Origin of the sequence: Pseudonocardia acidicola (assembly GCF_012911935.1) — a bacterium.
GTDB lineage: Bacteria > Actinomycetota > Actinomycetes > Mycobacteriales > Pseudonocardiaceae > Pseudonocardia > Pseudonocardia acidicola.
Window position 1 is genome coordinate 1 of sequence record NZ_JAAXLA010000055.1, and the last position, 46,004, is coordinate 46,004.

Consider the following 46,004-nt stretch of genomic DNA (forward strand, 5'->3'; position numbering starts at 1 on the left):
GAATATCGCCGGCCACCCCTTCCGTGGTCCGGGCAGGACCCACGATTACGGAGTGCTGCGGCTCTCCGTTGCATCGGGCCGGGTGCCGACCAATCCGTGCTCGAGCGACCGGAAGACCTCACCCAGCAGCTGCCTCAGCTCGGCGCCCTCCTCGGTGAGCCATCGCTCATATGCGGCGAGCGCGACGCCGAGGCAGGCGTGGCCGATCGTCTGCGGGATGAGCGCGTCGCTCGCGACGCCCAGCCGCATCGCCGCGTAGTCGGCGACGACCTGACGCCACGCCGCGTACCGCAGCGTGGAGTGCGCCTGCAGGGCGGGCGTCCCGAGGATCAACCGCAACCGGCGGCGATGCCACGGCTGCTCGGCGGGGTCGACCTCGTTGAAGTCCAGGACCGCCGCCCGGATGCCGGCCATCACCGGGATTCCCGCCGGTAGCGCGGCGAAAGTCGCGCGCATGCGGTGCAACTGCTCGTCGAAGGCGCCCCAGGGGACGTCGTTCTTCGACGCGTAGTACCGGAAGAAGGTCCTCCGTCCGATTCCGGCGGCCTGCGCGATGTCGTCGACCGTCGTGGTGTCGAAGCCGCGCTCGGAGAACAGGTCGAGCGCGATGTGCTCGATCTCCGAACGGGACGTGACCGGACGCCGGCCCGCCCTGCGAGCTCCGGCCGACCCTTCGTCGGCGACTGCGGACATCATCTCTTCCTCTTCGGCACGGGGTGCCGCGAACGTCGTCATCCAGACCACCCAACACCTGGCCCGCGGACGAGAGGAAGCATGCCACGCTCCCGGGGCACCGGACGCCGACCAGGAGATCCTGTGGCCGGGTCACCGGTCCCGCGGGCTGAGCACGCAGAACTCGTTGCCCTCGGGATCGGCGAGGACCATGAATGTCTCGTCGCCATGGCCCACGTCAACCCGCTCGGCCCCCAACTGCTCCAGGCGGGCGACCTCGACGGACTGGTCGTCGTCGGCGCACGGCGCCAGGTCGAGACGCAGCCGGTACTCGACCTGCTTGCCCTCGGATGCCGGTACGGGCACCAGCCCGGGACCGCCTCCCCCTGGTCAACGCGTGCGGCGGCGTGACCGCGGGCCGGCCGTCCCCACCCCCCGAGTGGGAGATGACCGGCGCCGCGATCCGCCCACCGCCGGGGCGCACTCCGCAGCGTCCCGAATCGGTAGCCGCCGGCTCTCATACGCCGCTGGTGAACTACGGGCGCGGGAAGCTGAGGGATTGCGACGGCCATCGTCGTGATGCGATCGTGACCCATGGGGCGACGAAGGTTCCGGACGAACCAATCCTGCCGCCCCTGGCGCCCGTAGGAGACTCATGCGGATCCGCCGCCGGCCGGTCGAGAGGCTCGCCGACGATCTGCTGCTCGCCGGTCTGGGGACCGGCGATGCGGAGCTGTCCGTCGCGTTCGTCCGCCGCTTTCAGCGCGCCGTGTTCGGAGTGGCCTACAGCGTGGTCGGGGAGCCGAAGCTGGCCGAGGACGTGGCCCAGCAGGCGTTCGAGCGGGCCTGGCGACATGCGCAGGTCTACGACGCGCGACGGGGCACCGTCGCGGCGTGGCTGACGAGCATCACGCACAACCTGGCCGTCGACGCCGTCCGCGCCCGGCGTCCCACCCCGCTCGACCCCGGTGACATCGAGGACCTGCTGGTCGCGGTGAGCCGGACGCCGGAAGGCGACGCGATCGCAGCCGAGTCGTCCGCCGAGCTGCACGCGGCGATCGCCGCGCTGCCCGCCGAGCAGGCACGGGCCCTGGTGATGGCGGCCTACCGGGGAATGACCGCACGCGAGATCGCCGAGTCCGAGGGCATTCCGCTCGGCACCGCCAAGACGCGGATCCGGGCCGCCATGCTGCGATTGAACGCCGCTCTGGAGCCAGGGCGGGTGGATCATGACTGAGGCGGGCTGCATGCGCTGCCACGGGATGGCCGCCGAGCTGGCGCTGGGCGTGGCGACCGGGCGCGAGCGCGCCGAAGCGGTCGTGCACCTGCAGGCCTGTCCCGCGTGCCGGGCGGAGATCGACGACCTGACCCGGGTGCACGACCGGCTGCGGGCGCTGATCCCGTACGCGGAGCCCCCGCTCGGGTTCGAGACCCGGGTGCTCGAACGGATAGGGCCGCCGCGGCGCAGACCGGATCGCGCCCGGCGGATCCTGGTGGCAGCGGCGGTGGCGGTCGCGCTGCTGGGCGGCGGGTGGGGTCTCGCGGCGACCATGACGCCTCGCCCGCCGACCCCCGTCGCCGCCGGGGAGCGGACGCTGCTGTTCGCGCCGCTGATGACGGACGGGCACGAGACCGGGCAGGCGTTCGGGTATCTGGGCAACCCGTCGTGGATCTACATGTACATGGAGGACGTCCAGCCGGGCCAGATGCTGTCCTGCGCCGTCCTGCGCCGGGACGGTGCGCGCGTGGTCGTCGGAGATTTCCCGGCAAAGGGCAACGACTCGTTCTGGGGTGCTCCGGTGCCCATCGAGCGGTCGACGCTGGCTGCGATCGAGGTATCCGACGCGACGACGAGCCGGGTGCTCGCGAGGGCCGACTTCGCCGCCCCGAGCTGACCCGCTCCCGCACACCTCGCCCACGTCGCCGGCCAGCAGCACCTGCAATGGCTCGGAGCAGCCGGATGCGCATCTGCTCGACGGCGACACCACCGGCGGCAGGCTCGCCGCCAACGGACGGTGAGCCGGACCCGGGCCGATGGACCCCTCCGGGTTGTCGGTGGTCTCCCCTGGCGTCACCCGCCGGCCTCGCGCTGATCGGCGTGGAGGAGGCCGTCCGTCTCGTCTCCTGACGCCGCGGCGCAACCCGGACAGACACGGTCCGCGGCATGGACAATCCGATGGTCCACCTCCTCGGCCGGAAGGCGGGACGCATCACCACGGACGCCTTCATCGGCACGTTGGTCACCGCCGACCCGCCGCGCCCCGGTGACGTCATCAGCTGGCTGACCGTCTTCGACGATGCGCTGGCGATCCTCGATCGCCCGGTGCTCGTCCTCGACCCGGACATCGATCTCGTTCTCGCAGGGGGCCAGCTCGCGATCATCCGGCCGCCGGCCTTCGAGCGGCTCTGCCCGGACCTGCAGATCTCACAGGCGCGGGTGCCGCACCATATGAGGGTGGTGACCAACGCACTCCCGACCGCCCCCGACACCGCGGCGGCCATCGACTCGGTGTGCCAGCACCGCACCCGGGCCGGCCGGCTACTGCGGGAGATCTCGTCCTTCTCCGCCGAGCAGTGGCATGCCCGCACCGCCGGCCGGGTGGCGGAGGTGCTGAGCCGGCGAGGCTTCCGCCGGGAGGACATCTCCGACGACAGCGGCGAGTTGAGCATGACGGCGGAGCCGGTTCCGACGCTGCTGGAACTGCTGGCGTCCCGCTACTTCACCTCGGACGTGGACGCCGAGGAGATGCGGGCGGACAACGCGCGGCGGCGCACGTGACCCCGGCGGGCGAGCCGCCCGGCGTCATCGGCCTCATCGCCTCGGCAGCCGCCGGCGCCGAGACCATCCGTACCGACTTCGTCGAGCCGGCCCTGCGCCGCGGCTGGCGGGTCGCGATCACGCTGACCCCCACCGCCTCCACCTGGCTCGCCCACACCGGGGAGCGGGCCCGGCTGGAGTTGCGCACCGGGATGGTCGTCCGCGACGAGCCCCGGCTGCCGGGCGACGAGCGCCCGCACCCGCCGGTGACCTGCTACGTGGTCGCCCCGACCACCGCCAACACGGTCGCGAAACTCGCGCTGGGCATCGGCGACAACCAGGCCCTCACCACCGCGTGCGAGGCCCTCGGCGACCCTGCGGTCCCGGTGATCGTGTTCCCGCGGGTCAACGCCGCGCACGTCCGGCACCCGGCATGGGCATCGCATCTGACGGCGCTGCGCGCCGCCGGGGCACATCTGGTGTGGGGGCCTGAGGTGTGGCCGCTCGCCGAGCCGGGCGCGGAGGACCCGGGGCGCACGCTGCCCTGGGGTGTGATCCTCGATCTGGTCGACCAGGTCACCGCCGGCCGGCGGGATCCTGAACAGGAGAAGTAGACAGCTCGCTGTGGCCAGGGGCGGGGTCGAACCGCCGACCTTCCGCTTTTCAGGCGGACGCTCGTACCAACTGAGCTACCTGGCCGGGCGATCCGGAGCGTTCACCGGACCCCGGATGGAGCGACCCAGACGGGACTCGAACCCGCGACCTTCGCCGTGACAGGGCGACGCGCTAACCAACTGCGCCACTGGGCCTTGCTTGATCTTGCTTGATACTGCCGCACCTCATTGTGCATCGTACGTACCCCCAACGGGATTCGAACCCGCGCTGCCGCCTTGAAAGGGCGGAGTCCTAGGCCGCTAGACGATGGGGGCTTGGACCACCGGAGTGATCCTTGCCCTCCAACGGCTTGCCGTTGGAAGCGAGGTAAGCATATGACAGGCCCCTGCGCGACCCCAAACCGAGGGTCCCCTAAAGCCGATCCGGCACTGAAACCGCAGGTCAGAGGGCCTTCCCGGGTGGTCGCCGACGCCCCGGAGAGGGCCCTGACCAGGCCCTGGAGCCGAAAAGGGACTTCTGTGACCTCGGCCACCACCCGGGTCGCCCCGAATCGGTGCCCGATCGACCCCGAGGGCCCACCGGCAGCCTGTCCGCGGCGACGGCGGCACACATTCGACAGGCGCGACCGACGGACAGCCGGTAACTTCTCGAACGGTCCCGGGACGCCTGGCATGCCGGCTCGGGGGGTGCGTGCCAGCCGCCCGGGGCCGCGGACGCACAGCGGAGACCCGGCGGATCCGCCCGCCGGCGCCCGCTCGGTCAGCGACTGACCGGCGGCGGCAGGTCCGGATTCGACGAGATCAGGCCGAGCATGTCGAGCAACTGCCGCAGGTCCTCAGGGTCCGCCGAGTTCTTCGCGACCACCAACCGCGCACGGTGCACCTGGTCGTCCGAGACCCGGTAGGCGTCGGCCGCCGTGCGCGGGGTGGGAATCGCACCCGCCGGCACCGGCCGCTCGTCACTGATGTCCCGTCGTGCGCTGCCGATCCCGCTCATCGACGCCTCCCCGTCCGGTCGCCCTCTGGCTTCGGCTGAGCAGAGAGGGGCACGACAGACGTCGAGCACGCCTGCGTCGGCCTGGTCCCCTTCACCCGGACCGGGAACCGCGGCCCCACCTCCGACACACCGCGCAGCCACCCCCGTGGCCGTGACCGGCACGTTACCCATCGTGCCGGGCGGATGCATGCCCCTTCACGGGTGAGGTCACCGACATTCGGTCACCCTCCGAACACGGTGTGTTGCCACAATGATGAGCCGTGATCCAACTGCGACGGATGGGACGTTGTACCCCCAGTGGGTATGATCGACGCAGCGATTGAGCCGGGAGGCCACCATGCCCGCGTACACCGACAACCGCGACGCCCACCTGCGGAGACTGCGCCGCATCGAGGGCCAGGTCCGCGGCCTGCAACGGATGGTGTCCGAGGACGTCTACTGCATCGACGTCCTGACCCAGGTCTCGGCCGCGACCAGGGCGTTGCAGTCCTTCGCCCTCGAACTGCTCTCCGAGCACATGTCGGGCTGCGTCGTCGACGCCGCGCGCACCGGCCAGCAGGAGGGCGAGGCCAAGGTCCGGGAGGCCGCGGAAGCGATCGCCCGGCTCGTTCGCTCCTGACCGGAACCGGGACCCGGCACGACCGTCGGGCCGCCCTGTCACCATCTGCCCCAGACGATCACTCAGGAGGCTCCCCATGAGCGTCGAGACCCCGTTCCGCAGCAGCGTCACCGTCGTGGGCATGACCTGTGGGCACTGCACGATGTCGGTCACCGAGGAGATCAGCGAGCTCGACGGCGTGCGCGAGGTGGAGGTCGACCTGGAGTCCGGCGCCGTCACCGTGCTCAGCGACCGCGAGCTCGGCCACGACGAGATCGAGGCCGCCGTCGTCGAGGCCGGCTTCTCGCTCGCCGACCGACGTCGCGGGGACGGGCGGTCGTAGGCTGCCGGCATGTCCCCGTTCCGCGATCGCCGGCGGTCGCGGCACCGCGCGCCCGAACAGCCCGCAGCCGCGTCTCCGGCGGACGCCGAGCTTCTCCCGCACGATCCGGAGCTCGACTCCTACCTCGCCGCCCTGGCCCGCGAGTCCGAGGAGGGCGCCACCGAGCTGACCGGGCGCTTCGGCTCGGCCCAGGTCTTCCAGCTCCGGCTCCCCGCGCTGCGGATCGAGCAGCTCCGCCGCCTGGCCGAGGAACGCGGCGTCTCCCCCGGTGCCATGGCCGTCGAGTGGGTGATCGAGCGGCTCGACCGGGAGGACACCCCCACCGGTCCCCTTGCCCGGATCGACGACGAGCCGTCACGCGGGCCGGGCAATCCGCTGCGGCTCAACCGGCGCAAGAACCGCTGAGCGCCCTCAGCGTCCCCCGGCCACCGCGACCCGGGCGGGATCGTCGCCGGCCAGGCACGGGCTGCCGGTGAGCCGGTCGAGCTGCACCGCACCGGCCAGCGCGCGGTAGCCGGCCGCCGTCAGGTGCAGGCCGTCCCCGGAGTCGAACACCGGCAGGAGCCGGCTGGGGTGCGCCGGGTCGGCCACTGCGGCGGCGAAGTCGAACACGCCGTCGGCGTGCATCTCGCCCTGACTGCGGACCCACGCGTTCACCGCGTCGCGGACCGCGATCGCGCGAGGGGTGCCGTGCGCACCCGCAACCGACGGCGTGATCGTGGTGAGGAAGACCCGCAGTCCGGCGGCGCGGGCCTGGTCGGCGAAGCCGATGAGACCCGAGATGATCTGCCCGGCGGTGCGCCCGGCCGCGATGTCGTTGGTGCCGATGTGCAGCACCACGTCGGTGACACCGGACGCGGCCGCGACGTCGTGGGCGAACCGGCGGCCCGGCGAATCGCCCTCGATCTCCGGACGGTCGGCGAGCAGTTGATTGCGCGAGATCCCGGCGTTGAGCACGGACATCACAGCCCGGCCGCCGACGCCGGCGAGGCGGGCGGACAGCGCGTCGGACCAGCGGTCGTCGCGGCCGGGGTCGCTGCCCACCCCATCGGTGATCGAGTCGCCGACGAGCACCACGGCGTTCTCGTGGTGGGGAGCGAGGACGTCGACCCCGGTGAGGACCAACCACGAGGAGATCGGGGTGGCGAACGCGGCGCCGTCGGTGGTGTCGGCGAAGTCGCCGCCACCGGACACGTACGAGGTCTGCAGTGCGACCGGGTGTGCGGCGACGTGGTCCGGCTCGGCCGGTAGGAACATGCTCACCGCGATCGGCTGACCTGCCTCGGCCACGAACGGCACCGGGTCGCTGAGGATCTCCGCCCCCGGTGCCACCGCGACGACCGGCAGCCCGCCGAAGAACACCGGCCGCGCCGTCCCGCCGAGCACCGCCGGGCCGACACCGGCCCGGCCCGCGGTCACCGCGCCGACCAGCAGCGGCACCCGGCCGTAGCGGTTGGAGAGCCGGACCCGGATCTCCGAGCCGGTGACCTGTGGACGGACGATCATCCGCAGGGTCCGCCCCGCCAGCGCCGACGCGATCGGCACGCCGGCCGCCGCCTGCGGGCTGGTCTCCCACGCCGTCACCCAGCCCGGTCCGCAGGAGTCGGACCCGGCCGTCCGGGCAGCCGGGCGCTGACCGGCCGCCGCCGCCGACGGATCACCGACCGCACCCACCGCGACGAGTGCGCTCACCGTCGTCACGAGCACGGTTCCGATCGCGAGACCGGGGGGCGCCCAGCGGGACCGGTGTGGCCGGACGGCCCGCCTCAGGCTCGCGCCGACAGCCGCGATCACCCGCATCGCCCCACCCGAACCCCCTCGCCCGTCGATGCCGGTCGGCCGGACGATCACCGCCCGCGGAAATGGTCGCCGAGATCGGCGACGACGTGACGGACGCGGTGTCGCCCGTCCGGGTACTGCGCACGTCGCTACGTCCAGACGAACGACGCCGTCAGCTCATCGGTGAGTGGTCCGAATGGGTGATTACGTTACGTTGCGTGGAATTCACGCTCGGAGATCGCCGGCCGGGCCGTCACCGAGGCGGGTGGCACACCTCAGCCTGACCATCCGACCAGGTGGCAGCCGGCCACGGTGAGCACAGGATCTACACCGGGAACCCGGCACGGCCTACTGTCGTGCCACCACGAAGCGACGACGCTGCAAGGAGGCCCGCACGTGGGCGATTACCAGGACATCTTCCGCGCCAGCGTGGACGACCCGGAGGCGTTCTGGCTGGGCGCCGCCGAGACGATCGACTGGCACGTGAAGCCGACGCGCGCGCTGGACGACGCCAACCCGCCGTTCTACCGGTGGTTCCCCGACGGGGAGCTGAACGTCGCGTACAACGCGCTGGACCGCCACGTCGACGCCGGCCGTGGCGACCAGGCCGCACTGATCTACGACAGCCCGGTCACCGGCACGAAGCGGACCCACACGTACACCCAGCTGCGCGACGAGGTCGCGAGATTCGCCGGTGTGCTCGCCGGCCTGGGGGTCGGCAAGGGCGACCGGGTCGTGATCTACATGCCGATGGTCCCCGAGGCCGCGATCGCGATGCTGGCCACGGCCCGCATCGGCGCCGTGCACTCGGTGGTGTTCGGCGGCTTCGCGCCCAAGGAGCTCGCGGTCCGCATCGACGACGCGGCACCGAAGGTGATCGTGTCGGCGTCCTGCGGCATCGAGGGCAAGCGGGTCATCGAGTACAAGCCGCTGCTGGACAGGGCCATCGAGATGGCGGCGAACAAGCCGGCCAAGCAGGTCATCCTGCAGCGGCCGCAGGCCGAGGCCACGATGGGCGAGAACGACATCGACTGGGCCGAGGCGATGTCCGAGGCGACACCGGCCGAGCCGGTGCCGGTCAAGGCCACCGACCCGCTCTACATCCTCTACACCTCCGGCACCACCGGGAAACCCAAGGGCGTCGTGCGCGACAGCGGCGGTTACGCGGTCGCGTTGCGCTGGACCATGCCGAACGTCTACGACGTCGACGCCGGCGAGGCCATGTTCACCGCGTCCGACGTGGGCTGGGTCGTCGGGCACTCCTACATCGTCTACGCGCCGCTGCTCACCGGCGCGACGACCGTGCTCTACGAGGGCAAGCCGGTCGGGACCCCGGACGCCGGCCAGTTCTGGCGGGTCATCGCCGAGAACGGCGTGAAGAGCATGTTCACCGCGCCGACGGCGTTCCGGGCCATCAAGAAGGAGGACCCGAAGGGCACGCTGCTCGCCGACTACGACCTCAGCAACCTGCAGTACCTCTTCCTCGCCGGTGAGCGGCTCGATCCCGAGACCTACCGCTGGGCCTCCGACCTGCTCGGCATCCCCGTGATCGACCACTGGTGGCAGACCGAGACCGGCTGGCCGATCGTGGCCAACCCGATGGGCATCGAGGCGCAGGAGATCAAGCCCGGTTCCCCGACGCTGCCGCTGCCCGGCTGGGACGTGCAGGTGCTCGGCCCCGACGGCAAGCCCGTCGAGGCGGGCACCGACGGCGCGATCGTCGTGAAGCTGCCGATGCCGCCGGGGTCACTGCCGACGCTGTGGAACGACGACGAGCGGTTCGTGAAGTCCTACATGTCGGCCTTCGACGGCTATTACCTGACCGGCGACGGCGGGCATCTCGACTCCGACGGCTACCTGTTCGTCATGGGCCGCACCGACGACGTGATCAACGTCGCCGGGCACCGGCTGTCCACCGGCGGCATGGAGGAGGTCCTCGCCTCCCATCCCGACGTCGCCGAGTGCGCCGTCATCGGCGTCGCCGACCAGATGAAGGGCCAGATCCCGCGCGGGTTCGTCGTGCTCAAGGCCGGGGTCGACACCGACGAGGAGCAGCTGCGCGCAGAGCTCGTGCAGATGGTCCGCGACCAGGTCGGCGCGGTCGCCTCGCTCAAGGACGTCGCGGTCGTCGCGGCGCTGCCCAAGACCCGCTCGGGCAAGATCCTCCGCAAGACGATGCGCGGGATCGCCGACGGCGTCGACGAGCCGGTGCCCTCGACCATCGACGACGCATCGGTGCTCGACGCACTGCGACCGGTGCTGCGCCGGGAGTAGTGCGTCACGCAGTGACGTACTCCTTTCGGCCGTATCAAGACAGGGCCGTACGGACCAACTTCGGCGGCTGCAGGGGCCGCGGGGTAACGCCCCGCGGCCCCGTTCCCGATGTCCGGACGCGGCCGCACGCTCCCCCTCGGCGGTCGTCCCGTTCGTCGAGAGGACCGCCTCTTATGCACGCCCTCGGCAGTACTCGGATAGTCGCGCTCGCCGCCCTGCTGGGCGCCGCCCTGGTCCTCGCGGTCGCCGGGGCCGCGGCGGAGGGCCCGGGCCGCCGCGGCGCGGCGCCGTCCCGCCACGTCGGCGAGCCGGCCCTGCACCACCCGACACCGACTCCGCGCACAGCGCTCTCGACGGTGGCCCGGCCGTACTCCATGATCCGAGCCGCCGTTCCGGCGACCACCGCGGTGGCCGCCGGTGAGCCGGATCGGCCGCTGAAAGGGTGACCTGGGTCTCCCGGGCGGGGCATCCGGGTGCACGATGACGCGCATGAAGGTCGTCGTGGATTTCGATCTGTGTGAGAGCAACGCCGTCTGCATGGGCATCGCGCCCGAGGTGTTCGAGGTCCGGGAGGACGACTTCCTCTACATCCTCGACGAGAACCCCCCGGAGTCGCTGCGGCCGAAGCTCGAGGAGGCCGTGCGCAGCTGCCCGAAGGCGGCCATCGCGCTGCAGGAGTGACCTGCCGCGGTCAACCCGTGGGTGGCGTGATGATGCTGAAGACCGCGCCCTGCGGGTCGCCCAGCACCGTGAAGCGGCCCGGTTGGATGTCCGTCGGGGGCACCAGGACCGCGCCGCCGAGTTCCCGGGCGCGCGCGGCGGCGGTGTCGGTGTCCGTGGCCGCGAAGTAGACCATCCAGTGCGCCGGGATGTCGGCGGGCCACTTCTCGTCCATCGTCAACATGCCACCGATCCACTGGTCGCCCCGCAGCCAGACGGTGTACGGGAAACCGCCCATCGGCTCGGTCCGGGCTGTCCAGCCGAACACCGCGTGGTAGAACTCGGCGGCCGCGGCCGGCTCGCGCGTGGTCAGCTCGTTCCAGCAGCACGCCCCGGGCTCGCCCCACAAGCCGGCGCCGATGTGGTCGCGTGGCTGCCACACCGCGAACGCCGCGCCGGTGGGGTCGGACAGCGCGGCCATCCGGCCCCAGGTCATGACGTCCATCGGTTCGAGGTAGACCTGCCCGCCTGCGTCCCGGACCGACTTCGCCGTGGTGTCGGCGTCCACGACCGAGATGTAGGTGGCCCAGAACGGGCGCCCGGAGTGGCGCATCGGGCCGATGCCGGCGACCGGGTACCCGTTCATCAGACACATCCGGTACCCGCCCGACTCGGGCGGCCCCTCCTCGCCGGCCCAGCCGAACAGCCCGCCGTAGAACTCGGCCGCCGCCGCGGGGTCGGGGGTGCCCAGATCCACCCAGGAGGGCCTACCCGGCGGGTAGCTGTGCATCTCCATCGCAAGCTCCGCTGGTCGGGGTCCGTGGTGCTGCAGAGCTCACGGACCGGAGCGGGACATCCTCGTCCGGCCGGGCCTCCCCGGTCAGGGCTGAACGGCCTTATCAGAACGCCCCGGACCCCCCGGACGACCGGTGCCGCTTGCCGCTCCCCCGGCCAGGGGTCAGGATCACCTCGCTGTCGCCCGAAGCCGGAGGAGAGTCACCGATGACCGTCTGGAACACCCCGCTGACCCCGCTGGCGTTCCTGCGTCGCTCGGCCGAGGTCTATCCGGACAAGCAGGCGATCGTCTACGGCGACCGCCGGTCCAGCTACGCCGAGTTCGCCGCGGAGGCGACCCGGGTCGCGCACGCGCTGCGCGGCTCCGGCATCGAGCCGGGCGACCGGGTGGCCTACCTGCTGCCGAACGTGCCCGAGATGCTCGTCGCGCACTTCGCCGTGCCGCTCGCCGGCGCCGTCCTGGTCGCGATCAACACCCGGCTGTCCACCGAGGAGATCCGCTACATCCTCGACCACTCGGGCGCGAAGCTGCTGGTCGTCGATGCGGCGCTGTATCCGCAGGTGGCGCCGGTGGCCGCCGACCTGAAGACCGTCGAGGAGATCATCACCGTGATCGACCCGGCGGCGCCGGGCGACGGCACCGGCAGCGGTGTGACCTACGACGACCTGCTGGCCCGCGGCGCGGACGACCCGCTGCCCTGGGCGGTCGAGGACGAGAACGCGACGATCGCGATCAACTACACGTCGGGCACGACCGGCAAGCCCAAGGGCGTGCAGTACATCCACCGCGGCGCGTACCTGAACTCGTTCGGCGAGGTCGTGCACTCCGCGCACACCCCGGACACCGTGTACCTGTGGACGCTGCCGATGTTCCACTGCAACGGCTGGTGCACGCCGTGGGCCATCACCGCGATCGGCGGCACCCATGTGTGCCTGCGCGAGGTGCGCGGCGACGTGATCTGGAAGCTGATCAACGAACACCGGGTGACTCACCTCAACGGGGCCCCCACCGTCGTCACCACGATCATGCGGGCACCCGAGGCCACGACGCTGGACTACCAGCTCGTGATCACCACGGCGGGCGCGCCGCCGAGCCCGACGACGATCCTGCAGATGGAGCGGATGAACTTCCGCATCGTGCACGTCTACGGGCTCACCGAGACCTACGGGCCGTACTCGGTCAACCAGTACCAGCGGGCCTGGGACTCGCTCGAGCCCGAGGAGCGGGCGGGGATGCAGGCCCGCCAGGGCGTCGGCATGGTGTGCGCGGACTGGCTGCGCGTCGTCGACCAGGACATGAACGACGTTCCCGCCGACGGCACGACGATGGGCGAGATCGTCATGCGCGGCAACAACGTCATGGCCGGCTACTACAAGGACCCGGAGGGCACCGCGAAGGCGTTCTCCGGCGGCTGGTTCCACTCCGGCGACCTCGGCGTCATGCACCCCGACGGCTACGTCGAGCTGCGCGACCGGGCCAAGGACGTCGTCGTCTCCGGTGGCGAGAACATCTCCACGGTCGAGGTGGAGCAGGCGATCGTCTCGCACCCCGCGGTGCTGGAGGTGGCCGTGATCGGCGTACCCGACGAGAGGTGGGGCGAGCGGCCCAAGGCGTTCGTGGTGCTCGCCGACGGGGAGAGCGCCACCGAGGAGGAGCTCATCGAGCACGTGAAGTCGAAGATCGCCCGGTACAAGGCGCCCAAGGCCGTGGAGATCGTCACCGAGCTGCCCAAGACCTCGACGGGCAAGGTGCAGAAGTTCGAACTGCGGGAGAAGGAGTGGTCCGGGGAGGCCAGCCGCATCCGGGGCTGACCCGCCGGCCGGGGTCGACACATGTGACCTGGAGCACTGCCTGGCGGGCGTTTGTCCATTAGCGTTGCTCACCATGCACGTCGGGCGCGGCATCTTCCTGCAGAACAACGGTGACCCGGACCGGGACGCCGAGATCGTCGCCACCGAGTTCCGCCTGGCCGAGCAGGCCGAGGCGGACGGGTTCGACTCGCTGTGGGCGGCCGAGCACCACTTCGACGGCTACCACATGTGCCCGAACCCGGCCCAGGTGCTGACCTACCTCGCCGGCCGCACCCGGCGGGTGCTGCTCGGGTCGATGGTCGTCGTGCTGCCCTGGCACGACCCGGTGCGCCTCGCCGAGGACCTCGCGCTGGTCGACCACCTCTCCGAGGGTCGGCTGGTGCTCGGCGTCGGGCGCGGCCTGGGCCGGATCGAGTTCGAGGGCTTCCGCCTGGAGATGGGTGAGTCGCGGCCCCGGTTCATCGAGCACGCGGAGGCCCTCGTGCAGGGCTTCGAGACCGGCACGATGGCCTACGACGGCGAGTACTACCGCCAGCCGCCGGTGGCGTTGCGCCCGAAACCACGCGGGTCGCTGCGTGGTCGGGTGTACGCCGCCGCGGTGTCCCCCGCATCGATGGACATCATGGCCCGGCTCGGCTTCGGGGTGCTGGTCATCCCGCAGAAGCCGTGGGCGACCACCGAGGCCGAGGTCGCGGCCTACCGCGAGCGCTTCCTGGAGATCAACGGAGTGGAGCCGCCGCGGCCACTGCTGGCGACCTGGACGGCGGTGCACGAGTCGGCCGCCGCCGCGCAGGAGCTGCACTCCGAACACATCGTCCGCTACGCCCGGTCGATCGTGGAGCACTACGAGTTCGGCAACGAGGGCCTCGCCGAGATCCCGGGCTACGAGTACTACGGGGCACTCGCGAAGAACCTCAAGAAGCGCGGCCTGGAGGAGTTCACCCACTTCCTGGCCGGGCTGCAGGTGCACGGGACCCCGGACGCCGTCACCGACCAGCTCGTCGACTACGCGCGCCGGATCGACGCCGCCGGGGTGATCGCGGTGCTGTCCACGTTCGGGCACCAGAGCACCGCGGAGGCGATGCGCAACCAGGCGCTGTTCGCGAGCGCCGTACTGCCGAAGCTGCAGGCGATCGACACGCATCGCGTGCTCGGCGCCGCCGCATGACCCGCGCCGCCCCGGGTGCCGCGGCCCCGCCGCGGGAGGCGCCCGGGGCGCTGCGCGCCGCCTCGGGCGCCGTCGCCACCACGACCGCGACGGTGCTGCCGATCTTCCTCACCGGAGCGCTGGCGGTGCAGATCTCCGCCGAGCTCGGCTTCGACCCGGCCGGGCTGGGACTGGTCGTGGCGTTGTACTTCGGGGTCAGCGCGCTGGCGTCGCTGCCGGTCGGGTGGCTGGTGGAGCGGTTCGGGTCGGGCCCCACCAGCCGCCTCGCGGTGCTCGGCGCGGCGGCCGTGATGACCGTCCTGGCGGCCGCGGCGCGGTCCTATCCGGCGCTGGTCGCGATCCTGCTGTGCAGCGCGTGGTGCAACGTGATGGGCCAGCTGTCGTCGAACCTCACGCTGGCCCGGTCCGTCCCGGCGCACCGGCTGGGGCTGTCGTTCGGGGTCAAGCAGGCTGCGATCCCGCTGGCCACACTGCTCTCCGGGGTCGCGGTGCCCGTCGTCGCGCTGACCGTCGGCTGGCGCTGGGCCTACGTGATCGGCGCCGGGCTCGCGGTGTCGGCGCTGCTGCTCAGCCCTCGACACGTCGCGGCGCACGAGCGGAACCGCGCCGCCCCCGGGGAACGGGCCACCGCGGCGCTGAGCGTGATCGGGCTGGCCTCCGGGCTGGCCGCGGCGACGGCGACGGCGCTGGGCATCTTCCTCGTGGCGTCCGCTGTCGACCGGGGCATCGACCCCGGGCTGGCCGGCCTGGTCCTGACCCTGGGCAGCATCGTCGGGCTGTCCATGCGGTTGCTGCACGGGTGGCTCGCCGACCGGCGCAACGGCGGGCACGTCACGGTGGTCGCCGGGAGCCTCGTGCTGGGCGCGGGCGGGCTGGTGCTGCTCGCGACCCCGGGCACGGTCGCGCTGGTGATCGGCACGATCCTCGCCTTCGGGCTGGGCTGGGCGTGGCCGGGGCTGCTGCAGTTCGCGGTGGTCCGGCTCAACCCGTCGGCACCCGCCGCGGCGACCTCGATCGTGCAGGTGGGGGTGTACGCGGGCGGGTTTCTCGGGCCGGTCGGGTTCGGCTTCCTCGCCACGCACGCGTCGTTCCCGGTGGCGTGGCTCAGCGGGGCGGTCACGATGGTGATCGCCGCCGCCGGGATGATCATCGGCCGGCGGATGCTCGTCGCGCACCGGGTCGCCCACGAGCCGGCCGCGCGGTAGCCGCGCCCCGGCGGTCCCGACCCGCTCACCCGGCCAGGACGCGGGTCGCGTCCGCGCCGGTCTCGTCTGCGTCGCCCATGGCCTCGACGAGCAGACTCAACGCCGCCACGGCGGTCTCCCGGCAGACCGCACCGGGATCCGCCGGATCCAGCTTCAGCCGCTGCACCCGGTGGGTGCCGGGGCCGTCGAGGGCGAGGAAGACCGTCCCCGGCTCGCGGCCGTCCTGGGGTCGGGGCCGCCTGCGCCGGTCACCGCGACGGCCAGGTCGGCGCGCAGCGGGCGGCGTGCGCTGCGGGCCATCGCACCGGCCGCCTTCGCGCTGACCACCGGGCCCGGGGAACCTCGAGCAGGTCGTGCTTGACATCGCTGTTCGCCCTGCACGTTCGCGACACACCCGATCAGCCCGGGCTCAATGCAGGACTGCGCCCGGCCGGACGGCCAGCCGTTCGGCCAGGCCGATCGCGTCGTAGGGCGCGTGCACCTTCACGTCGTTGTCGAAGTAGACGAACACGTCGCGGCCCTCCGGTCGTCGCGGCGCCGGTGCCGCGAGGGTGTGCTCGCCGACCGGGGACTCGCCGGCCTGCCAGGCCCGCGCCTTCTGTGCCCACGCGTCGAGGGCCTCCGGGGTGTAGCCGCTGACGTAGAGCTCGGTGGCGCCGTGCAGCCGGACGTAGACGAAGTCGGCCGTCACGTCCTCCAGGTACGGGAAGATCCCGGCGGTGTCGGCCACGACCAGGGCGACGCCGTGCGCGCGTAGCTGCTCCACGAAGGCCGGGTCCTCGAAGCTCGGGTGCCGGACCTCCAGCGCGTGCCGCAGCGGCCGGTCGGCGTCGACCGTGGTGAAGGAACGCCCTTCGAGGCGCTCGTCGTGGTGCGTGGCCAGTTCCGCGGCGGCGCCGGTGCTGCGCGGCAGCATCGCGAGGAACGCCTCCAGCCGGTCCGGGTCGTAGCGCATCCGCGGCGGCAGCTGCCACAGCAGCGGGCCCAGCTTCGGGCCGAGCGCGAGCACTCCGGAGGCGAGGAAGTTGGCCAGCGGCGTCTCGACGTCGCGCAGCTGTTTCATGTGCGTGATGAACCGGCCACCCTTGACCGCGAACACGAAGTCGTCCGGGGTCTGCGCGGCCCACAACCGGTACTTCTCCGGGCGCTGCAGCGAATAGAACGACCCGTTGATCTCGACGCTGTTCACCGCGCGGGAGAGGTACTCCAGTTCCCGGCGTTGCACGAGGCCGGGCGGGTAGAACGTTCCGCGCCATGGTGGGTACCGCCAGCCCGACGTCCCGATCCGGATCTCCGTCACCCCGGCGAGTATCCCGGCTCCGGACTCGGCAGGATGGCCGGATGGACGCGCGCACGCTCGAATCAGCGGTCTCCGGGGTGCTCGACTGGCCGGTCGGCCATGCCGCCGCAGTGCTCGCGGCCGCCGACGGATCCGTGCTGGCCACTGCGGGTGAGCAGGACCGGCCGTTCCGGCTGGCCTCGGTGACCAAGCTGCTCAGCGCGTACGCGACGCTGATCGCCGTCGAGGAGGGCGCCGTCGAGTGGGACCAGCCGGCCGGGCCGGAGGGTTCGACGGTGCGCCACCTCGCCGCGCACGTCTCCGGGCTCGCCTTCGACTCCGACGACGTGCAGGCCCGGCCCGGTACCCGGCGCATCTACTCCAACGCCGGCTTCCAGGTCCTGGGCGACACCATCGCGGCGGCCAGCGGGATCGCCTTCGCCGACTATCTGCACGAGGCCGTGTGCGAACCGCTCGGCATGGCGGCCACCCGGCTGGAGGGCTCGCCCGGCGCCGGCGCGGTCTCCACGGCGGCCGACCTCGCCCGGTTCGCCGCCGAGCTGCAGGCCCCCACGCTGGTCGCGCCGTCGACCCTCGCGGAGGCCACCACGGTGGCGTTCCCCGGCCTGGACGGCGTACTGCCCGGCTACGGCCGGCAGCAGCCCAACGACTGGGGGCTGGGCTTCGAGCTGCGCGACGGCAAGTCGCCGCACTGGACCGGGACGACGAGCTCGCCGGGCACGTTCGGCCATTTCGGCCAGTCCGGGACGTTCCTGTGGGTGGACCCGGCGGCACGGGTGGCCTGCGTGGGGCTGACCGACCGCGACTTCGGGTCGTGGGCGATGGAGGCATGGACGTCGTTCACCGACCGGGTGCTCGCGGCGCTGTAGCACGCCGGCCGCGCGCGGCGGGGGCGAGCGCGTTATGTCTCCACAACGCGGGGTGAGGCCTACCCTGTGGTGGGTGACGCATCGGGACAGCTGGCCGATCAGTGGGCGAACCTCCTGAGCAGGCCATGGTCACCGACGACGCCGGCACCACCGGCCCGCTGACCACCACGGAGGCGATCCCCGTGGGTGGTGGCGTGATCTTCCCCGAGCGCGGGGTCGTGATCACCCAGCCGGCCCCTGGGGTGTTCCTCGCGTTCAGCACGACGTGCACCCATCAGGGCTGCAGCGTCCGGGCCGTGGCCGCCGGGACGATCAACTGCTTCTGCCACGGCAGCCGCTTCCGTATCACCGACGGCTCGGTCGCGGGCGGACCGGCGCCGGCGCCGCTGCCCCGGCACCCGATCACCGTGACCGGCGGCTCGATCCACCTCGGCTGATCGCGCCCGTCCGGCCGCGCCCCGTGAACATCGCGACGTCACCGATCGGCTCATGCAAGCGCGCCCTTGCCACCGGGCCGCCGATGGGTGCACCGTGTCGCAACCGATTCACATTCAATGCGGACGCAGGCGTCGCCAAACGGGAGGCGGCCATGGGCGACCCTTGGGGGTTCCTCCGCACCCCGTGCGAGACCCCGCGCCGCCGCCCGGTCGGGCTACGGTTGCAGGACTGGCGCGAGGTCTACGAGCCGTTGCCGGACGAGGGGCTGCGGTGGCAGGCCGGACGGTGCATGGACTGCGGCGTCCCCTTCTGCCACCAGGGTTGCCCGCTGGGCAACCTCATCCCGGAGTGGAACGATCTGGTCGCGCGCGACAACTGGCGTGAGGCGAGCGAGCGATTGCACGCCACGAACAACTTCCCGGAGTTCACCGGGGTGCTGTGTCCTGCTCCGTGCGAGGCCGCGTGTGTGCTGGCGATCAACAGTGACCCGGTCACGATCAAGCAGGTCGAACTGCAGATCGTCGACCACGCCTGGGGCCAGGGCTGGGTGACGCCGCTGCCGCCGAAGACGCGGACGGGTCGAACGGTCGCAGTCATCGGCTCCGGCCCGGCCGGGCTCGCCGCCGCCCAGCAGCTCACCCGGGTCGGCCACGACGTGGTGGTCTGCGAGCGGGCCGACCGGATCGGCGGGCTGCTGCGCTACGGCATCCCGGAGTTCAAGATGGAGAAGCATCGGCTCGACCGGCGCCTGGAGCAGATGCGGGCCGAGGGCACGATCTTCCACCCCGGTCTGGAGGTCGGCGTCGACCTCACCGTCGACGAACTCCGGTCCCGCTCCGACGCGGTGGTCCTGGCCGGGGGCGCCACCGCCCCGCGCGAGCTCCCCGCACCGGGTCGCGAGCTCGACGGCGTCCACCCGGCTATGGACTACCTGACCTGGGCCAACCGGGTGCAGGAAGGCGACGTCGAGGTCTCCCCGATCACCGCTGTGGGAAAGGACGTCGTCATCATCGGAGGAGGCGACACCGGAACCGACTGCCTGGGCACCGTCCACCGGCAGCGGGCGCGGTCGGTGGCGCACCTCGACATCCGGCCACGGCCACCCGACCAGCGCACCGAGGACATGCCGTGGCCCACCTACCCGGGGATCTATCGGACGGCCCCGGCGCAGGAGGAGGGCGGTGCGCGCCTGTTCTCCGTGGACACCCTCGAGTTCCTCGGTGACTCCGACGGCAGGCTCCGGGGGATCAGGACCGCGGAGGGGTTCCGCGACGAGAACAAGGTGTTCCACCCGACCGGCGGAACCACGGAGATCCCGGCACAGCTCGCGCTGGTGGCACTGGGGTTCGTCGGCCCCGAGCGGGGCAGGCTGCTGGCCGATCTGGGCGTGGACCTCGACGGGCGCGGCAACGTCGCCCGCGACGAGAACTTCATGTCCAGCGTCGAGGGGGTCTTCGTCGCCGGTGACATGGGCCGCGGGCAGTCGCTCATCGTGTGGGCGATCGCGGAGGGCCGCGCCGCTGCAGCCGGCGTCGACGCCCTGCTCACCGGGCGAGACGTCCTGCCTCGTCCGATCCGGCCGACCGACCGGCCCATCGCCTGAGCGGCGGGATGGCCGCCTCACCCTGCGGCTGCCCCGATGGACAACCACACCCTGCCCGGCAGCCACCCCGCCCATCGGCCGCATCACTGCGACCGACCGCGATGTCAGGCACTCACCGCCTGAGCGGCCGGCGCCGAGGACATGGCCACAACGCCCTGCCAGTCGAGGACCCCGACCACGTTGTCGTCGTCGTCGAGGAAGCCCAGCGGGCCGATGTTGGTGAAGTAGAAGACCGATTCCTCGGGGAAATTGGTCCAGTCATGCAGCATTCCATTGGCCTCGTAGCCGTAGTCGCCGGCCACGGCAGTGGTTCCACCCGCCTCCTCACCGCCACGGATCTCCATGCGTCCGGAGATCATGAAGTACTCGGCGGGCCCCAGGTGCTTGTGCCGGTCGAAGCCCGCGCCCGCGTCGGCGTGGAACAGCACGGTCCAGGCCCCGGTCTCGGGGCTGACCCGCAGCAACTTGAAGGAGATGCCCTCACAGAAGGGAACCCAGGCTAGATCCGCGGTCTTCACCGACCGGTCTTCAAGCATGGCGTTGTGGAGACTGTCACGCTGGATTCTGTCCTCAGCCATGGATGACACCGCCTCTCTCGACGGACGGCCGACGCTGTCGAGCCCGTCCAACCAGCCGATCTCCATTGACCGACTCGATCGAACATATTCAGCCCCGACCGCTCGTCAAGAGCCGCAACCCGCACAGACGGCGATGGATCGCCCGAATGATCCGCTAACGGGCACCCACAGGACCGGAAATCGTTCCATATAACGGAAACGGCCTGAACTTCTCGGATTGACTTATCGCCTGGGCGAGTCCCCACTGTGCCCGGCTCGCATCCCCGAAACCGCGAACCGGGCATCCCGGCACCCCGGGCCGCCAGGACTCGCGTCCACGAGACGACACCAGCCACCCTCGCCGGCAGTGACCGACGCCACGTCGCCGGGGCGGGAATGATCCACGGGGGCCGCCTGTTGTACCCCCTGTCCGGGCCGGGCGACCTGTGTCCCCGGGTCTCATATATAAGAGCCGCCGCGGAATACCGTCCGGCTGGAGCCGCGGTGCACCACTCGCCGCGAGGCGACCAGCGCCCGGCTCGGACACCTACCTCGCCGCTGGGACCGGGAATGTTCAGGGCCCTGTCACGGTTGAGATAGGCGTCCGGATCGGGCGACCCGTGTCCCCGGGTCCCATCTGAGAATCGCCGCTGCGAGCGGCCTGCGCGCCGAGAGGCGACCGGCGCCCGATCCGGATTCCCGTACTACTTCTTCTCCGAGGCGAGGACAGCAGCACCATGAAGGGCGACCGAGTCGAGATCGTCATCGACGCAGGCAGCGGCACCACCCGCAGCTACGACATCACAGCCACCCGCGCCGGGCGTCGGGTCGACGTCGCCCACGGCCGCGGTGTGGTCGAGGTCAGCGAGGTCACCCGGGGCGGCAGCACCGTCCGCACGGCGCGTTTCCTGGCCAACCGGGTACTCGCTCTCGTCGAGCACCCGGCCGCCGACGAACCCGTCGCTGACGAGATCACACCCACCCTGCGCTCGGCCTGAGCGCCTGAGCCAGGCACACTGCGAGAACGATGTCCTCTTTCGCGGCCCGGGCCGCTGATGTGCGCCCAGCGCAGGCCGACGCCACCGCCGCGGGGCCCGATCGCGCCCCGCTTCGACCCGACGCCGGGTCACACATCACCGAACCTGCGGGCCGGACCGGCTCGGAGCTGCCCACCGACGCCACTCCCCAGTCCGAGCGCACCGGTCGCTCGCGCCGCCCCCGACGACGCGGAACTCGCCACCGCTCGCAGGAAGGCGTGACTGCCGGGCGCCCGGAGCGTGGTGCGGCGCCCGCCGGGCCGCCCGCAAGCCTCCCCGAAGGCGCCGGCGGGGAGGCACCCCTCGACGACGGCGCGATCGCGGACCTGTCCGCGCGCATCGCCCAGCTCGGCCTGCGTGACGCCCACCAGCTACGTCGCCGCCTCGACGGCGTGCGGCGCAGCCGCAACCGGCACACGCACGCCGAGATCGAGAGGTCCGTCGCCACCGCCGAGCACCGTCTCGAGCGCCGCCGTGCGTCGGTCCCGCCGATCTCCTACCCGGCGACGCTGCCGGTCACCGCCCGCCGAGAGGACATCGCCGCCGCGATCCGCGACAACCAGGTCGTGATCGTGGCCGGTGAAACCGGTTCCGGGAAGACCACGCAGATCCCGAAGATCTGCCTGGAGCTCGGCCGGGGCGTCCGCGGGATGATCGGGCACACCCAGCCCCGCCGGCTGGCCGCCCGCACCGTGGCCGCGCGCATCGCCGAGGAGCTCGGCACCGAGCTCGGCGACGCCGTCGGCTGGAAGGTGCGCTTCACCGACCAGGTCGGCGACCACACGCTGGTCAAGCTGATGACCGACGGCATCCTGCTGGCCGAGCTGGCCGGCGACCGGATGCTGCGCCAGTACGACACGCTGATCATCGACGAGGCGCACGAACGCAGCCTCAACATCGACTTCATCCTGGGTTACCTGACCCGGCTGCTGCCGCGCCGCCCGGACCTCAAGGTCGTCATCACCTCGGCGACGATCGACCCCGAGCGGTTCGCGCGGCACTTCGGCACGCCCGCGGAGCCGGCCCCGATCGTCGAGGTCTCCGGCCGGTCGTACCCGGTGGAGATCCGCTACCGGCCCGTCGTCGACCCCGACGACCCGGACGCCGACCCCGACCGCGACCAGCTCGAGGCCATCGGTGACGCCGTGGCCGAGCTGCAGCGCGAAGGCCCCGGCGACATCCTGGTGTTCCTGCCCGGTGAGCGCGAGATCCGGGACACCGCCGACGCCCTGGCCAAGCGGGACTTCCGGAACACCGAGATCCTGCCGCTCTACGCGCGGCTCTCCACGGCCGAGCAGCACCGCGTCTTCGCGCCCCACCCGGGTCGTCGCGTCGTGCTCGCCACCAACGTCGCCGAGACGTCGCTGACCGTCCCCGGCATCAGGTACGTCGTCGACACCGGCACCGCTCGCATCTCACGGTACTCGCGGCGGCTCAAGGTGCAGCGGCTGCCGATCGAGAAGATCTCCCAGGCCAGCGCCAACCAGCGCGCCGGCCGATGTGGACGGACCTCCGACGGCATCTGCATCCGGCTGTACTCGGAGGACGACTTCGACGCACGCCCGGAGTTCACCGACCCGGAGATCCTGCGCACGAACCTCGCCTCGGTCGTGCTGCAGATGATCGCGATGGACCTCGGTGAGATCTCGGAGTTCCCGTTCGTCGAGCCGCCGGACTCCCGGGCCGTCGGCGACGGCCTGGCCCTGCTGCATGAGCTGGGGGCGCTGGAGAACGGGCAGCGCGCGCTCACGGCCGTCGGCCAGGCGCTGTCCCGGCTGCCGGTCGACCCGCGACTGGGCCGCATGCTCGTCGAGGCGAACCGCACCGGCTGCCTGCGCGAGGTGCTCGTCATCGCCGCCGCGCTCTCGGTGCAGGACCCGCGCGAGCGGCCCACCGAGCAGCGCCAGGCCGCCGATGAGAAGCACGCCCGATTCGCGCAGGACGGCTCGGACTTCCTGGCCTTCCTCAACCTGTGGAACTACCTGGGTGAGCAGCGCGAGGCGTTGTCGTCCAACAAGTTCCGCCGGCTGTTGCGCGACGAGTTCCTGCACTTCCTGCGCATCCGGGAGTGGCAGGACCTGCACGGGCAGCTGCGTTCGGCGGCCCGCAACGCGGGCATGACGCTCAACGACGTCGAAGCCTCACCGGACCGCGTGCACTCGGCGGTGCTGTCCGGGCTGCTCAGCCAGGTCGGCCTGCGCGAGGCGGACGCCCGGGAGTTCCTGGGTGCCCGCGGCGCCAAGTTCATGATCTTCCCGGGCTCGGCGCTGGCGAAGAAGCAGCCGCGCTGGGTGATGGCCGCAGAGCTCGTCGAGACCTCGCGGCTGTGGGCGCGCACCGTCGCGAAGATCCAGCCGGAATGGATCGAGCCGCTGGCCGGGCACCTGGTCAAGCGGACGTACTCCGAACCGCACTGGTCACGCAAGCGCGCCGCGGCCGTCGCCACCGAGCGGGTCACCCTGCACGGCATCCCGATCGTCGCGAACCGCACCGTCGACTTCGGACGGATCGACCCGGAGGTCTCGCGTGATCTGTTCATCCGGCACGCGCTCGTCGAGGGCGACTGGGACACCCGGCACCGGTTCTTCCACGCCAACCGCGAGCTGCTCGACGACGCCGAGGAGCTCGAGCACCGGGCCCGGCGGCGTGACCTCGTCGTGGACTCCGAGACGCTCGTCGCGTTCTACGAGCAGCGCATCCCCGACCACGTCGTGTCCGGGCGGCACTTCGACTCATGGTGGAAGAAGACCTCCCGCAAGCAGCCCGAGCTGCTGGACTTCACGGCCGAGTTCCTCGCCACCGAGGCCGCGAAGAACGTGGACCGCTCCGCGTACCCCGACCACGTCGAGGCCGGCGGGCTGCGGTTGCCGCTGTCGTATGCATTCGAGCCGGGCCACCACAGCGACGGGGTGACCGTCGATGTACCGGTCGCGGCGCTGCACCAGATCGACCCGACGCCGTTCACCTGGCAGGTCCCCGGACTGCGCGAGGAACTCGTCACCGCGCTGATCAAGACGCTGCCCAAGACGCTGCGCCGGCACTTCGCCCCGGCCCCGGACCACGCCCGCGCCGTGCTGGCCCGGCTGCAGGCCGGGAACGAGCCGCTGCTCGACGGGCTCGAGCGTGAGCTGGGCCGGATGCGCGGAGTGGACATCCCACGCGAGGCCTGGGAGCTCGACCGGCTGCCCGAGCACCTCACCGTGACTTTCCGTGTCATCGACGACAAGAACCGCGAGGTCGCGGCCGGCACCGATCTGGAGGCGCTGCGCCGCGCGCTCGCGCCGAAGGTCCGCGAGGAACTGGCCGCGGCCGGCGGTGACCTGGAGAAGACCGGGCTGACCGGCTGGAGCATGGGCACGCTGCCGCGCGAGCACCGGATCCGCCGCGGTGGGCACGTCGTCACCGGCTACCCCGGTCTCGTCGACCGCGGCACGAGCGTCGACGTCCGGGTGTTCCCGACCGCCGCCGAGCGCGACCCGGCGATGTGGCGCGGCATCCGGCGGCTGTTGCTGCTGGAGACCCCGTCACCGGCCAAGCAGGTGCAGCGCGGGCTGGACAACAAGGCCAAGCTGGCACTGTCCCGCAACCCGCACGGCGGGGTCGCCGCGCTGCTCGACGACTGTGTGACAGCCGCAGCCGACGCGCTGATCACCCGCGCCGGCGGCCCGGCCTGGGACGAGGCGGGCTACGCCCGGCTGCGGGAGCTGTTCCGCGCCCGGCTGGGCGCCGCCACCCTGGAGGTCCTGCACGCCGTGCGCGCCGTGCTCGTCGTCTGGCACCGGGTGCAGGCACAGCTCGGCGAGTGCACCGCGCCGCTGCTGAAGGCGGGGGCCGCCGACATCACCGCGCAACTGAACGAGCTGGTCGGGCCCGGGTTCGCCACCGCGGCCGGAGCCAGCCGGCTGGCCGACGTGGCCCGCTACCTGGAAGCCATCGAGCGGCGGATCGAGAAGCTGCGCGTGGACCCGCGCCGCGACGCCGACTGGACCGCGCAGGTCCGGATCGTCGACGACGAGTACCGCGCCGAACTGGCCGCGCTGCCGCCGGGCATCGAGCCCTCGCCCGCATTGCGCGACGTGCGCTGGATGATCGAGGAGCTGCGGGTGAGCCTGTACGCGCACCCGATGCGCACTCGGTACCCGATCTCGATCAAGCGGATCCAGAAGGCGATCGACGCCCTCCCGCGCTGACGCGCCCGTGCACGACCCGTTCCGGCGTGCCAGGATTTCCACCAGGACCGGTGGAGGGCCGCGATGACGCAGTACGAGCACCTGGGCGAGGCGCTGGGTACGGACTTCTTCTCCGTCCGGGACCAGTTCACCCCTGAGCAGTGGGAACACTTCATCGCCGTCCGCAAGTTCGTCGACGACGAGGTGTTGCCCGACATCGGCGACTACTGGGAGCGCGCCGAGCTGCCCTGGCACCTGTTCCGCCGGTTGCCCGAGCTGGGCGTCGTCGGCGAGGACATCGAGGGCTACGGGTGCGCAGGGATGAGCCCGATGGCCTGCGGGCTGGTGCACATGGAGTTGCACCGTGGCGACGGCAGCCTCGGCACGTTCCTCGGCGTGCACGCCGGGCTCGCGATGCAGTCGATCGCGCTGTGCGGCTCCGACGAGCAGAAGCAGCGCTGGCTGCCGTCGATGGCGTCCATGGAGAAGATCGGCGCGTTCGCACTCACCGAGCCCGACCACGGCTCCGACTCGATCGCGCTGGAGACCACCGCCCGGCGCGACGGCGACCGCTGGGTCCTCGACGGCGTCAAGCGCTGGATCGGCAACGGCACGATCGCCGACCTGGTCATCGTGTGGGCCCGCGACACCGACTCCGGCGAGGTCCTCGGCTTCGTCGTCGAGACCCCCGCCGAGGGCTACGACGCCACCGTCATCCCCGGCAAGGTGTCGCTGCGCTCGGTGTGGCAGGCCGACATCCGGCTCACCGGTGTCCGGGTGCCGGAGGAAAACCGGTTGGTGAACGCACGGACGTTCTCCGACACCGGCCGGGTGCTGGCGAACACCCGCGGCATCTGTGCCTGGATGGCGCTCGGGCACGCGACGGCCGGCTATGACGCGGCGCTGCGCTATGCGCTGGAGCGCAAGCAGTTCGGCAAGCCGCTGGCGTCGTTCCAGATCGTCCAGCAGCGGCTGGTGCACATGCTCGCCGACCTGACCGGAATGCAGCTCTACTGCATGCAGATCGGCCGCCTCGCCAACGCCGGGCGACTCTCCTCCACCGTCGCCGGGCTCGCCAAGATGAACAACACCCGCACCGCCCGCAAGATTCTCGCCGAGGCCCGGGACCTGTTGGGCGGCAACGGGATTCTGCTCGAGCACCACGTGGTGCGGCACTGGACCGACATCGAGGCGATCCACACCTTCGAAGGCACCGAGACGATGCAGACACTCATCGTCGGCCGGGACATCACCGGGGTCAGCGCCTTCACCTGACGGTTCGTGCGCGGAAATGGTCGCCCGAACAGCGTTATCCGCGCACGGGCCCTCAGGCGACTCCCGGCTCCTCGACGGGCAGGACCGTGACGACCCGGTCGAGCCCGGCGAGGACGAGGATCCGCCGCGCCGAGCTGCCGGACGGGGTGACCACGGTGAGATCGTTGCCGGCGGCGCGGGCCCGCTGCGCGACCTCCGACAGCAGCGCGATCCCCGCACTGCTGACGTAGCAGTCGGCCGCGAGCGTGAGTGTGATCGGCTGGGCCTGCCCGAGCTGGTCGAGCAGCTCGGACCGGACCGTCGCCACCCCCGCCAGGTCCAGGTCGCCGTCGATGTGCAGCCGGACGGTGTGCTCGTCGGCCCAGCGGCGCAGCCGCGTCGGCCCCGGCGCCAGGTCGCCGTCCTCACCGGACGGACCACCGAGCACACCTCCGGGCAGCGTCGGCGGCTGCTCCAGCGGGACCGGCGGCAGCCGGAAGCGCACTACCGTGCCGTCCTCACCGGGCACGACATCGACGTCCTGGGTCAGCTCCCGGATCAGCGCGAGCCCGCGACCGCGGTAGCCGGGGTCGGCGGGCGGCGGCCGCCACCGGCCGGTGTCGGCGACCCGGGCGATCACCGACCCGTCGGACTGCAGATCCAGGGCGATGTCGACCTCGCCGGGCGTGGTCGCGCGATAGGCGTGTTCGACGGCGTTCGTCACGGCCTCGCCGAGGGCCAGCTGCAGGTCGGTGAGGGCGTCCTCGCCCAATCCCGCCTGGGCGCACCAGGTCGAGACGGTGCGGCGCAGCGGGGCCAGCCGCTCGGCGTCGGCCGGCGGGTGCAGCCGCAACGGCGGCGGCAGCAGCCGAGCCATCACCAGCGCCGTGTCGTCCGGGGCGGACCGACCGGCCGCCATCCGGTCCAGCAGCGCGTCCGCGGTGTCCTCCGGCCGGCCGTGGGCCAGCGCCCCGAACGCGTCGATGAGCCGGTCGAGCCCGTCATCGATCACCTCGGTGCGCCGCTCGAACAGCCCGTCGGAGCACAGCAGGATCGTCGAGCCGGGCTCGATCCGGTCCACGGCCTCGACGAACGGCGGCCGCCCGGCCACGCCGAGCGGGGTGCCCCGGCCCTGCATGAGCAGCCGGACGCCGTCAGGGCCGGCGACCAGGGGCGGCGGATGCCCGGCGCAGGCGTAACGCAGTTCCCCGGTTTCGCAGTCGACGACCGCGCAGGCCACCGTGCTGGCCATCGCACCGTCGATGCGCAGCGCGAACAGGTCCAGCTGCTCGAGCGCGGCGGCCGGGGACTGCCCGTTGACCAGGTTCGCGGCCAGCGCGCTGCGCAGCTGGCCCATCACCGCCGCGGCCGACGGGCCGCGGCCCACGACATCGCCGACGACCAACGCCACCTGGCCGTCGGCGAGCTCGAGCACGTCGAACCAGTCCCCGCCGGCCTCGGTTCCCTCCGTGCCCGGCAGGTACCGGGTGGCCAGCGCGAGCCGGTCGAGGTCGGGCATCCGCTGCGGGAGCAGGCTGCGCTGCAGGGTGACCGCGACCTCGTGCTCGGCCTGGTGCAGCCGGGCCCGCATCACGGCCTGCGCGCACTGACTCGCCAGGGTGAGCACGAAGCTGCGCCGTTCCGGGCTGAACAGTGGCCGCCCTGCGAACCTGAAGCCGAGCGCACCGATGGGCCGGCCACCGACCAGCAGCGGCACCGCGGTGTGCACCGGGTACGCCCCACCCGACTCCGGGGGGCCCGGCGCCGCCTGCCAGACCGGCTCGCCGGAGCGAACCGCGCGGGCCAGCGGATGCGCGGCGTCCGCGAACGACTCCGGCAGGTCGGTGCTCCCGGCCGCCCAGCCCTCCGCGGCCAGCGGGTACAGCGCACCGCCGTCGCCGGCCAGCAGCACGACGACCGCTTCGGCCTCCACCGCGGACAGCCCGTGCGCGACGATCACCGCGGCGACCGAGTCCAGGTCGGTGGCCCGCGACAGCGACGTTGCCACCGCCCCCAGCCGCTCGGCGACCCGGCGCCCCTCGGTCTCGGCGACCAGCAGATACGAGCGGTCCAGCGCCTGCGCGGCGAGCTCGGCCACGGCGACCGCGGCCTCCCGGTCGCTGGCCGAGATCGTTCGTGCCTCGCGGAAGGCCACCCCGAGCACACCCAGGCAGCGCTCGCCGACCATCAGCGGCAGCAGCCCGAGCGCAGCGAGGGCCATCGGGGAGACCGACGTCTCCAGGTCCGGGAAGCGGTGCCGCCACTCGCCGGCGTTCTCGAACCACAGCGCCGTCCGGGTACGCACCACGTCCCGCGCCGGACGCGACACGTCGAGCGAGACCGACGACCAGCTGCGCTGCGCGGACAGGCTCCAGCCCTGCCCGGTCAGCACCTCCAGCGAGCCGTCCCGCAGCTCCCAGACCCCCACGATCGGCGCGTCGAGCAGCGTGACGAGGTGCTGCGCCGCGATCCGGGCCACCTCGTTGGGCGTGGCGGCGGCCGACATCTCGGCCGTCGCCCGGTGCAGCATCCCGAGCCGCTGCGCCGCTGCCCGCTCCAGCTCCAGCAGCCGGGTGTTGTCCAGCGCCACCCCCGCCCGCCGGGCGATCTCGGCGACCAGCTCGAGGTCCTCGTCGTTGTAGGGCGGGGAGCCCGTGGTCCGGGCGAGCAGTACCACCCCGAGCAGCCCGCCGCGGGCGACCAGCGGGGCGGCGACCATCGAGTGCGCGTCCAGCCTCTGCCACGACGCGTGTTGCCCGGGATCCGAGCCGGTCAGGGTCGCGGTCAGCTCGGCGAGGCCGAACAGCCGCGCCTCCCGGGTCTGCATGACCTGTCCCCGCAGCTCGGAGGCACCGTCCAGCCGCCAGAGCACGGATTCGAGAGCCGGGTCGACGGCCGCGACGGCTCGCAGCACGAGGTCCTCTTCGGAGGCGCCGTCATGGACGCGGACCATGTCGGCGAGGCCCTCGGCCACGAGCAACCGGGCCAGCGCCCGCAACCGGCCGTCGGCGGTCAGCTCGGCGTCGAGGGCGTCGCCCAGCCCGGCGTAGATGCGGTGCCGGCGCTGCTCGCGGTGCCGCGCGTCGATGTCCAGGCAGCCACCGACGTAACCCGCGGGCCGATCCCCGCCGCCCACCGGGGCGCCACGGTCGAGCACCCAGCGGTAGCGGCCGTCGCGGCTGCGCAACCGGTACTCGACCTCGAAGGGCGCACCCCGCCGGGCCGCCGCCGCGGTGACCGTGTGGTAGCGGTCCCGGTCCTCGGGGTGGATCCGGTCCCGCCAGTCGGTGCCCAACTCGGCGGCCGGATCGGTGACGCCGGTGAAGTCCAGCCAGCCCCGGTTGACGAACACGCGGTGCCCGCCGGCGTCGTCCACCCAGATCAGCGCCGGGGTGGAGTCGGCCATCGCGCGGAACCGCAGCTCGGCGGCCCGCCGGGTGCGCCCGAGTTGCAGGTGGTTGGCCACCCGGGCCAGCAGCTCGCGCGCGGAGAACGGCTTGACCAGGTAGTCGTCCGCGCCGGCGGCCAGCCCCTCGACCGCGGCCTCCTCCCCGGCCCGGGCGGAGAGCAGCACCACCGGCAGGCCCGCGGTGCGGGCGTCGGTGCGCAGCGCACGGAGCAGCCCGATGCCGTCCAGCCCCGGCATCATCACGTCGGCCACGACGAGATCGGGCGGGTCGGCGAGGGCGGCCTCCAGGGCCTGGGTGCCGCTGGCCACCGTCTGCACCGTCCAGTGCTGGGACAGCAGCCGCTCCAGGTAGTCGCGCATGTCGGGGTTGTCGTCGGCGACGAGCACACGGTCGCGGTGCCCGGGTCCGTCCGGCAGCGGCGTCGTCCCGGCCGGATCGAGCGGCAGGTCGGGATCGCCGGGCATCCAGCGCAGTGCCTCGGCCAGGAACGGCTCGACCCCGGCGGCGGGCCGCACGGCCGGTGCCGCATTCGCCGAGCCCATGGCCTCCACGGGCAGGTGCGCGATGCCCATCGGCAACCGCACGGTGAAGGTGCTGCCGACGTCCGGGGTGCTCGTCACCTCCACGGTGCCGCCGTGCAGCTCGACGAGCTGGCGGACCAGGGTGAGGCCGATGCCGCTGCCCTCGTGGGAACGCGCCCGGGCGCCGCGGACCCGGTGGAACCGCTCGAACAGCCGCGGCAGGTCCTCGGCCGGGATCCCGGTGCCGGTGTCGGCCATCCGCAGCACGGCCTGCTCGCCCTCGGTCCGCAGGCTCACGGTGATGCCGCCGGTGAAGGTGAATTTCACGGCGTTGCTGAGCAGGTTGAGAACGATCTTCTCCCACATGTCGCGGTCGACCCAGACCGGACGCGTCGAAGGTGGACAGTCGACGTCGAGGCGCAGCCCGGCACGCTCGGTGGCCGAGCGGAACAGCCCGGCCAGCTCCGCGGTGGCCGACCCCAGATCGACGGGCACGAACGTGGTCTCGGTCCGGCCCGCCTCCAGCTGCGAGACGTCGAGCAGGCTGTTGACCAGCTTGAGCATGCGCTGCGCATTGCGGTGCGCGACCTCGAGGTCGGCCCGCACGTCCGGGGCGGCGGTGGTACGCAGCTGCTCCAGCGGGCCGAGGATCAGCGCCAGCGGGGTCCGGAACTCGTGGCTGACCCCGGTGAAGAACTCGGTCTTGGCCCGGTCCAGCGCCGCGAGCGTCTCGGCCCGTCGGCGTTCGGCATCGTGTGCGCGGGCCGCGGACACGGCGGTGCCGATGTGCCCGACCACCAGCCGCAGGAACGCCCGGTAGTCCTCGTCGACACGAAGCCACGGTGGCACGCCGAGCACCAGCGGGGCGGAGGGCCAGCCGTCGCCGCCCGGCAGCACCGCGACGGCGATCTGCCGCACCGGGTGCTCCGTACGCGCGGCGGGCATCTCCGGCGGGGCGTCGATGATGTCCGGCGCGGCGCCGGCCTGCGGCGGAACGAACCCCTCCGGGGACTCCGCGAGCCCGGCGGAGGCGACCAGTCGGAGCGCCCCGTCGTCGGGCCCGCCGACCGCACCGGCGTAGGTGTAGAGCAGCGCGCACGGCACGTCGGGCCGGGCGTTCTCGAGCACCGCGCCGACCTCGCGCAGCGCTTCCTCGACCGACCGCACCTCGTGGGCGATCCCGGCCAACCGCCCCAGCAGCCGCAGCCGCCGCTCGCCGACGACCTGGCCGGTCGTCTCGCTCGTCACGTTGAGGATGCCGAGGACACGCCCGTCCGGTCCCCGGATCGGGCCGTAGGAGTAGCGCCAGTAGGTCTCCTCGGGGAACCCGTTGCGGTGCATGACCAGGAGGTCGTCGTCCCGGAAGACCGGCTCACCGGTGGTGTACACCTGCGCCAGCAACGGGCCGATCGTGTCCCAGATCTCCGGCCAGACCTGCTCGCACGGCTGCCCGAATCCGGCCGGGTGCTTGGTCCCCGCACCGGCGACGAACGCGTCGTTGTAGAGGAACGCGAACTCGGGGCCCCAGCACAGGACCAGGGGGTGCCGCGAGCCGAGCATGATGTCGACGGCGGTACGCAGCTCGGTGGGCCACTGCTCGATCGGTCCGAGAGCTGTCCCCGACCAGTCCGTCTCGGCGATCAGCCGGCGGATCGAACCGGCCGGCCCTTGAGCGTCCACTGCCGCAGTCGGTCCACTCAACGGCATCCTCACTCCTGCGTACCCGTCAAGCGCCAGCGTGCCAGTTCCCGATCCGCCCGGCACGTCGTGGGCCGCCCGGGCCGCCGGCGACCCGTCCCGCCTGTTCCGCGGCTGCGGCGGTTCGGCCAGGATGGCGCCGTGGCGATCCTGCTCGACGACGGCAGCTGGCAGATCCGGGGGCGCCGCATCGGCTTCCCGGTCCGGATCACCGATGCAGCGGTGGCGTGCGCAACGTACCTCGTCCGGGCCGATCGGGCGCGCCGACTGATCGGCGGCACCGGTCTGGAGCTGGTCTCGGTCGCCGGCCGGACGCCGCTGTTCCTCGTCTTCATCGACTACAAGATCAATGATCTCCGGGACTACGACGAGGTCGGCGTCGCGCTGCTCGCCCGGCACCGCGGCCGCACCGGCCCCTACATCCACCAGCTCCCGGTGACCCAGACCTTCACGATGGAGACGGGACGCGCCCTATGGGGACTGCCCAAGTGGCTGGGTCGTGCCGAGCTCGACATCGCCGGCCGGCACGCCGACTGCCACCTCGCCGAGGACGACAGGCACGTGCTGAGCGCGTCGCTGAGCACGCTCCCCGGGCGGCTGCCCTTCACCGTGCCCGGTTCCCTGACCGCGCTCGCCCCGCGCGGGGACACGGTGCTGCACAGCGGGGTGCGGCTGCGGGCCCGCGGGACGCGGCTCGGGTTCGGCGCCGCGCGCGTCGTGCTGGGCAGCGGGCACCCGATGGCCGACGAGCTGCGCGCCATCGGCCTTCCCCGCCGCCCGTTGGTCACGACGATCGTCGACCACGTCGCCTTCGACATGGATCCCGCAACCGCGACCCCCCGCTGAGCTACCGGCCTGCCGGCGTGGGCTCAGCGGTGGGCCGTCAGCCAGTCGCGCAGGTCGGTCAGGGGGCGCTCACGCTCCGGCTCGTTGTAGATCTCGTGCCAGAGACCGTCGTACCAGCGCACGGTCTGGTCCGGAGAGCCGCTCGTCGACTCCAGCAGCCGGCTGCCGGCGGGCTCGGTGAGCACGTCGGCGGTGCCGTGCTGGAGCAGCAGTGGCAGCCGCAGCGCCCGGGCCCGCTCGGGCAGCAGGTCGAACTGCGCGAACAGCGCGGAGGACAGGCCCAGGGTCGGGTTGCCGTCGTAGACGAGCGCATCGGCCCGGTACGCGGCGACGACGGCCGGGTCCTTACTGATCTTCGTGCCGTCGATCCCGGCCGGGCGCAGCGTCGGGGCGACCCGCGCCAGCAGCTTCAGCACCGGCACGGCGGCCTTCGGGACCGCGTTGCTGGCCAGCGCAGGCGCCGACAGCACGAGGCCGCGCAGGTCGTCCTGGTGGTCGAGCGCGTAGGCCAGCGCGATCTGGCCGCCCATGCTGTGTCCGAGCAGGAACACCGGCAGGCCCTCGTGCCGGGCGACGACGTGCCGGCGGAAGGTGTCGTAGTCGGTGAGGAAGTCGGTGTAGCGGGCCAGGTGCGCGCGGCGGCCGCCCGAGCGGCCGTGCCCACGGTGGTCCACCCCGTAGACGGCCCAGCCGTCGGGGACCAGCGTCTCGACGACGTTGCCGTAGCGCCCGGAGTGCTCGCCGAGGCCGTGGCAGACCAGCAGCACCCCGGTCGGCGCCACGCCGTTGCCGGGCAGCCAGCCCTGCCAGAACAGCTCGATCCCGCCGACCCCGGCCAGCCGCCCTTCGACCTGCTGCGTTCCCATGCCCACCCCGTCCGTCGGCCCGTTCGTCCGCGGGAACCTATCCGGTCGGGCGCGGCCGGCGATCAGGCTGAACCGGGTCGTTCTGCCGGGACCCGCGACCGGTGCCCGGACCCCCGCGCCCTGGGCCGCAGCCCGCTCTCGGATTCAGACCGGGCGGACGGCGTCGCGGAACCGGCCGCCGGGGGTGTCATCCAGCCCCGTCACCCGCACGACCACGACGTCGTGCTCCACCTCGGCCTGTTCCGGGACCCGGACGACCGCCGCGACCGGGTCGTGCCGCGGTGCGGCGACGGCCAGGGTGTACTCCCCGGTCGCGAGATCACTGATCCGGTACCGGCCGGCCGGTCCGGTGTGGACGCTCCCGACGACCTCACCGTCCTGCAGCAGCGTGACGGTGGCGCCCTCCACGGGGGCGGCGTCCCGGCCCCGCACCACACCGGCAACCGAACCGGAGCGGATGAGGAGCACCTCGACCTCCAGCGGCTCACCGTGGACCGTGACGGCGACCGCGCCCGGCTGGTGGTCGGGCGCCGAGGAGACCAGCACGTAGCTGCCGGGTCGCGGAGCGAGCACGACGCCACGACCGTCCACGTCGGCGACGCCGTTGCCGGCCTCGCGGCCACGACCGTCGAGCAGGGCCACCGCGGCGTCCGGGACGGGCAGGGCATCACGGCAGACGATGCGGAACCGGACGGGCTGGGCATCCTCGGCCGGCTCGTCGAGCTCGGCCTCCGAAGGGGTGGCGGCGGCCAGCGAGACGACCGAGGCCGCGCCGGGGCGCGGGTTCGGGTCGGCGAATCCGAGAGTCCGCAGCAGCGAGAGGTCGACGGCGTCCTGCTGGGCCTCGCGGGCCGCGGCGCGGGCGGCGGCGCGCTCGTGCGGGGTGAGGCGGGCCCGCGGGCCTCCGGCGGCGCCCGAGGGCGACGCGGCGCCGCCCGGCGCGGTGGCGGCAGGCGCCGTGGCGGTCGGCTCCGGCGCGGTGGTCGGCTCCGGCGCGGTGGTCGGCTCCGGGACGGCGCCGTCGGCGCGTCCGGGGGCGTTCGGCGCAGGGTCAGCCGCCGGTGCGTCGGGAGCGGGCAGGCTCACGGGTGGTACGACGGCGAGCCCGAAGGGTGGCGTCGGATCCGGCGGGGTGGACGGGGCGGCGGGCCCGTTGTCCTCGCCGGCGTCGATGTCGGCCCAGTCGGTGAACCGGGACCAGTCGTCGGTGGCCGGCTCGGCTGCCGCAGACGTGGGCAGTGCGGTCTCCTCGGCCTCCGCCACTGCGCCGGCGGGCTCGTCGCCAGCTGCGGCAGCCACGGCGGCCACGGCTGCCGCGGGCACGACCGGGCCGACTGCCGCGGGCGCGGTACGGGTGGCTGCCTCGTGGGCCGCGGCGGTGTCCGGCTCCTCGGCGTCGAGGACGGCAGGCGTCCGGGCAGCGGCCGGCGCAACGGCAAGCTCCTGCGCGGTGCGCGCCGGAGGCTCGGCGGGCTCGGGCAGCACGCTGAATGCGACCGGCGGGGGCGGCGCGGCGGCCCGGGGCACCACCCGTGCCATCACCGCGGGCGGGACCGGCGGGGCGCTCGTCGGCAGCGTCAGGCTCCCGTCGGGCACCCGGCCCCACGGTGGGCCGATCGACGTCGCATCCCGGGGGGCCTGCACCGCAACCGGTTCGGCGGGCGCCACGGGCTCCGGCGGCGCCGGCTCGTCGGCGGCCTCGGCGATCGGGGTCTGTTCGTCGGCGGCGGCGCGCACCGGCTTCGCGGCAGGCTCGACCTCGGTGGCCGGCTTCTCGGCGGTCGCGGGCTCGTCGGCCCCGGGCTCGACCGGAGCTGCGGCGACGGGTGTCTGGGGCTGCGCAGCGGCGGCCCGGCTCTGCACGAGCTCGGCGACCGTCCGCGGCCGGCCCGGATCGGCGACGGCTGTGTTCGCAACGCGGCGCGTACGCAGTACCAGGACCAGGACCAGGAGACCGACGATCACCAGGAGGCCGAGGATCAGTCCGATCAGGCCCATCGCTTTCATCGCCGGTCTCTCCTCGCCACAGGATCCTGAGATCTCAGCGTGCGGCGTTCGGCGGGATCCGGAGGGAGCGGCCGCGAGGACGGCGCGGATATCCGGTTCTCGCTGCTGCCGGGGCACGCCGGGCCGCGGTGGCCCGCCCGGAAAACGTTAGCATCCGTCGTTCACCGTCACCGGGCGCGTGATCATCCTCGGCCACATCGGACTCCTCGGCATCGCCGCAGCTCACGGTCGTTCCGTCGCCGTGGACAGACCTGTTCGGAGCCGCTCCGGCATGGCCTCGTGGCCCTGCTGCGACACGCCGGAGGGCGCCACGCCGATTTCGGCGACCGGTAACACGACGGTCACGGCATGCCCCGGCGCGTCGCCGCGACGCCGGGATTCGGCTCGGGCAGGCTGCCGTGGCACGCCCTCCCAGCGAAGGAGACCGTCGTGATCCGAATCGCCCCCGCCGCCGGCGACGTCAAGGTGACGTTCGCGCTGCCTCTGGGCCCGATCACCGGGCGATGCAGCGTCGTCGGCGACTTCAACGACTGGAAGCCCGGCCAGCACGAGATGCGCCGCCGGACCAACGGCACCCGGTCCGCGTCGGTCACGGTGCCGCGCGGCACCCGGCTGCGGTTCCGCTACCTCGGCGAGAACGGCCACTGGTTCAACGACCCCGACGTCGCCGACCGGGACGGGTCGGACACGATCCTCGTGGTCTGACCGACAGGCCGGCACCCCGGCCGGATCCGTGTCGCGCGGGCCGCGACGGGGAAGAGAGCGGCGTGGACAGGGACCTCATCGAGCTGGCCGACGCGCACGGCGTGGCCACCACCTACCGCGACGGTGACCGGCGACCGGTGACGGTCGACCCGGAGGTCGTCATCCGGGTGCTCGGGCTGCTGGAGGTGGACGCCAGCACCCCGGAGGCCCGCCGCGCCGCGCTCGCCGCGGCGCGGGAACGCGCCGCCGACGGCGTCCTGCCGGGCACGATCGCACTGCGCACCGACCGGGCGTACCTCCTGCCGGGCCCCGGTGTCCTCGTCGACGAGTCGGGGGCCCGCCGTGACGTCGCCGCCGGGCTACCGTCCGGGTTGACGCCGGGCTACTACCGGCTGGAGATGGGCGGGCAGCGGAGCACGGTGGTCGTCGCGCCCCCGGCGCTGCCCGATCCGCCGCGGTCCTGGGGTTGGATGCTGCAGCTGTACGCGCTGCACTCGCGCGGCTCGTGGGGCATCGGCGATCTCGGTGACCTGCGCGAGTTCGTCGACTGGACCGGGCGCGGGCACGGGGCGGGCGCGGTGCTGCTCAACCCGCTGCACGCGATCACCCCGGTGCCGCCGGTGCAGCCGTCGCCGTACACGCCGTCGAGCCGGCGGTTCGCGACGCCGCTCGCACTGCGCGTCACCGACCTCGACGCGTATGCACGTGCGGACGCCGCGACCCGTGCCGAGGTCGACGCGCTGCGGCCGGAGACGGTCGGCGACCGGATCGCCCACGACCGGGTGTGGGCGGCCAAGCGTTCGGCGCTGGAGCTGCTGTGGCGCTCCGTGGGCAGGCCCGCCCCCGCGGTCGATGACGATCTGCGCGACTTCGCCACGTTCTGCGCGCTCGCCGAGCGCTACGGCGGGCGCTGGAGCCGCTGGCCGGAGGCGCTGCGGCACCCGGCGAACGACGCCGTCGCGGCGGCCCGGCGGGAGCTGGCACCCCGGGTGGCGTTCCACGCGTGGGTGCAGCAGCAGGTCGGGGCACAGCTCGCCGGTGTCCGGGACGCGGCCCGCGCCGCCGGGATGCGGCTGGGCGTGATCCACGACCTGGCCGTGGGCTGCGATCCGGAGGGCGCCGACGCGTGGGCGCTGCAGGACGCGCTCGCGCTCGACGTGACGGTCGGGGCCCCGCCGGACGCGTTCAACCAGCGCGGCCAGGCGTGGGGGCTGCCGCCGTGGCGCCCGGACGTGCTCGCCGCGACCGGGTACGCCGCCTACCGGGACCTGCTGCGGGCGCTGCTCGCGCACGCCGACGGGCTGCGCATCGACCACGTCGCGGGGCTGTTCCGGCTGTGGTGGGTGCCGCCGGGCGAGTCGGCCGACCGGGGGACCTACGTGCACTACGACGCCGAGGCGATGCTCGCCGTGCTCACCCTGGAGGCCTCCCGGGCGGACGCGCTGGTGATCGGCGAGGACCTCGGCACGGTGGAGCCCGAGGTGACCGAGGCCCTGGCCGAGCGACACATGCTCGGCTCGACGGTGCTCTGGTTCGCCCGCGACCACGAGGCCCCCGGTGCGCCGCTGCTGCCCCCGGAGCAGTGGCCGGCCGAGGCGGTGGCCACGGTGTCGACGCACGACCTGCCGACGGCGTCGGGGTTCCTGCGCGGCGAGCACGTGCGGGCCCGCGCGGACCTCGACCTGCTCGACGACGTCGCGGCGGAGAAGGAGAAGGCGGCCGCGGAGCGCGACGAACTGGTGGCGCTGCTGGTCGCGGAGGGGGTGGTGGCATCGGCCGACGCGCCCGAGCAGGAGATCGTCGTCGGGATGCACGCACTGCTGGCCCGCAGCCGGTGCCGGCTCGCGCTGATCTCGCCCTACGACGTGATCGGCGAGACCCGCCAGCCCAACCTGCCCGGGACCGTCGACGAGTACCCGAACTGGCGGCTGCCGCTCCCGCTCACCCTCGAGGAGCTGCGCGCCGATCGGCGCGTCGTCGCCGTCGTCGAGGAGTTCCGCCGCCGTCGCCCGTGATCCATCCACCGGTTGTCCACATGGGGAACAACTGTGGATCGACGGGCGCGGGCGGCTCCCGCCCTCAGACGGTGAAGCCGAGCACGCTGTTCTCGCCCGCGGCGAGCGCGCGCAGATGCTCGTCGACGGTGGTCATCTCGTGCAGGCTGCGGCCGCCGGCCATCCCGTCGAGCAGGGCCCGTTCGGCGCGCTCGATCTCCTCGGCCCCGGGCAGCGCGGCCGCGAGCCGGTCGGGCGGCGCGATGACGAGCCCGTCGTCGTCACCCACCACGAGATCACCGGCAGCCACCTCGACCCCGCCGATGAGCACCGGCTTGCCGAACGTGCCGGGATCGCGGGTGCTGCCCGACATCGGGGTCGCCCCGCGGGCGTAGACCGGCAGCCCGATGGTGCGCAGCCCGCGCATGTCCCGGCAGTAGCCGTCGATCACGATGCCGGCCAGCCCGCGGCGGTGCGCCTCTGTCGCGAACAGTTCACCCGAGACCGCACGCCGGTGCCCGTCGGTGGCCACCACCAGCACCGAGCCGGGCTCGGCCGCCCGCAGCGCGACGAGCAGCGGCAGGTGGTCGTCGTGCGCGACGACGGTGAACGCCGGGCCGACGACCGTGCTGCCCGGCAGCATCGCCCGCACCTGCGGGTCGACCACCGGCAGTGTCTTGTCCGCATCGCACAGCGAGGACACCTGTACCGCGCGCAACCGCTCGATCAGCTCGTTCATGGAGGACATGCCCGACATCGTGGTGGGTGACGAGCCGAAAGCCCACCGCGGATCAGACCGCCGGGAGGCGAGCGGCCCGCAGGGCGCTGCGGCGCACCTTGCCCGCGTCGTCGCGCACGGCCTCCTCGGTGAACTCGATCGTCCGCGGGATCTTGTAGGGGGCCAACCGGTCGGCGAGGTGGGCCGACAGCGCGTCCGCGTCGACCGGGGCACCGGGCTGGACGATCGCGTGCACGACGTTGCCGTAGTCGTCGTCCGGCAGCCCGATCACCGCGCTGCTGAGCACCGCGGGATGCTCGGACAGCGCGGCCTCCACCTCGGCCGGGTATACGTTCGCGCCGCCCACGAGGATCATGTCGGTCCGCCGGTCGGCGAGGTAGAGATAGCCGTCGGCATCGAAGTGGCCCATGTCGCCGAGCGATTCCCAGCCGTCGCGCTCGCGGGGCTCGGCGCCGATGTAGTGGTAGGTGGGCCGGTCGTCGGCGGGCCGCATCCAGATCTCGCCGATCTCCCCGGGCGGCAGCTCGCGGCCCTCGGCGTCGCACACCTTCATCCGCCCGGCCTTGACCTGCCCGACCGAGCCCGGGTGAGCCAGCCACTCCCGGCCGTCGATCATCGCGTTGGCCTGCGCCTCGGTCCCGGAGTACAGCTCGAGCAGCTTCTCCGGACCGCACCAGTCGATCCAGCCGCGTTTCACGTGCGGTGGGCACGGCGCCCCGACGTGCAGCACGGTGCGCAACGACGACAGGTCAGCGGCCCGGCGCACCGGCTCGGGCAGCCGCAGCATCCGGCCCATCATCGTCGGCACGACGTAGAGCCAGGTGACGCGATGCTGCTCGACGAGGCCCAGCGTGCGTTCGGCGTCGAACCGGCGCATGAGCACGACGTGATGGCCCTGCAGCAGCGCGAGCAGGGAGAACATGAACGGTGCGTTGTGATAGAGCGGCGCGGTGCACAGCATCACGCCGTCGCGGTCGATGCGCAGCGACGGCGCCCGCGCCACCACGGCCTCGATGCTCGCGTCCTGACCCGAGACGATGATCTTCGGGCGGCCGGTGCTGCCGCCGGAGGTGGGTGCCTTCCACGACGGGCCGATCACGTCGGGCAACGGCGCCGCGGACTCCGCCGATGCGTCGTGGTCGCCCGGCAGCCACGACCGCCCGTCGGTGGGCCGTAGCCCGACGACCAGGGCGGGGTCGGCCACGGCGAGCAGCGCGTCGAGTTCGCCGGGTGGGAGCCGGTGCGACACCGGCTGCGGCACCGCACCCAGCTTCCACGCCGCCACCGACGCCTCGACGTGCCGGACCCCGTTGGGCAGCGCGATCGACACCAGCGACCCGCGCCGGACCCCGTGGGCGGCGAAGACCCGGGCCAGCCGGTTGGTGCGTTCCTCGAGGTCGGCGCGGGTGATCCGCTGCTCGTCGTCGGACAGCGCGGGCGCGGCGGGGGTAGCGGCGGCGAGGGCGCGCAGGCCGGCGCCCAGTGCGGTGCTCACGCGGCCTGCCGTCCGGTGGCGTTCGCAGGAACCAGGACCGGGAATGCCACCGTCACCATGCCCGCCACCTTCGCGCAGCGCATCGCGAAGAGCAACGCCGGCGGGCTCAGCCGGCCGGGCGGTCTGCGGATGTGCGCAGCCGACCGGCCGGCTGCATTCTCGACCCCCCGGTCGTCTGTGCCCGGCTCGCGCCGCAGGACGTGATGAGCCGCCCCTACTGGACTAGCGGTATGCGGCACGACATCGTTACGCGACCGCTTCGCCGGTGCCGCCGGCGATGCGCCCGAGCCACCCGTCGGCGGCCGGCGGCCCCCGGGCCGGGAGACTGGACCCATGACCACCGTGTTCGTCCTCAACGGCCCGAACCTGAACCTGCTGGGTACCCGCAATCCCGAGGTCTACGGCACGACGACGCTGGCGGATGTCGAGAAGCTGTGCGGGGAGGTGGCCGGCGGGCTCGGGCTGACGGTCGACTTCCGGCAGTCCAATCACGAGGGTCAGCTGGTCGACTGGCTGCACGAGGCGGGCGCCGAGGTCGCGGCCGGCCGGTCGATCGGCGCGGTCGTGAACGCCGGCGCGTACACCCACACCTCCGTCGCTCTGCACGACGCGATCGAGGGAGCGAGCGTCCCGGTGATCGAGGTGCACATCTCGAACGTGCACCGGCGCGAGGAGTTCCGGCACCACTCGTACCTCTCGCCGGTGGCTCGCGGCATCGTGGTGGGCTTCGGCGTGCACGGCTACGCGCTGGCCATCCAGGGTCTGCACCGGCTCGTGCAGGAGTGACGCTCGGAGCAAGATCGCGAGCAGCGCCGTCAACTCCACGGTCGCGCACAACTGGCGAAGCGCTCAGACGACGGTCTCCAGCGCGCCCGCCGCGATGTCGACGGTCACCGGGCTGCCGGCGTCGAGCTCCATCACCTCGCCGTCGATCTGCAGCGGCATCGGCTTGATCGTGCGAAACCGGTAGTCGCCGACGCTGGGCTGCCGGCCGAGGCCCCGGAACGCGGCCTTGAGCGCTGTGCCCAGCACCCGCCACTTGGCGGTGTGCGGCAGCAGCACCACCTCGAACCGGCCGTCGTCGGGGCGGCCGCCCGCGCTGAGCGTGGCGTACTTGGCCATCTCGGCGATGTTGGCGAACACCAGGCTGTCGAAACTGCGCGGGCCGTCGGCGACCTCGATCTCGAAGGGCCGGAAGCGGGCGAACGCCCGAATGGTGGTGACGATCTCGCGGAACGAGCCCTTGCCGCCCTTCTCCAGCTCGAGTGCGACCACCGGTGTGATGCCCAGGCCGATGTAGGAGTGCGCGTACCGCGTGACCGCGCCCGGCCCGTCGCCGACGGTGAGCCGCAGCAGGTCCATCCGCCGCACCTCGCCCGCCAGGATCGAGTCGGCGAGCGGGCGTTCCCGGGTGACGCGGCGGTGGTCGTTGGCGTTGCCCGCGGCGAGCACGGCACAGACGGCACGAGCGCCTGGGGCCTGCATGACGCCGTCGACGACCTCGTTGTAGCCGCCGTCCCCGCTCACCGAGACGATCAGCGGCCGTCCCGACGACGCGACCTCACGGGCGATCTCCCGGGCGTGCCCGGCGCGCTCGGTGGGCCGCAGCTCGACCGGGAGCTCGGGCCGGCGCCGGCTCAGCGCGGTACCGAGCTGGTTCGCCAGCCGTTCGGCGTCACCGGTGCTGTTCGGATTGAACACGATTACCACGGAGTCGAAGGCAACGGCCACCGCGGCACCTTACGGGCGAATCGGACGCCGTGCCGGGCTCGGTGCGACCGCGCAGCCGGTAGCCGCCGGCGTGATGACGCGGATCGAACATCGGCAACACCGATGCCCGCTGTGCGTGATCATCAGCGGGGAGCAGAGTGACGACATGGATCTCCAGCTGACCGGCAAGCGTGCGGTCGTCACCGGTGGCAGTCGCGGCATCGGGTTCGCCATCGCCGACGCATTGGCCGCCGAGGGCGTCGACGTCGCTCTCATCGCGCGCCATCCCGACACCCTCCAGGCCGCTGCGACCGACGTGGCCCGGCACGGCGGGCGGGCCCTGGCGCTGGTCGCCGACACCGCCGACGACGAGTCGGTACGGGGCATGGTGCGGACCGCGGCCGAGCAGATGGGCGGGATCGACATCCTGGTCAACGCCGCCGCCCGCCCGGCCAGCGCCGGTCCCACGCCCTCACTGGCCGGGCTGACCGACGACGACGTCCGGATCGAGTTGGAGACCAAGCTGCTCGGCTACCTGCGCTGCGCCCGCGCGGTGGCCCCGTACATGATCGAGCAGGGCTGGGGCCGCATCATCAACGTCAGTGGCCTCAACGCGCGCAAGTCGGCCTCGCTGGTCGGCGCGGTGCGCAACGTCGCCGTCGCTGCGATGACCGGGGCGCTGGCTGCCGAACTCGGCCCGAAGGGCATCAACGTCACCGTCGTGCACCCCGGCCTCACCGTCACCGAGCGCACACCCGCCATGATCGCCGAGCTTGCCCGGGCACGGGACGTCACCGAGGAGGAGGCGGAGGCGCTGCTCGCCGCGACCACGACCGTCGGCCGGCTCATCACCGCCGAGGAGGTCGCCGACGTGGTGACGTTCCTGGCCTCGCCGCGCAGCGTCGCCGTCAACGGAGACGCGATCGCCGCGGGCGGCGGTACCCCCGGCGTCATCCATTACTGACCTGCAGCCGGTCGGTGCCGTCCGTCATCATCGACTGATGGAGTCGACCCGCCTGGACCGCTGGTTGTGGTCGGTCCGGCTGACGAAGACCCGTTCGGACGCCGCGGCCGCGTGCCGCGGCGGCCATGTCCGGGTCAACGACAAGCCCGCCAAACCGGCGACGCCGGTGCATGTCGGCGACACCGTCCGGGCCCGGGTGCACGACACCACGCGGATCGTCGAGGTCACCCGGGTCATCGAGAAGCGGGTGGGGGCCCCGGAGGCCGTGCGCTGCTACATCGACAACACGCCCGTCGCGCCCCCGGAGGCCGCCGTCCCGGTGGCCCGCCGCGACCGCGGAGCGGGCCGCCCGACCAAACGCGACCGCCGCATGCTCGACCAGCTGAAGGACTTCGGCGGACCCTGACCGTCAGGCCGCTCGGGGCGCCCGACGAAGATGGGGCGTATGTACGACCTGCTGTTCCGGCTGGTGCTCCGGCGCATCCCCGCCGAGCTCGCGCACAGATTCGCCTTCGCCCTGATCCGGCTCGCCGCCGGACCCGCCGCGGCGGGTGGACTGTGGGCCGCGCTGCGTGGGCAGCGCGACCCGGTCCTGCGCACCCGCGTGCTGGGCATCGACTTCCCGGGTCCGCTCGGCCTCGCCGCCGGGTTCGACAAGGACGCCGAAGGCGCCCGGGCACTGGCCCGGCTCGGGTTCGACTTCGTCGAGGTCGGTACGGTGACGGCGCTGCCGCAGCCGGGCAATCCGCAGCCCCGTCTGTTCCGGCTGCCCGACGACCGGGCGTTGGTCAACCGGATGGGGTTCAACAACTCCGGCGCCGAGGTCGTCGGGTGGCGGTTGCGCAGGCTGCGCGCCACCGACGGCGAGCCGCTGGTCATCGGCGTCAACATCGGCAAGAGCAAGGTCGCCACTGCGGACCAGGCGATCGACGACTACGTGCGCAGCACGACGATCCTCGGCCCGTCGGCCGACTACCTCGTCGTGAACGTCAGCTCGCCCAATACTCCGGGGCTGCGGGATCTGCAGCAGGTCGAGGTCCTCGAGCCGTTGCTGACCGCGGTCCGCGAAGCTCTGGAGCGGGCGGTTCCCGGGCGCCGCGTCCCGCTGCTCGTGAAGATCACGACCGACCTCGCTGACGAGGACATCGACGCAGTGGCGGACATGGCCGTGCGGCTGGGTTTGGACGGGGTGGTCGCCACCAACACCACGACGTCCCGGGCGGGGCTCACGACGCCCGCGGCCACACTGGCCGAGATCGGAGCCGGCGGGGTCTCCGGACGTCCCCTCGCGGCGTCGGCACTGGCGGTCGTACGCCGGTTGCGGGCACGCATGGGACCGTCGATGACGATCGTGTCGGTGGGCGGTATCGAGACGGCCCAGGACGCCTACCAGCGGATCCGCGCCGGGGCATCCCTGGTCCAGGCCTACACCGGATTCATCTACGGCGGCGCACGGTGGCCCACCCGGATCAACCGCGAGCTGGCTGCGCTGCTGCGTGCCGACGGGTTCTCCAGCATCGCGGACGCCGTGGGCGCCGACGCCCGGGGCTGACAGGCCACCGCCGTGGCGCCGAGCCGCGCTCTGCGGCCGCCGCCCTGCCCAGATCGTCGGGAGCACCAGACCGCGTTGACATGACGAGGCGGTCATTCTCCAGTCGGCTCACTCAGCCCGGCCGGGGACCGGCTCGGCGAGCAGCACATGATCGCGAGCAGCGCTGTCGCCGCGCGGCACCACCGAAGCGGGGTCAGAAGGGTCGCCGCGTTCGTCGCGGCGCCGGCCCTGGCCACGGAACGCTGTGCTCCGGCTTGCGGCTCCATCGCAACTGCAGTGGCGGGAACCGGCTACACGCCTCAGCCCGGCAACCGGCACCGGGCCACCCTCACGGCGTCACCGACCTGAGCCAGACCTGGGCCCAGCGACACGAAAGGCCCACAAAAATGGTCCCACCGATTCGGTAGGGAGCTGCCGAAAAAGGGTGTGGCCCGCTGCGTATCCGCGGCGGGCCACACCCCATTCTTTTCGGGTTTGATGTCGGCGGCGACCTACTCTCCCACACCCTGGCGAGTGCAGTACCATCGGCGCTGGAGGGCTTAGCTTCCGGGTTCGGGATGGGACCGGGCGTTTCCCCTCCGCCATGACCACCGAC

The 46,004-nt window shown here is 72.8% G+C and carries 40 protein-coding genes, 3 tRNA genes, 1 rRNA gene and 1 pseudogene; 26 read left to right on the top strand and 19 right to left on the bottom strand.

Features of this window, described 5'->3' with window-relative positions:
• Window positions 1-45: 45 nt before the first annotated feature.
• A complete protein-coding gene (mftR, locus tag HF526_RS24080; RefSeq protein ID WP_169383846.1) occupies window positions 46-693 on the bottom strand; it encodes a mycofactocin system transcriptional regulator in 648 nt (215 codons plus the stop codon).
• Window positions 694-825: 132 nt separating this feature from the next.
• A pseudogene (locus HF526_RS24085) lies at window positions 826-1,044 on the bottom strand (VOC family protein); the annotation flags it as partial.
• Window positions 1,045-1,327: 283 nt separating this feature from the next.
• Between HF526_RS24085 and HF526_RS24090 the strand changes: the two are divergent.
• From HF526_RS24090 to HF526_RS35685, 4 genes are all read left to right on the top strand, one after another.
• Entirely contained in the window at window positions 1,328-1,909 is a 582-nt protein-coding gene (locus tag HF526_RS24090) for an RNA polymerase sigma factor (RefSeq protein ID WP_169383847.1), read from the top strand.
• The gene (locus HF526_RS24095; RefSeq protein WP_169383848.1) at window positions 1,902-2,567 is read left to right on the top strand and encodes a hypothetical protein; all 666 of its coding nucleotides are present in this window, start codon (window positions 1,902-1,904) and stop codon (window positions 2,565-2,567) included. Before HF526_RS24090 ends, HF526_RS24095 begins: the two co-directional genes overlap by 8 nt.
• Before the next feature lie 269 nt (window positions 2,568-2,836).
• Window positions 2,837-3,451: a hypothetical protein gene (locus tag HF526_RS35680; protein WP_169383849.1), complete on the top strand. Its 615-nt coding sequence runs from the start codon at window positions 2,837-2,839 to the stop codon at window positions 3,449-3,451.
• Complete coding sequence (locus HF526_RS35685) at window positions 3,448-4,044, top strand: flavoprotein (RefSeq protein ID WP_169383850.1); 597 nt, start codon at window positions 3,448-3,450, stop codon at window positions 4,042-4,044. The genes HF526_RS35680 and HF526_RS35685 overlap by 4 nt, the downstream gene beginning before the upstream one ends.
• An 11-nt stretch (window positions 4,045-4,055) precedes the next feature.
• Here HF526_RS35685 and HF526_RS24110 read toward each other — a convergent pair.
• From HF526_RS24110 to HF526_RS24125, 4 genes are all read right to left on the bottom strand, one after another.
• Window positions 4,056-4,129: transfer RNA gene (locus HF526_RS24110), tRNA-Phe, on the bottom strand.
• Window positions 4,130-4,165: 36 nt separating this feature from the next.
• Window positions 4,166-4,239 (bottom strand) — tRNA-Asp (locus HF526_RS24115).
• Between the two features lie 47 nt (window positions 4,240-4,286).
• A tRNA-Glu gene (locus HF526_RS24120) sits at window positions 4,287-4,359 on the bottom strand.
• Between the two features lie 445 nt (window positions 4,360-4,804).
• Window positions 4,805-5,041, bottom strand: a complete 237-nt coding sequence (locus HF526_RS24125) for a hypothetical protein (RefSeq protein ID WP_169383851.1) — start codon at window positions 5,039-5,041, stop codon at window positions 4,805-4,807.
• A 337-nt stretch (window positions 5,042-5,378) separates the two neighbouring features.
• Between HF526_RS24125 and HF526_RS24130 the strand changes: the two genes are divergently transcribed.
• The 3 genes from HF526_RS24130 (at window position 5,379) to HF526_RS24140 (ending at window position 6,387) form a co-directional block, all read left to right on the top strand.
• Entirely contained in the window at window positions 5,379-5,660 is a 282-nt protein-coding gene (locus HF526_RS24130; protein WP_169383852.1) for a metal-sensitive transcriptional regulator, read from the top strand.
• A gap of 76 nt (window positions 5,661-5,736) precedes the next feature.
• Window positions 5,737-5,982, top strand: a complete 246-nt coding sequence (locus tag HF526_RS24135; protein ID WP_169383853.1) for a heavy-metal-associated domain-containing protein — start codon at window positions 5,737-5,739, stop codon at window positions 5,980-5,982.
• A gap of 9 nt (window positions 5,983-5,991) precedes the next feature.
• A complete protein-coding gene (locus tag HF526_RS24140) occupies window positions 5,992-6,387 on the top strand; it encodes a hypothetical protein (protein ID WP_211177727.1) in 396 nt (131 codons plus the stop codon).
• A 6-nt stretch (window positions 6,388-6,393) separates the two neighbouring features.
• On the opposite strand, the gene HF526_RS24145 is transcribed toward HF526_RS24140, so the two are convergent.
• Window positions 6,394-7,689, bottom strand: coding sequence for a GDSL-type esterase/lipase family protein (locus HF526_RS24145; RefSeq protein WP_169383854.1), 1,296 nt, complete (start codon window positions 7,687-7,689; stop codon window positions 6,394-6,396).
• 468 nt (window positions 7,690-8,157) lie between these two features.
• On the opposite strand from HF526_RS24145, the gene HF526_RS24150 reads away from it, so the two are divergent.
• The 3 genes from HF526_RS24150 to HF526_RS24160 all read left to right on the top strand — a co-directional run bounded on the left by HF526_RS24150 (window position 8,158) and on the right by HF526_RS24160 (window position 10,716).
• Window positions 8,158-10,035: an acetate--CoA ligase gene (locus HF526_RS24150; protein WP_169383855.1), complete on the top strand. Its 1,878-nt coding sequence runs from the start codon at window positions 8,158-8,160 to the stop codon at window positions 10,033-10,035.
• Window positions 10,036-10,208: 173 nt separating this feature from the next.
• Window positions 10,209-10,481 (top strand): hypothetical protein, encoded by a 273-nt coding sequence (locus HF526_RS24155; protein ID WP_169383856.1) that lies wholly within the window; start codon window positions 10,209-10,211, stop codon window positions 10,479-10,481.
• A gap of 43 nt (window positions 10,482-10,524) precedes the next feature.
• On the top strand, window positions 10,525-10,716 hold the full coding sequence (locus tag HF526_RS24160) for a ferredoxin (protein ID WP_169383857.1): 192 nt from the start codon (window positions 10,525-10,527) through the stop codon (window positions 10,714-10,716).
• Between the two features lie 10 nt (window positions 10,717-10,726).
• Here the strand turns inward: HF526_RS24160 and HF526_RS24165 are convergent, their stop codons facing one another.
• Window positions 10,727-11,491, bottom strand: a complete 765-nt coding sequence (locus HF526_RS24165; RefSeq protein WP_169383858.1) for a VOC family protein — start codon at window positions 11,489-11,491, stop codon at window positions 10,727-10,729.
• Window positions 11,492-11,697: 206 nt separating this feature from the next.
• Between HF526_RS24165 and HF526_RS24170 the strand changes: the two genes are divergently transcribed.
• The 3 genes from HF526_RS24170 (at window position 11,698) to HF526_RS24180 (ending at window position 15,675) form a co-directional block, all read left to right on the top strand.
• Entirely contained in the window at window positions 11,698-13,302 is a 1,605-nt protein-coding gene (locus HF526_RS24170; protein ID WP_169383859.1) for an acyl--CoA ligase family protein, read from the top strand.
• 73 nt (window positions 13,303-13,375) lie between these two features.
• Window positions 13,376-14,470, top strand: a complete 1,095-nt coding sequence (locus HF526_RS24175) for an LLM class flavin-dependent oxidoreductase (RefSeq protein WP_169383860.1) — start codon at window positions 13,376-13,378, stop codon at window positions 14,468-14,470.
• Window positions 14,467-15,675 (top strand): MFS transporter, encoded by a 1,209-nt coding sequence (locus HF526_RS24180; RefSeq protein ID WP_169383861.1) that lies wholly within the window; start codon window positions 14,467-14,469, stop codon window positions 15,673-15,675. Before HF526_RS24175 ends, HF526_RS24180 begins: the two co-directional genes overlap by 4 nt.
• 25 nt (window positions 15,676-15,700) lie before the next feature.
• Here the strand turns inward: HF526_RS24180 and HF526_RS37530 are convergent, their stop codons facing one another.
• The 3 genes from HF526_RS37530 to HF526_RS24190 all read right to left on the bottom strand — a co-directional run bounded on the left by HF526_RS37530 (window position 15,701) and on the right by HF526_RS24190 (window position 16,975).
• Window positions 15,701-15,841: a hypothetical protein gene (locus HF526_RS37530; protein ID WP_211177729.1), complete on the bottom strand. Its 141-nt coding sequence runs from the start codon at window positions 15,839-15,841 to the stop codon at window positions 15,701-15,703.
• Complete coding sequence (locus HF526_RS37535) at window positions 15,829-15,975, bottom strand: hypothetical protein (RefSeq protein ID WP_420821651.1); 147 nt, start codon at window positions 15,973-15,975, stop codon at window positions 15,829-15,831. The genes HF526_RS37530 and HF526_RS37535 overlap by 13 nt, the downstream gene beginning before the upstream one ends.
• A gap of 109 nt (window positions 15,976-16,084) precedes the next feature.
• Window positions 16,085-16,975, bottom strand: a complete 891-nt coding sequence (locus tag HF526_RS24190; RefSeq protein WP_338051706.1) for a DUF72 domain-containing protein — start codon at window positions 16,973-16,975, stop codon at window positions 16,085-16,087.
• Between the two features lie 41 nt (window positions 16,976-17,016).
• Here HF526_RS24190 and HF526_RS24195 point away from each other — a divergent pair, with 41 nt between their 5' ends.
• From HF526_RS24195 to HF526_RS24205, 3 genes are all read left to right on the top strand, one after another.
• Window positions 17,017-17,844: a serine hydrolase domain-containing protein gene (locus HF526_RS24195; protein WP_169383862.1), complete on the top strand. Its 828-nt coding sequence runs from the start codon at window positions 17,017-17,019 to the stop codon at window positions 17,842-17,844.
• 101 nt (window positions 17,845-17,945) lie between these two features.
• On the top strand, window positions 17,946-18,281 hold the full coding sequence (locus HF526_RS24200) for a Rieske (2Fe-2S) protein (RefSeq protein ID WP_338051707.1): 336 nt from the start codon (window positions 17,946-17,948) through the stop codon (window positions 18,279-18,281).
• 152 nt (window positions 18,282-18,433) lie between these two features.
• Entirely contained in the window at window positions 18,434-19,885 is a 1,452-nt protein-coding gene (locus HF526_RS24205; RefSeq protein ID WP_169383863.1) for a glutamate synthase subunit beta, read from the top strand.
• A gap of 104 nt (window positions 19,886-19,989) precedes the next feature.
• Here the strand turns inward: HF526_RS24205 and HF526_RS24210 are convergent, their stop codons facing one another.
• Window positions 19,990-20,463, bottom strand: a complete 474-nt coding sequence (locus HF526_RS24210) for a 2,4'-dihydroxyacetophenone dioxygenase family protein (RefSeq protein WP_169383864.1) — start codon at window positions 20,461-20,463, stop codon at window positions 19,990-19,992.
• A 716-nt stretch (window positions 20,464-21,179) separates the two neighbouring features.
• Here HF526_RS24210 and HF526_RS24215 point away from each other — a divergent pair.
• The 3 genes from HF526_RS24215 to HF526_RS24225 all read left to right on the top strand — a co-directional run bounded on the left by HF526_RS24215 (window position 21,180) and on the right by HF526_RS24225 (window position 26,923).
• On the top strand, window positions 21,180-21,440 hold the full coding sequence (locus HF526_RS24215) for a hypothetical protein (protein WP_169383865.1): 261 nt from the start codon (window positions 21,180-21,182) through the stop codon (window positions 21,438-21,440).
• Between the two features lie 356 nt (window positions 21,441-21,796).
• Window positions 21,797-25,669 carry an ATP-dependent RNA helicase HrpA gene (gene hrpA / locus HF526_RS24220; RefSeq protein ID WP_338051709.1) on the top strand — a complete coding sequence of 1,291 codons (3,873 nt, stop codon included), beginning with the start codon at window positions 21,797-21,799 and terminating at the stop codon, window positions 25,667-25,669.
• 63 nt (window positions 25,670-25,732) lie between these two features.
• On the top strand, window positions 25,733-26,923 hold the full coding sequence (locus HF526_RS24225) for an acyl-CoA dehydrogenase family protein (protein ID WP_169383867.1): 1,191 nt from the start codon (window positions 25,733-25,735) through the stop codon (window positions 26,921-26,923).
• Between the two features lie 52 nt (window positions 26,924-26,975).
• Here HF526_RS24225 and HF526_RS24230 read toward each other — a convergent pair whose 3' ends face one another.
• Entirely contained in the window at window positions 26,976-32,534 is a 5,559-nt protein-coding gene (locus HF526_RS24230; RefSeq protein ID WP_169383868.1) for a SpoIIE family protein phosphatase, read from the bottom strand.
• A 138-nt stretch (window positions 32,535-32,672) separates the two neighbouring features.
• On the opposite strand from HF526_RS24230, the gene HF526_RS24235 reads away from it, so the two are divergent.
• Entirely contained in the window at window positions 32,673-33,377 is a 705-nt protein-coding gene (locus HF526_RS24235) for an acetoacetate decarboxylase family protein (protein WP_169383869.1), read from the top strand.
• A gap of 23 nt (window positions 33,378-33,400) precedes the next feature.
• Here the strand turns inward: HF526_RS24235 and HF526_RS24240 are convergent, their stop codons facing one another.
• Together HF526_RS24240 and HF526_RS24245 are read right to left on the bottom strand one after the other, a co-directional pair.
• Window positions 33,401-34,243 carry an alpha/beta hydrolase gene (locus HF526_RS24240; protein ID WP_169383870.1) on the bottom strand — a complete coding sequence of 281 codons (843 nt, stop codon included), beginning with the start codon at window positions 34,241-34,243 and terminating at the stop codon, window positions 33,401-33,403.
• 144 nt (window positions 34,244-34,387) lie between these two features.
• Window positions 34,388-36,250: a carboxypeptidase regulatory-like domain-containing protein gene (locus tag HF526_RS24245; protein ID WP_169383871.1), complete on the bottom strand. Its 1,863-nt coding sequence runs from the start codon at window positions 36,248-36,250 to the stop codon at window positions 34,388-34,390.
• A 429-nt stretch (window positions 36,251-36,679) separates the two neighbouring features.
• Here HF526_RS24245 and HF526_RS35695 point away from each other — a divergent pair, with 429 nt between their 5' ends.
• Together HF526_RS35695 and malQ are read left to right on the top strand one after the other, a co-directional pair.
• Entirely contained in the window at window positions 36,680-36,955 is a 276-nt protein-coding gene (locus HF526_RS35695; RefSeq protein ID WP_169383872.1) for an early set domain-containing protein, read from the top strand.
• A 62-nt stretch (window positions 36,956-37,017) separates the two neighbouring features.
• Window positions 37,018-38,970 carry a 4-alpha-glucanotransferase gene (gene malQ / locus HF526_RS24255; RefSeq protein ID WP_169383873.1) on the top strand — a complete coding sequence of 651 codons (1,953 nt, stop codon included), beginning with the start codon at window positions 37,018-37,020 and terminating at the stop codon, window positions 38,968-38,970.
• Window positions 38,971-39,034: 64 nt separating this feature from the next.
• Here malQ and HF526_RS24260 read toward each other — a convergent pair whose 3' ends face one another.
• Together HF526_RS24260 and HF526_RS24265 are read right to left on the bottom strand one after the other, a co-directional pair.
• Complete coding sequence (locus HF526_RS24260; RefSeq protein ID WP_169383874.1) at window positions 39,035-39,697, bottom strand: RraA family protein; 663 nt, start codon at window positions 39,695-39,697, stop codon at window positions 39,035-39,037.
• Window positions 39,698-39,740: 43 nt separating this feature from the next.
• The gene (locus HF526_RS24265; protein WP_338051708.1) at window positions 39,741-41,183 is read right to left on the bottom strand and encodes an AMP-binding protein; all 1,443 of its coding nucleotides are present in this window, start codon (window positions 41,181-41,183) and stop codon (window positions 39,741-39,743) included.
• A 333-nt stretch (window positions 41,184-41,516) separates the two neighbouring features.
• On the opposite strand from HF526_RS24265, the gene aroQ reads away from it, so the two are divergent.
• A complete protein-coding gene (aroQ, locus tag HF526_RS24270) occupies window positions 41,517-41,969 on the top strand; it encodes a type II 3-dehydroquinate dehydratase (RefSeq protein ID WP_169383875.1) in 453 nt (150 codons plus the stop codon).
• 63 nt (window positions 41,970-42,032) lie between these two features.
• Here the strand turns inward: aroQ and HF526_RS24275 are convergent, their stop codons facing one another.
• A complete protein-coding gene (locus HF526_RS24275; RefSeq protein WP_169383876.1) occupies window positions 42,033-42,914 on the bottom strand; it encodes a diacylglycerol kinase family protein in 882 nt (293 codons plus the stop codon).
• A gap of 145 nt (window positions 42,915-43,059) precedes the next feature.
• Between HF526_RS24275 and HF526_RS24280 the strand changes: the two genes are divergently transcribed.
• Genes HF526_RS24280 through HF526_RS24290 form a run of 3 tightly spaced genes read left to right on the top strand, consistent with a single transcriptional unit; the run spans window position 43,060 to window position 45,409 of the window.
• Window positions 43,060-43,857, top strand: a complete 798-nt coding sequence (locus HF526_RS24280; protein WP_169383877.1) for an SDR family NAD(P)-dependent oxidoreductase — start codon at window positions 43,060-43,062, stop codon at window positions 43,855-43,857.
• A gap of 37 nt (window positions 43,858-43,894) precedes the next feature.
• Window positions 43,895-44,263: an RNA-binding S4 domain-containing protein gene (locus HF526_RS24285; protein WP_169383878.1), complete on the top strand. Its 369-nt coding sequence runs from the start codon at window positions 43,895-43,897 to the stop codon at window positions 44,261-44,263.
• 39 nt (window positions 44,264-44,302) lie between these two features.
• Window positions 44,303-45,409, top strand: a complete 1,107-nt coding sequence (locus tag HF526_RS24290) for a quinone-dependent dihydroorotate dehydrogenase (protein WP_211177732.1) — start codon at window positions 44,303-44,305, stop codon at window positions 45,407-45,409.
• Between the two features lie 478 nt (window positions 45,410-45,887).
• On the opposite strand, the gene rrf is transcribed toward HF526_RS24290, so the two are convergent.
• Window positions 45,888-46,004 (bottom strand): 5S ribosomal RNA (gene rrf, locus HF526_RS24295).

Bases quoted from the DNA above. Each gene is read 5' to 3' on its own strand.
- HF526_RS24225 (WP_169383867.1), top strand. From the start codon at position 25,733: ATGACGCAGTACGAGCACCTGGGCGAGGCGCTGGGTACGGACTTCTTC.
- HF526_RS24285 (WP_169383878.1), top strand. From the start codon at position 43,895: ATGGAGTCGACCCGCCTGGACCGCTGGTTGTGGTCGGTCCGGCTGACG.
- HF526_RS37535 (WP_420821651.1), bottom strand. From the start codon at position 15,975: ATGGCCCGCAGCGCACGCCGCCCGCTGCGCGCCGACCTGGCCGTCGCG.
- HF526_RS24140 (WP_211177727.1), top strand. From the start codon at position 5,992: ATGTCCCCGTTCCGCGATCGCCGGCGGTCGCGGCACCGCGCGCCCGAA.
- HF526_RS24130 (WP_169383852.1), top strand. From the start codon at position 5,379: ATGCCCGCGTACACCGACAACCGCGACGCCCACCTGCGGAGACTGCGC.
- HF526_RS24240 (WP_169383870.1), bottom strand. From the start codon at position 34,243: ATGGGAACGCAGCAGGTCGAAGGGCGGCTGGCCGGGGTCGGCGGGATC.
- HF526_RS24205 (WP_169383863.1), top strand. From the start codon at position 18,434: ATGGGCGACCCTTGGGGGTTCCTCCGCACCCCGTGCGAGACCCCGCGC.
- HF526_RS24290 (WP_211177732.1), top strand. From the start codon at position 44,303: ATGTACGACCTGCTGTTCCGGCTGGTGCTCCGGCGCATCCCCGCCGAG.
- aroQ (WP_169383875.1), top strand. From the start codon at position 41,517: ATGACCACCGTGTTCGTCCTCAACGGCCCGAACCTGAACCTGCTGGGT.
- HF526_RS24180 (WP_169383861.1), top strand. From the start codon at position 14,467: ATGACCCGCGCCGCCCCGGGTGCCGCGGCCCCGCCGCGGGAGGCGCCC.
- HF526_RS24125 (WP_169383851.1), bottom strand. From the start codon at position 5,041: ATGAGCGGGATCGGCAGCGCACGACGGGACATCAGTGACGAGCGGCCG.
- HF526_RS35680 (WP_169383849.1), top strand. From the start codon at position 2,837: ATGGACAATCCGATGGTCCACCTCCTCGGCCGGAAGGCGGGACGCATC.
- HF526_RS24170 (WP_169383859.1), top strand. From the start codon at position 11,698: ATGACCGTCTGGAACACCCCGCTGACCCCGCTGGCGTTCCTGCGTCGC.
- HF526_RS24280 (WP_169383877.1), top strand. From the start codon at position 43,060: ATGGATCTCCAGCTGACCGGCAAGCGTGCGGTCGTCACCGGTGGCAGT.
- HF526_RS24245 (WP_169383871.1), bottom strand. From the start codon at position 36,250: ATGAAAGCGATGGGCCTGATCGGACTGATCCTCGGCCTCCTGGTGATC.
- HF526_RS24160 (WP_169383857.1), top strand. From the start codon at position 10,525: ATGAAGGTCGTCGTGGATTTCGATCTGTGTGAGAGCAACGCCGTCTGC.
- HF526_RS24195 (WP_169383862.1), top strand. From the start codon at position 17,017: ATGGACGCGCGCACGCTCGAATCAGCGGTCTCCGGGGTGCTCGACTGG.
- mftR (WP_169383846.1), bottom strand. From the start codon at position 693: ATGTCCGCAGTCGCCGACGAAGGGTCGGCCGGAGCTCGCAGGGCGGGC.
- HF526_RS24095 (WP_169383848.1), top strand. From the start codon at position 1,902: ATGACTGAGGCGGGCTGCATGCGCTGCCACGGGATGGCCGCCGAGCTG.
- HF526_RS24165 (WP_169383858.1), bottom strand. From the start codon at position 11,491: ATGGAGATGCACAGCTACCCGCCGGGTAGGCCCTCCTGGGTGGATCTG.
- HF526_RS24135 (WP_169383853.1), top strand. From the start codon at position 5,737: ATGAGCGTCGAGACCCCGTTCCGCAGCAGCGTCACCGTCGTGGGCATG.
- HF526_RS24210 (WP_169383864.1), bottom strand. From the start codon at position 20,463: ATGGCTGAGGACAGAATCCAGCGTGACAGTCTCCACAACGCCATGCTT.
- HF526_RS24260 (WP_169383874.1), bottom strand. From the start codon at position 39,697: ATGTCCTCCATGAACGAGCTGATCGAGCGGTTGCGCGCGGTACAGGTG.
- HF526_RS24215 (WP_169383865.1), top strand. From the start codon at position 21,180: ATGAAGGGCGACCGAGTCGAGATCGTCATCGACGCAGGCAGCGGCACC.
- HF526_RS24090 (WP_169383847.1), top strand. From the start codon at position 1,328: ATGCGGATCCGCCGCCGGCCGGTCGAGAGGCTCGCCGACGATCTGCTG.
- HF526_RS24155 (WP_169383856.1), top strand. From the start codon at position 10,209: ATGCACGCCCTCGGCAGTACTCGGATAGTCGCGCTCGCCGCCCTGCTG.
- HF526_RS24175 (WP_169383860.1), top strand. From the start codon at position 13,376: ATGCACGTCGGGCGCGGCATCTTCCTGCAGAACAACGGTGACCCGGAC.